At 74.0% G+C, this 44,900-nt stretch carries 33 protein-coding genes and 1 riboswitch; of the genes, 23 read left to right on the plus strand and 10 right to left on the minus strand.

Annotation, left to right across the window (positions count from 1 at the left end):
- The first annotated feature begins 400 nt into the window (after positions 1-400).
- The gene (locus VGH76_RS09800; protein WP_331556507.1) at positions 401-2,722 is read left to right on the plus strand and encodes a bifunctional (p)ppGpp synthetase/guanosine-3',5'-bis(diphosphate) 3'-pyrophosphohydrolase; all 2,322 of its coding nucleotides are present in this window, start codon (positions 401-403) and stop codon (positions 2,720-2,722) included.
- Here VGH76_RS09800 and VGH76_RS09805 read toward each other — a convergent pair.
- A complete protein-coding gene (locus tag VGH76_RS09805; protein ID WP_331556471.1) occupies positions 2,706-3,296 on the minus strand; it encodes a TetR/AcrR family transcriptional regulator in 591 nt (196 codons plus the stop codon). The genes VGH76_RS09800 and VGH76_RS09805 overlap by 17 nt on opposite strands.
- A 72-nt stretch (positions 3,297-3,368) precedes the next feature.
- Between VGH76_RS09805 and VGH76_RS09810 the strand changes: the two genes are divergently transcribed.
- Positions 3,369-4,115, plus strand: a complete 747-nt coding sequence (locus VGH76_RS09810) for a 3-oxoacyl-ACP reductase family protein (RefSeq protein WP_331556472.1) — start codon at positions 3,369-3,371, stop codon at positions 4,113-4,115.
- 43 nt (positions 4,116-4,158) lie between these two features.
- Positions 4,159-4,947 carry an enoyl-CoA hydratase/isomerase family protein gene (locus VGH76_RS09815; protein WP_331556473.1) on the plus strand — a complete coding sequence of 263 codons (789 nt, stop codon included), beginning with the start codon at positions 4,159-4,161 and terminating at the stop codon, positions 4,945-4,947.
- Here VGH76_RS09815 and VGH76_RS09820 read toward each other — a convergent pair.
- A complete protein-coding gene (locus VGH76_RS09820) occupies positions 4,880-6,265 on the minus strand; it encodes an AI-2E family transporter (RefSeq protein WP_331556474.1) in 1,386 nt (461 codons plus the stop codon). The genes VGH76_RS09815 and VGH76_RS09820 overlap by 68 nt on opposite strands.
- Positions 6,266-6,411: 146 nt before the next feature.
- Between VGH76_RS09820 and pyk the strand changes: the two genes are divergently transcribed.
- The 3 genes from pyk (at position 6,412) to VGH76_RS09835 (ending at position 9,525) form a co-directional block, all read left to right on the plus strand.
- Positions 6,412-7,830, plus strand: coding sequence for a pyruvate kinase (pyk, locus tag VGH76_RS09825; RefSeq protein WP_331556475.1), 1,419 nt, complete (start codon positions 6,412-6,414; stop codon positions 7,828-7,830).
- Between the two features lie 93 nt (positions 7,831-7,923).
- The gene (locus VGH76_RS09830) at positions 7,924-9,114 is read left to right on the plus strand and encodes a MalY/PatB family protein (RefSeq protein WP_331556476.1); all 1,191 of its coding nucleotides are present in this window, start codon (positions 7,924-7,926) and stop codon (positions 9,112-9,114) included.
- Positions 9,115-9,312: 198 nt separating this feature from the next.
- Complete coding sequence (locus VGH76_RS09835; RefSeq protein WP_331556477.1) at positions 9,313-9,525, plus strand: hypothetical protein; 213 nt, start codon at positions 9,313-9,315, stop codon at positions 9,523-9,525.
- Positions 9,526-9,576: 51 nt separating this feature from the next.
- On the opposite strand, the gene VGH76_RS09840 is transcribed toward VGH76_RS09835, so the two are convergent.
- The 3 genes from VGH76_RS09840 to treZ are packed head-to-tail and all read right to left on the minus strand — an operon-like array spanning position 9,577 to position 13,429.
- Positions 9,577-10,818: an acyltransferase gene (locus tag VGH76_RS09840; protein WP_331556478.1), complete on the minus strand. Its 1,242-nt coding sequence runs from the start codon at positions 10,816-10,818 to the stop codon at positions 9,577-9,579.
- Positions 10,819-10,843: 25 nt separating this feature from the next.
- Positions 10,844-11,641: an SGNH/GDSL hydrolase family protein gene (locus tag VGH76_RS09845; protein ID WP_331556479.1), complete on the minus strand. Its 798-nt coding sequence runs from the start codon at positions 11,639-11,641 to the stop codon at positions 10,844-10,846.
- A gap of 6 nt (positions 11,642-11,647) precedes the next feature.
- A complete protein-coding gene (gene treZ, locus VGH76_RS09850; protein WP_331556480.1) occupies positions 11,648-13,429 on the minus strand; it encodes a malto-oligosyltrehalose trehalohydrolase in 1,782 nt (593 codons plus the stop codon).
- A 112-nt stretch (positions 13,430-13,541) separates the two neighbouring features.
- On the opposite strand from treZ, the gene VGH76_RS09855 reads away from it, so the two are divergent.
- From VGH76_RS09855 to VGH76_RS09870, 4 genes are all read left to right on the plus strand, one after another.
- On the plus strand, positions 13,542-18,473 hold the full coding sequence (locus tag VGH76_RS09855) for a SpoIIE family protein phosphatase (RefSeq protein WP_331556481.1): 4,932 nt from the start codon (positions 13,542-13,544) through the stop codon (positions 18,471-18,473).
- A 44-nt stretch (positions 18,474-18,517) separates the two neighbouring features.
- Positions 18,518-19,558, plus strand: a complete 1,041-nt coding sequence (locus VGH76_RS09860; RefSeq protein WP_331556482.1) for an aldo/keto reductase — start codon at positions 18,518-18,520, stop codon at positions 19,556-19,558.
- Between the two features lie 114 nt (positions 19,559-19,672).
- The gene (locus VGH76_RS09865) at positions 19,673-19,888 is read left to right on the plus strand and encodes a hypothetical protein (RefSeq protein WP_331556483.1); all 216 of its coding nucleotides are present in this window, start codon (positions 19,673-19,675) and stop codon (positions 19,886-19,888) included.
- Positions 19,889-19,892: 4 nt separating this feature from the next.
- A complete protein-coding gene (locus VGH76_RS09870) occupies positions 19,893-20,867 on the plus strand; it encodes a ferric reductase-like transmembrane domain-containing protein (protein WP_331556485.1) in 975 nt (324 codons plus the stop codon).
- Positions 20,868-20,921: 54 nt separating this feature from the next.
- On the opposite strand, the gene treY is transcribed toward VGH76_RS09870, so the two are convergent.
- Both treY and glgX read right to left on the minus strand, forming a co-directional pair.
- Positions 20,922-23,324, minus strand: coding sequence for a malto-oligosyltrehalose synthase (gene treY, locus VGH76_RS09875; protein WP_331556486.1), 2,403 nt, complete (start codon positions 23,322-23,324; stop codon positions 20,922-20,924).
- Positions 23,321-25,543: a glycogen debranching protein GlgX gene (glgX, locus tag VGH76_RS09880; protein ID WP_331556487.1), complete on the minus strand. Its 2,223-nt coding sequence runs from the start codon at positions 25,541-25,543 to the stop codon at positions 23,321-23,323. Before glgX ends, treY begins: the two co-directional genes overlap by 4 nt.
- Positions 25,544-25,637: 94 nt before the next feature.
- On the opposite strand from glgX, the gene VGH76_RS09885 reads away from it, so the two are divergent.
- From VGH76_RS09885 to VGH76_RS09915, 7 genes are all read left to right on the plus strand, one after another.
- Positions 25,638-26,066, plus strand: a complete 429-nt coding sequence (locus VGH76_RS09885) for an HIT family protein (protein WP_331556488.1) — start codon at positions 25,638-25,640, stop codon at positions 26,064-26,066.
- A gap of 12 nt (positions 26,067-26,078) precedes the next feature.
- A complete protein-coding gene (locus tag VGH76_RS09890) occupies positions 26,079-26,711 on the plus strand; it encodes a histidine phosphatase family protein (RefSeq protein ID WP_331556489.1) in 633 nt (210 codons plus the stop codon).
- Positions 26,708-27,373: a TMEM175 family protein gene (locus VGH76_RS09895; RefSeq protein ID WP_331556490.1), complete on the plus strand. Its 666-nt coding sequence runs from the start codon at positions 26,708-26,710 to the stop codon at positions 27,371-27,373. Before VGH76_RS09890 ends, VGH76_RS09895 begins: the two co-directional genes overlap by 4 nt.
- Before the next feature lie 169 nt (positions 27,374-27,542).
- Positions 27,543-28,379, plus strand: a complete 837-nt coding sequence (locus tag VGH76_RS09900; protein ID WP_331556491.1) for a class I SAM-dependent methyltransferase — start codon at positions 27,543-27,545, stop codon at positions 28,377-28,379.
- Positions 28,380-28,470: 91 nt separating this feature from the next.
- A complete protein-coding gene (locus VGH76_RS09905) occupies positions 28,471-28,596 on the plus strand; it encodes a hypothetical protein (RefSeq protein WP_331556492.1) in 126 nt (41 codons plus the stop codon).
- An 84-nt stretch (positions 28,597-28,680) separates the two neighbouring features.
- Positions 28,681-28,786, plus strand: a riboswitch (guanidine-I (ykkC/yxkD leader).
- Positions 28,787-28,817: 31 nt separating this feature from the next.
- On the plus strand, positions 28,818-29,975 hold the full coding sequence (locus VGH76_RS09910; protein WP_331556493.1) for an agmatinase family protein: 1,158 nt from the start codon (positions 28,818-28,820) through the stop codon (positions 29,973-29,975).
- Entirely contained in the window at positions 29,972-31,489 is a 1,518-nt protein-coding gene (locus VGH76_RS09915) for an amino acid permease (protein ID WP_331556494.1), read from the plus strand. The genes VGH76_RS09910 and VGH76_RS09915 overlap by 4 nt, the downstream gene beginning before the upstream one ends.
- On the opposite strand, the gene VGH76_RS09920 is transcribed toward VGH76_RS09915, so the two are convergent.
- The 3 genes from VGH76_RS09920 to VGH76_RS09930 are packed head-to-tail and all read right to left on the minus strand — an operon-like array spanning position 31,461 to position 33,174.
- Positions 31,461-31,880, minus strand: a complete 420-nt coding sequence (locus VGH76_RS09920; RefSeq protein WP_331556495.1) for a Rieske (2Fe-2S) protein — start codon at positions 31,878-31,880, stop codon at positions 31,461-31,463. The two genes, VGH76_RS09915 and VGH76_RS09920, sit on opposite strands and share 29 nt — an antisense overlap.
- Positions 31,877-32,506 carry a DUF6529 family protein gene (locus tag VGH76_RS09925; RefSeq protein WP_331556496.1) on the minus strand — a complete coding sequence of 210 codons (630 nt, stop codon included), beginning with the start codon at positions 32,504-32,506 and terminating at the stop codon, positions 31,877-31,879. The genes VGH76_RS09920 and VGH76_RS09925 overlap by 4 nt, the downstream gene beginning before the upstream one ends.
- Positions 32,507-32,529: 23 nt before the next feature.
- Positions 32,530-33,174, minus strand: a complete 645-nt coding sequence (locus VGH76_RS09930) for a hypothetical protein (RefSeq protein ID WP_331556497.1) — start codon at positions 33,172-33,174, stop codon at positions 32,530-32,532.
- A gap of 273 nt (positions 33,175-33,447) precedes the next feature.
- Here VGH76_RS09930 and VGH76_RS09935 point away from each other — a divergent pair, with 273 nt between their 5' ends.
- The 6 genes from VGH76_RS09935 to VGH76_RS09960 form a co-directional block, all read left to right on the plus strand.
- Complete coding sequence (locus VGH76_RS09935) at positions 33,448-36,102, plus strand: AAA family ATPase (protein WP_331556499.1); 2,655 nt, start codon at positions 33,448-33,450, stop codon at positions 36,100-36,102.
- A gap of 310 nt (positions 36,103-36,412) precedes the next feature.
- On the plus strand, positions 36,413-37,975 hold the full coding sequence (locus VGH76_RS09940) for a hypothetical protein (protein ID WP_331556500.1): 1,563 nt from the start codon (positions 36,413-36,415) through the stop codon (positions 37,973-37,975).
- Between the two features lie 43 nt (positions 37,976-38,018).
- Complete coding sequence (locus tag VGH76_RS09945) at positions 38,019-39,863, plus strand: dynamin family protein (protein ID WP_331556502.1); 1,845 nt, start codon at positions 38,019-38,021, stop codon at positions 39,861-39,863.
- A complete protein-coding gene (locus VGH76_RS09950; protein ID WP_331556504.1) occupies positions 39,860-41,380 on the plus strand; it encodes a dynamin family protein in 1,521 nt (506 codons plus the stop codon). Before VGH76_RS09945 ends, VGH76_RS09950 begins: the two co-directional genes overlap by 4 nt.
- A 31-nt stretch (positions 41,381-41,411) precedes the next feature.
- Positions 41,412-43,709, plus strand: a complete 2,298-nt coding sequence (locus tag VGH76_RS09955) for a hypothetical protein (protein ID WP_331556505.1) — start codon at positions 41,412-41,414, stop codon at positions 43,707-43,709.
- A 13-nt stretch (positions 43,710-43,722) separates the two neighbouring features.
- Positions 43,723-44,900 (plus strand): Hsp70 family protein (locus tag VGH76_RS09960; RefSeq protein WP_331556506.1); only part of this gene is annotated, 1,178 nt, incomplete at its 3' end.

Consider the following 44,900-nt stretch of genomic DNA (forward strand, 5'->3'; position numbering starts at 1 on the left):
GTCGTCCTCGCCCCGGCCCACCGGGCGACGGCCGCGCGACAGGCGGCCGCCGTCGTCCTGTGAGCAACCGTTCACCGACGGCCGTGCCGCCCCGTCGTCGCGGCCTCGCGCGCAGCGACGGAGGGTGACCTCTCGTCCCCCTCACGTGCCGGCGGAGCGGACGGCGGTGCTCCGGTGACCTACCCTTGAAGGATTCCGGACCGGGACCCGTTCCCGAGGCCGGAGAGCCCTGTAGCGGCTCGACCAGCGGAGGTGCTCACCAGTGAGCCAGGACGTGGGGCCGGCGGCCGACACGGTCGAGCGCGACGCCGGCACGGACGGGGCCGGGGTGACCACGGGCGCCGACGGTCTCGACGCCGAACCGACGGTCGGGTCGAGCGAGCCGCGCGAGGCGCAGCGGCTGGAGCCGAGCGCCTCGACCAGCACCGGCAACGGCGCCGCGACGACGCGGCCGCGCTCGGCCACCCGCCGGGTGCGGGCCCGGATCGCGCGGCGGATCACCGCCCAGCGCACCGGCCCGGTCAAGCCGGTCCTCGAGCCGCTCGCCACCGTCCACCGCGAACTGCACCCGAGCGCCGACCTCGCGGCGCTGCAGCGCGCCTACGACACCGCGGAGGCCTTCCACGAGGGCCAGATGCGCAAGTCGGGCGACCCGTACATCACCCACCCGCTCGCCGTCGCGACCATCCTCGCCGAGCTCGGCATGGACACCACCACGCTGGTCGCGGCGCTGCTGCACGACACCGTCGAGGACACCGACTACTCGCTCGAGACGCTCTCGGCGGACTTCGGGGCCGAGGTCGCCCACCTCGTCGACGGCGTCACCAAGCTCGACAAGGTCCAGCTCGGCGCGGCGGCGGAGGCGGAGACGATCCGCAAGATGGTCGTCGCGATGGCGCGCGACCCGCGGGTGCTCGTCATCAAGCTCTCCGACCGGCTCCACAACATGCGCACCATGCGCTTCCTCAAGCCGGAGAAGCAGGCCAAGAAGGCCCGCGAGACCCTCGAGGTGCTGGCGCCGCTGGCGCACCGGCTGGGGATGTCGACGGTCAAGTGGGAGCTCGAGGACCTCGCGTTCGCGATCCTGCACCCCAAGCGCTACGACGAGATCGTCCGGCTGGTGGCCGACCGGGCGCCGTCACGGGACACCTACCTGCGCACCGTGATCGCCGAGGTCTCGGGCCAGCTCGAGGCGGCCCGGGTGAAGGCCGAGGTGCTCGGCCGACCGAAGCACTACTATTCGATCTACCAGAAGATGATCGTCAAGGGCAAGGACTTCGACGACATCCACGACCTGGTCGGAGTCCGCATCCTCGTCGAGGACGTCCGCGACTGCTACGCCGCGATGGGCATGGTCCACGCGCTGTGGCAGCCGATGCCGGGGCGGTTCAAGGACTACATCGCCCAGCCGCGGTTCGGCGTCTACCAGTCGCTGCACACCACGGTGATCGGGCCGGACGGCCAGCCGCTCGAGGTGCAGATCCGCACCCACGAGATGCACCGCACCGCCGAGTACGGCATCGCCGCGCACTGGCGCTACAAGGAGACCAAGGGCTCGCACGGCGGCGGGGGCCTCGAGCTCGACGAGATGGCCTGGATGCGCCAGCTCCTCGACTGGCAGCGCGAGGCGGCCGACCCGGGGGAGTTCCTCGAGTCGCTGCGCTACGACCTCGCGACCCGCGAGATCTTCGTGTTCACGCCGAAGGGCGACGTGATCACGCTGCCGCACGGCTCCACCCCGGTCGACTTCGCGTACGCCGTGCACACCGAGGTCGGCAACAAGTGCATCGGCAGCCGCGTCAACGGCCGGCTCGTCGCGCTCGAGCGCCAGCTCGAGAACGGCGAGGTCGTCGAGATCTTCACGTCGAAGGCCGAGGGCGCGGGCCCGTCGCGGGACTGGCTGGGCTTCGTCGCCTCGCCGCGGGCCAAGCAGAAGATCAAGCAGTGGTTCGCCAAGGAGCGCCGCGAGGACGCGATCGAGGCGGGCAAGGACTCCATCACGCGGGAGGCCCGCCGCACCGGGCTGCCGCTGCAGCGGCTGGTCTCGGCGGACTCGATGGGGGCGCTGGCCCGCGAGCTGCGCTACGCCGACGTCTCGGCGCTCTACGCGGCGGTGGGGGAGCACCACGTCTCCGCCCGCCACGTCGTGCAGCGGCTCGTCGCCCTGCTCGGCGGCGTGGAGCAGAACGAGGACGAGCTCGCCGAGCGCGCGACGCCGTCGACCGCCCAGCGGCGCCGGGGGACCGGCGACGTCGGGGTCGTCGTCAACACGGCGGACAGCGACGCCGGCCCGACCTCCGACCTCTGGATCAAGCTCGCCCGCTGCTGCACCCCGGTGCCCGGCGACGAGATCCTCGGCTTCGTCACCCGCGGCGGCGGGGTCTCGGTGCACCGCACCGACTGCACCAACGCCGACGACCTGCGCGCCGAGCCGGAGCGCCTCGTCGACGTGAGCTGGGCGTCGTCGTCGACCGCGGTGTTCCTCGTGGCGATCCAGGTGGAGGCCCTCGACCGGCACCGGCTGCTCTCCGACATCACCAAGGCGCTCGCCGACGAGAAGGTCAACATCCTCTCGGCGTCGGTGACGACGAGTCGCGACCGGGTGGCGGTGAGCCGGTTCAGCTTCGAGATGGGCGACCCCAAGCACCTCGGGCACGTGCTGCGCGTGGTGCGCAACGTCGAGGGCGTCTACGACGTGTACCGGGTCACCTCGGCGGGCTGACCAGCTTCATCAGGGTGTCCGCGAGGTCGTCCATCGCGCGGTCCTGGGCGGGTCCGTCGAGGTGGGAGCACCACAGCGGGGCCTGGCTCATGGCGGCGTGCATGGCCTGCAGCGTCGCGTCCTCGTCGACGATGGCGAACTCGCCCGCCGCGACCCCCTCGCGCACGACCTGGCGGAACACCTGGTCGTGACGGCGGCGCAGGTCGTGGATCCGCGCCCGCAGCGTGTCGGGCCAGGAGTCCGGCACGAGGAAGAGTCGCAGCGCGGCGGGGTACTCACGGACGGCGATCGCGACGTGCTCGCGGACCAGGGTGCGCAGGCGCCGGCCCGGCGACCCGTCGGCGGGGAGGCCCTCGAGACGCTCCGTCCAGTCGGTGCCCAGGGTCTCGATGGCCGCCGTCGCCAGCTCGTCCTTGCCCGCGAAGTAGTAGTAGAGCGAGCCCTTGGTGACGTCGAGGCGCTCGGCCACGTCCTCGAGGTTCGCCGCGTCGTAGCCGCGCTCCCCGAACACCTCGGCGGCGGCCGCGACGATCCGCCGCACGCGCTCGTCGCGCTTGCGCTGGACCCGGTTCACGACGTCTGACCCTAGCGTCAAACTTTGACCACCGCTATTGACTCCGGGGTCGCGGTCCGCTTCGCTCGCACCATGGGACGGCTGGACGAGGGCATCGCGATCGTCACCGGCGCCGGGCGGGGCATCGGCCGGGCGATCGCCGAGAAGCTCACCGCGGAGGGGGCCACCGTCGTCGTCTCCGACGTCGACGCCGAGACCGCCCGGGCCACGGCCGAGGCGCTCGGCGGGACGGCGATCGGGATGCCCGCCGACGTCGCGGACCGCGACTCGGTCGCCGCGCTGGTCGACGAGACCCGCAGCCGCTTCGGGCGGATCGACGTGCTGGTCAACAACGCCGGCTGGGACAAGGTCGGGCCGTTCGTGGAGTCCGACCCCGCCGACTGGGACCGCATCGTGGCGATCAACCTCTTCGGGGTGCTGAACACCTCGCGGGCGGTGCTGCCGATCATGGTCGAGCAGGGCGCGGGCGCGGTGGTCAACCTGGCCTCCGACGCCGCGCGGGTCGGCTCGTCCGGCGAGGCGGTGTACTCGGCGGCCAAGGGCGGCATCGTCTCGTTCACCAAGACCGCCGCCCGCGAGGTGGCCCGCCACCAGGTGCGGGTCAACTGCGTGTGCCCTGGGCCGACCGACACGCCGCTGTTCGCCGCGGTGGTCGAGGGCAACGACAAGCTGCGCGACGGGCTGATCCGGGCCATCCCGCTGCGTCGGCTCGCCCAACCGGCCGACATCGCCAACGCCGTGTCCTTCCTGGCCTCCGACGAGGCCTCCTTCATCACCGGCCAGACGCTCAGCGTCAGCGGCGGCATGTCGATGAGCTGACCGGCCCCGCCGCCCCCCACCGTGCGACCCCGAGGAGCCGACCGTGACCTTCTCCGACTACCAGCAGCTCCTCTTCGAGCGCCGTGACCACGGCGTCCTGCTGATCACGATCAACAACCCCGAGAAGTACAACGCCGCCGACGAGGAGCTCCACGGCGAGCTGGCCCGGGTGTGGAACGAGGTGTCACGCGACCCGGAGACCCGCGTCGCCGTCGTCACCGGGGCGGGGAGGGCGTTCTCCGCGGGCGGCGACCTCGCGATGGTCGAGCGCATGGCCGGTGACCACGGGCGCGTTTCGCACATGCTCGGCGAGATGAGCGACCTCGTCTACAACATCATCAACTGCGAGAAGCCGATCATCTCCGCGATCAACGGGGTCGCGGTGGGCGCCGGGGTGGTGGTCGCGCTGCTCGCCGACATCGCGATCTGCGCCGAGGACGCGAAGCTCGGCGACGGGCACGTCAAGCTCGGGGTGTCCGCCGGCGACCACGCGGCGATCATCTGGCCGCTGCTCGCCGGAATGGCGAAGGCCCGCTACTACCTGCTGACCGGGGAGATGGTCACCGGCGCCGAGGCGGAGCGGCTCGGGATGGTCGCCAAGGCGCTGCCGCGCGACCAGGTCCTCGACGAGTCGCTGCGGGTCGCCGACGTCCTCGCCACCGGCGCCCAGCAGGCGATCCGGCTGACGAAGCGCTCGCTCAACAGCTGGCTGCGCTCGGCCGGACCGACCTTCGACCAGTCCGCCGCCTACGAGATGCTCTGCTTCATGGGCCCCGACGTCCTCGAGGGCGCTGCGGCGCTGCGGGAGAAGCGGGCGCCGAAGTTCTCCTAGCCGCCCACTCCGGGCGCGCCGAGCGCGGGTCGAGCGGGTCGATCGTCGACGGGTCGGTGTGCGCGTCGTCGGGCCGGGTGAGCGACCGGAGCCCGGCGTCGAGCACCGTCACCAGCGGGACCGCGAGCAGCGCCCCGGGGATCCCGGCGATGACGAGCCCGCAGGCGATCGGCAGCACGACCGCGAGCGGGTGGAGCTTGATCGACTTGCCGAGGAACAGCGGCTGGAGGACGTAGCCCTCGAGGTTCTGCACCGCGAGCAGCAGCACGACGACGAGCAGCATGTCGGTGACCCCGCCGCTCACGAGCGCGACCAGCGCCGCCACCGCGCCCGAGACGACCGCGCCCACCGTCGGGACGAACGCCCCGAAGAAGATCAGCGCCGCCAGCGGCACGGCCAGCGGGACCCCGATCAGCCACAGCCCGACCCCCGCCGTCACGGCGTCGATGAACGCGACGACGACGATCGCGCGGGTGTAACCCACGAGCGAGGCGAAGGCGCGCCGCCCGGCGACGTCGGCGCGCGGGCGCACCCGGCCGGGCACGCCCCGGAGCAGGAAGCGCCAGATCGCGCCGCCGTCGTGGATCAGGAAGATCAGCGTGAAGAGCGCGAGCAGGCCCTCGGTGAACAGTTCGCCGACGGTGCTGACCGCGCCGAGCGCGCTGGCCGCGATGGTCGCCTGGCTCGCGCGCACGTTGGTGAGCAGCTGGTCGCCGATCGCGGTGAACTGCTGGTTGTTCAGCCCGAGCGGCCCGGTGCGCACCCAGTCCTGGATCTCGGAGAGGCTGTTCGTCAGCTGACTGGTCAGGTCGGGCAGTCCGGAGATGAACGCGAACACCACACCGGTGAAGACCCCGCCCACGACCGCGAGGCCCCCGACGACGACGATCGCCGTCGCGATCGCGTGCGGCATCCACCGGAGCCGGGTGCTCAGCATGTGCGCCTCGGGGGCGAGCAGCGAGGCGGCGATGAGGGCGAGCACCACGGGGATGAGGACCACCGAGACGGTCCCCGCGAGGTAGATGACGACGAAGCCCGCCGCGGCGATGAGCAGGACGCGCCAGGCGAGCCCGGCGGCGACGTCGAGCCCGTGCGGGACCCGCCATCGCGCGGGCGACGCGGGATCGGTGTCGTCGGCCCCGGCGTCCGGGACCGTGTCGGCGCCGGCGGCGGCGTCCGGTCCGCTGGCGGCCGGTCCGGTGGCGTCGGGAGCGGCGCCGTCGGGAGCAGCGCGGTCGTCGGTCTCGGTGCGGTGCGTGTCGTCCACCTCGTCCGGGCGCCACCGGGCCACGTCGGTCTCCCCGTGCGACGCCGCCACGGGCGCCACGGTAGTCGGGCCGTGCCGGGCGGTTCGGGGCTCGGTCGTCCGGATGGTCCCCGCTCACGCCGTCGGGGAACCGGGGAAGGCCCGGCACTGTGTCCCGGGCCTCCTGGATCGGTGCAGGCGGTCGTACGATGAGCCGTGTGAGCCGTCGCGCCAAGATCGTCTGCACGCTGGGTCCGTCGACGTCCTCCCCGGAGCGGATCCGCGCCCTCGTCCGTGCGGGTATGGACGTCGCCCGGCTCAACTTCTCCCACGGGGAGTACTCCCAGCACGCCGAGATCTACCGGCGGGTGCGGGAGGCCGCGGACGCCGAGGGCCACGCCGTCGGGATCCTCGCCGACTTGCAGGGCCCGAAGATCCGGCTCGGCACTTTCGCCGACGGCCCCCAGATCTGGGCGACCGGCGAGACCGTCCGCATCACGACGGACGACGTCGTCGGCACCCACGACCGCGTCTCGACGACCTACCGGGGTCTCGCCGACGACGTCCGGCCCGGCGAGTCGCTGCTCATCGACGACGGCAACGTCTCGGTGGAGGTCATCGACATCGAGGGGCGCGACGTGGTGTGCCGCGTCGTCGAGGGCGGGCGGGTCTCCGACCACAAGGGGATCTCGCTGCCCGGCACCGTCGTCTCGGTGCCGGCGATGAGCGAGAAGGACGAGGCGGATCTGCGCTTCGCGCTCGGGCTGCGCGTCGACATGATCGCGCTGTCGTTCGTGCGCTCGCCGGCCGACGCCGAGCTCGTCCACAAGATCATGGACGAGTACGACGCCCGGCTGCCCGTGATCGCGAAGATCGAGAAGCCGGAGGCGGTCGACGCGCTGGAGGCGATCGTGCTGGCGTTCGACGCGATCATGGTGGCCCGCGGCGACCTCGGCGTCGAGCTGGCCCTCGAGGACGTCCCGCTGGTGCAGAAGCGCGCGGTGCAGATCGCGCGGGAGAACGCCAAGCCGGTGATCGTCGCGACGCAGATGCTCGAGTCGATGATCCACAACTACCGCCCGACCCGGGCGGAGGCCTCCGACGTCGCGAACGCGGTGCTCGACGGCGCCGACGCGATGATGCTCTCCGGGGAGACCTCGGTCGGCGACTACCCGATCGAGACGGTGCAGACGATGGCGCGCATCGTCGAGGCGGTCGAGTCCGGCCCGGCGTCGGTCCCGGCGATCCAGCACGTGCCGCGCACCCAACGCGGGGTCGTCACCACCGCGGCGCGGGACATCGGGGAGCGGCTCAACGCCCGCGCCCTCGTCGCCTTCACCCGCACCGGGGACACCGTGCGCCGGCTCGCGCGGCTGCACACCCGGCTGCCGGTGCTGGCGTTCACGCCGGTCGCGGAGATCCGCTCGCAGCTGGCGCTGTCCTGGGGGGTGGAGACCTTCCTGGTGCCGTGGGAGGACACGACCGACGCGATGATCCGGCGGGTCGACGAGTCGATCCTCGAGATCGGGCGGTTCGCGCCGGGGGAGCTGGTGGTCATCGTCGCCGGCTCGCCCCCGGGAGTCGCGGGCAAGACGAACCTCATCCGGGTGCACAAGCTGGGGGAGGACGCCCGCTGAGCCCACCCGGTTCGGAGCGAGCGGCACTCTCGCTGCTTCTACGCGAGCGAACGGGCCGCTCGCTCCACACCGGGGTGGGGTGATCATGGAGCCATGGCGCACCCGTACGACGCGCTGACCGCCGACGCGATGCGGGACGGCGGTAGCTGGAAGTGGTCCACGCCCGGCGTCGACGCCCACGGTCGCGGGCTGATCGGGGCGTTCGTCGCCGAGATGGACTTCCCGCCGGCGCCCGCGGTGGCCGAGGCTGTCCGGGCGAGCGTCGACGCCAACCACTTCGGCTACCTGGCCGACGCGTGGGTGGCCGAGATGGCGACGGCGTGCGCGGCGTTCTGGGCCGACCGCTTCGGCTGGGCGCCCGACCCGGACCGCATCCGTCCGCTGCCCGACGTCCTCACGGGGCTCACGGCCACCATCCGGCACTTCACCCCGCCCGGCAGCCCGGTCCTGCTGCCGACTCCGGCCTACATGCCGTTCCTGCGCGTGCCGGGGATGCTCGACCGCGAGCTGGTCCGGGTGCCGATGGCCCACGACAAGGCAGACGAGCCCGCCGATGGGGACTGGTCGCTCGACCTCGACGCGCTCGACGCCGCCTTCTCGACCTCGGGTGCCGGGCTCCTCGTGCTGGTCAACCCGCACAACCCGACCGGGCGCGTGCTGCGCGCCGAGGAGCTGGCCGGGATCACGGAGGTCGTGGAGCGACACGGCGCCCGCGTGTTCGCCGACGAGATCCATGCGCCGCTGACGTTCGACGGACGGGTGCACCGGCCCTACGCCGCGTCCTCGGCGGCCGCGGCGGCCCACACGGTGACGGCGACCTCGGCGTCGAAGGCCTGGAACCTGCCGGGGCTCAAGTGCGGCCAGCTGATCCTCTCGAACGCCGACGACGCCGCGCGGTGGACCGAGGTCGGGTACCTCTCCGAGCACGGGACCGCGACGCCGGGCGTGCTCGCCTCGACGGCCGCCTACGCGCACGGTCGCGGGTGGCTCGACGACGTCCTGACCTACCTCGACGGGAACCGGGCGCTGCTGGCCGGGGCCGACCTGCCGGGGATCGAGGTCACCGTGCCCGAGGGCACCTACCTGGCCTGGCTCGACGCGACCGCGCTCGGGCTGGAGGAGCCGCCCTCGGCGTACTTCACCCGAGAGGCCGGGGTGGTGATGACCGACGGCGCGGCCTGCGGCGGCCTCGGCGGGATGCGGCTGAACCTGGCGATGGCGCGCCCGGTGCTGGCCGACGCACTGGAGCGGGTGGCGGCGGCGTCAGCGGTGATCCGTCGCTGACATCCGTTCGGGGCCTGTTCGAGCGAAGGGCACCCTCGTTCGGTTAGATCGGCCGTGGGCGCCCCTCGCCGGAACGGTTGCGGCCCACCGCGGACGAGCGAGGGGCACCACCGTGCGAATAGATCGATCGAAGATGCCCTTCGCTCGGATCGGGCTGGGAGCCGCCGCCGAGCCGAGCCCGCCGTTAGGGTCGAGGGCATGGGGCTGTCGTTCTCCGAGGAGCCCGAGACCGGTCTGGTCGCGGTGACACTGACGGACTCCGACGGCGAGGTCGTCCAGTCCCGGGTGGTCGCGGCGGAGGAGCTCGCGCGGATCGCCGCCTCGGCCCGGCGGGCCAGCGCGCGGGCGGCCGAACGGGGCGAGCCGCTCTTCGTCACCCTCGACGAGCTGATCGACGGCCCGCCGGAATAGGTGCGCTCCGCGCCCGTGAGCACTTTCGGGGGCTATGACCCCGGAAAGTGCTCACCTGCGCGGAGCGCACCTACGACCCGTCAGCGCCGCACTCCACGGCAGCCTTCGCGCCACGTCGGCCACCAGCACCGACCCGACCACCGTGCCCAGGTAGAGCGCCAGCAGGGTCGAGCCGGACCCCACCGCCCCGACCCACCCGCCGGCGATCGCGAGCAGGCCGGCGAGCACCACCGGGTGCGCCAGGAAGATCCCGAACGACCGGTCCGACGCGTACGCCAGGACCCGCCGCGCCGGACCGCCCGGCCGCCACCCGGCGGTCACGACGAGGCTGAGCGTGTACAGCCCGAGGACCGCGACGAGGAACCACACGATCGTCGTCGGCTGGAACACCGCCGCGGCCATCGACGGCACCGTCCCGCCGTCCACCGCGAGGACGTAGAGCACCTCGGCGGCGGCGACCACCACGACGACGAGCCCCGCGATCACCCACCGGAACCGCAGCACGAGCGCCTGGACCTGGTCGAGGTGCAGCGCGGCGACCGCCCCGACCACCGGATAGAGCAGGTATGCCGGCAGCAGCACGAAGCCGTGCGCGACGAGGAACGTCCCGAAGCCGTTCGCGGGCGGGTCGATCAGCAGCTCGCAGACCACGACCTGCACCACCAGCGCCACCCCGAGCACGACGCCGTGGCGCACCCGCCCGAGCCGGCGCAGCCCCGCCAGCAGCGCCGGGAAGACGAGATAGAGCTGCAGGGTCACCAGCAGGAAGTACAGGTGGTACCAGGCGGTGCCCTCGAGGGCGTTCCAGCCCATCGTCGCCAGCTCCTGGGACACCGTCGGCTCCGGGGTCCCCGGCGGCCGGGTCCACACCGCGAGCAGCGAGTACAGGGCGGTCCAGGTGAGGTAGGGCGTGAGGACGAGCGGGATCCGCTTGCGCCAGAACGGCGCGGGGCGCTGGGGCCGGCGCAGCGCCTGGAACGTGAGCACGAACCCGGTGAGGGTGAAGAACGCCTCGCGGGTGAAGTGCAGCAGCAGCTGGCCCGCGTTGGAGCCGACGTTGTCGATCGTCGTCGTCGCGGACAGGACGTGGACCCCGATGACGCAGGCGAACGTCAGCAGCCGGAAGAGGTCGACCTCGTGCAGGTGACGCCGGTCGGAGGCGGGCGCGGGACCGGGCCCGGCGGACGCGGGTGGTGCTGCGGGTACCGGTGGGGCGGACGGTGCGACCGGTGCTGCCCGGTCACGTTCGGGGCGCTGTGCGGTCACCATGACGACACCCAGCGTGCTCCCCACGCCTGGGAGCCGGCTGTGTGGACCGTCAGGACGGCGTCAGGCGCGGTGGCGACGACCCGTGGGGACAAGTCCCCGGCCCGGCGAGGCCCACCCGGACCAGGCCGTCGAGCACATGGTCGGCGACGAGCCGCTGGCCGGCGGCGGTGGGGTGCAGGCCGTCGGCGACGCGGGGGAACGACCAGCCCTCGGCCAGCGGGTCGAGGACGACGACCCGGGGATCCGCGCGCCGGGCGGCCGCGACGATCGTCGCGTCGGTGGCGCGCGCCTCGGCGCTCGGCACCCCGACGTGCGCGAACACCGTGATGAGCACGAGGTGGGTCCGGGGCAGCTCCCGGCTCACCGCGGTGACGGTGGAGGTGACGGCGGCCTGCAGCGTCCGCGGCGACGTGCCGATGTCGTTGTGGCCGGCCTGCAGCACCACGAACGACGGGTCGAGCCGGGCCAGGTCGGCCTCGCGCGCGAGCCGGGCGACCGGGCCCTGCTCTCCCCGGCCGGTGGCGACGTACCCGGCCCCGGGCACCGCCCCGACCAGGACCCGGTGCCCCAGGCAGTGTCCGACCATGGCGGGCCAGGCCTGTTCCGGGCTGCTCCCGGTGCCTGCGGAGATCGAGGCACCCAGCACGACGAGCGGGTGGTCGACCGGCGGGGGACCGGCGGCCGGCGGGAAGGACGACGGCGCCGGCGCGGCGGAGGAGGTCAGGGTCCCGACGACGAGCAGGGCGGCCGCGATCGCCGCGGCGACGCCCGACCCCGTGACGAGGGCGACCCGACGACGCCGGGTGGCGTGCAGGCGGGACGTCCGGCGCCGGACCGTGTCGAGCACCCCGCACTACCCGACGCGGACGAGCGCGAAGGACTCGGGCGGCAACGTCACCGCGCCCTCGGACACCCCCGCGCCGAGCGGGGCCGCCAGGCAGGAGTGGGCGCCGTCGACGACGACGGTGCGCTCGGTGGGCGCGAGGTTGACCACCAGGCGGAGGTTACCCCGGTGCAGGACGAGGGTGCGTGAACCCGGATCGGCGTCGCAGCGCACCCGGTCCAGCCGCGGGTCGGCGAGCTCGGGCTCGGTGCGCCGCAGCGCGATGAGTGAGCGGTACACCTCGAGCAGCCACGCGTGCTGCCCCTCCTCGGGCTCGGACCAGTCGAGCCGGGAGCGCTCGAAGGTGGCGACGTCGGTGGGGTCGGGCACATCCGCGGCACCCCAGCCGTGCGCCGCGAACTCCGCCCGCCGCCCTGTCCGCACCGCCTCGGCGAGCCCCGGGTCGTCGAACCCGACGAAGAACGCCCACGGGGTCGACGCGCCCCACTCCTCGCCCATGAACAGCATCGGCGTGAACGGCGAGCAGAGCACCAGCGCCGCGCCGCAGGCGAGCAGCTCCGGCGAGACCGACGCCGAGAGCCGGTCGCCCGCGGCGCGGTTGCCCACCTGGTCGTGGTCCTGCAGGTAGGCCAGGAACCGGTAGCCCGGGGTGCGCGCGAGGTCGACCGGCCGGCCGTGGGTGCGGTCCCGGAAGGTCGACCACGTCCCGGCGTGCACGTAGGCCTCGCCCAGCACGTGCGCGAGGGTCTCCAGCTCGCCGAAGTCGATGTAGTAGCCCTGGGTCTCCCCGGTGAGCGTGGAGTGCAGGGCGTGGTGGATGTCGTCGCACCACTGGGCGTCGAGGCCGTAGCCGCCGGCCTCGCGGGGCGTGACCAGCCGCGGGTCGTTGAGGTCGGACTCGGCGATCAGCACGCACGGACGGCCGAGGAACGCCGCGAGCGAGTCGGCCGTCGTCGCCATCTCCTCGAGCAGGTGGGTGGCGCGGGCGTCGCGCAGGGCGTGGACGGCGTCGAGGCGCAGCGCGTCCACCGCGAAGTCGGTGAACCACATCGCGAGGTTCTCGAGGATGTAGGCGCGCACGGTGTCCGAGCCGGGCCCGTCGAGGTTGAGCGCCGCCCCCCAGTCGTTGGAGCCGCCGAAGTAGGGCCCGAACCGGTCGAGGTAGGCCCCGGACGGCCCGAGGTGGTTGTAGACGGCGTCGAGCACGACGGCGAGCCCGCGCTCGTGGCAGGCCGCGACGAACCGCCGGAACCCGTCGGGCCCGCCGTAGTTCTCGGTGACCGCGAACCACAGCACGCCGTCGTAGCCCCAGCCGCGGGTGCCGTCGAAGGCGTTGACCGGCAGGACCTCGACGTGGGTGATCCCGAGGTCGACCAGGTGGTCGAGGCGCTCGACCGCGCTGTCGAACGTGCCACCCGGGGTGAACGTGCCGACGTGCAACTCGTAGATCACCGCGCCGGGCAGGCCCCGCCCGGTCCAGCCCTCGTCGGGGATCCGCGACGACGCCGGGTCCCAGACCCGCGAGGCGGCGTGCACCCCGTCGGGCTGCCACCGCGAGCGGGGGTCGGGCAGCGGGTCGGCGCCGTCGAGGGCGTAGGCGTACGCGGTGCCGTGGCCGGCGCCGTCGACCCGCGCGTGCCACCAGCCCCCCTCACCACGGCTCATCGGGTGCTGCGTGCCGTCCACGACCACCGCCACCGAGCCGATCCCGGGCGCCCACACCGCGAACCGTCCGTCGACCCCGAGTCCGTCCGCCCGGGAATCGTCGCCCCAGTCCAACCGCACCGTCATGGCGCGGATCATCCCGGCGCCGGACCGCCACCGCGAACGCGCGGCCCCGGGTGACCGCCGGGTACCGTCTCGGTCGCGCTACCCGCGCGTGGAACCAGCCGAATGGAAGCCGATGTCGCAGACGGGTGATGCGCCGACCCCGGCGAGCATGGACCCGCTGTTCGCGGGCCAGGCGGGCGTCGCCCGGGACATGGCGGCGGTCGACTGGGCCGCGACACCGCTCGGTCCGCCCTCCGGCTGGCCGTCGGCGCTGCGAGACGTGGTGCGCGTCCTGCTCACCTCGCGCTTCTCCATGTGGATGGCGTGGGGCCCCGATCTGACGATGTTCTACAACGAGGCCTACCGCGCCGCGACGCTGCGCCGCAAGCACCCGTGGGCGCTGGGCCGCCCCTTCGACGAGGTGTGGGCCGAGATCCGGGAGGACCTGACCCCGCAGATCCGCACCGTCCTCGAGGACGGCGAGGCCACCTGGGACGAGGACCTGCTGCTCTACCTCGAGCGCAACGGGTGGCCCGAGGAGACCTACCACACGTTCTCCTACAGCCCGCTCTACGACGGGGACCGGGGCGTGCAGGGCCTGCTGTGCGTCGTGGCCGAGACGACCGAGCGGGTGCTCGCCGAGCGCCGGATGGCCTTCCTGCGCGACCTCGCGAGCGCCATGACCTCGGCGCGGTCGATCGACGAGGTCACCGCCGCGTCCCGCGAGGTGCTCGGCGGCGCCCGCCGGGACCTGCCCTTCGGCCTGCTGTACCTGCTCGACCCGGCCGTGGCGTCCCGCCGGGCCCGCCTCGTCGCCGCGGTGGGGGTCGACGCGGACGGGCCCGCCGCCCCCGCGGTCGTCGAGCTCGGGGTCCCCACGCGCTCCTGGCCCTCGGCCGGCGTCGGCACCCGGGACGGCGTGCTGCCCCTCGCCGACGCCGTGGCGGGCGTCCCGCCGGACTGCGACCGCGTCGCCGTCGTCCCGCTCACCCCCGCGACCACCTCGGGCCAGGACGGCGGGCCGATCGGGGTGCTGGTGGTCGGGCTGTCGCGCCACCTGGCCTACGACGAGCGCTACCGGGACTTCGTCGAGCTCGTCGCCGGCCAGGTCACCTCCGGGGTGCTCGACGCCCGCGCCGCCGAGGCCGACCGGGAACGCGCCGAGGCGCTCGCCGACCTCGACCGCACGCGGCGGCGCTTCTTCGCCGACGCCAGCCACGAGCTGCGCACCCCGCTGACGCTGGTCGCCGGCCCGGTCGACGACCTGCTCGCCGACCCCGTGGTGGACCCGGAGCGCTGGCGCTCCGAGCTCGCCGTCGTCGCCCGCAACACCCGCCGGCTTGCCCGGGTCGTCGACGACCTCCTGGAGGTCTCCCGCCTGCAGGCGGGCGAGGGCGACCGGCACCGCGAGGTGGTCGACGTCGGGCAGCTGACCGGGGAGATCGCCGGGATGGTGGCCTCGGCCATGGAGCGGGCGGGCCTGGAGTACGTCGTCGACGTCGTCCCCGGGACCATGCCCGTCGCGGTGGGCCAGGACGGCTGGGAACGGGTGGTGCTCAACCTCGTCACCAACGCGCTCAAGTACACCCGCACGGGTCGGGTCGAGGTGCGCCTGCGCCGCGACGAGGACCGGGCCGTGCTCACCGTGTCCGACACCGGCGTCGGGATCCCGGCCGCCGAGCTGCCGCGGCTCTTCGACCGCTTCCACCGCGTCGAGGGCGGCTGGGCGCGCTCAGCGGAGGGCAGCGGCATCGGGCTCGCCCTGGTCCACGAGATCGCGACCCGTCACGGCGGCGAGATCGACGTGGCGAGCGAGCTCGGCGTCGGCACCACGTTCACCGTCACCCTGCCCGTGGCGGCCGTCGAGCCCGACGGCGTGGGCTCCGGCGAGGTCGGCGGGCGGGCCCGGGCGCTCATGGACGAGGCGTCGCGCTGGATCCCCGACGACGTGGTCGACCCTGCGGCCGCGCCGCCCGCCCCGGCCGCGGACGGCGAGACCGTCGGGCGGGTGCTCGTCGCGGACGACAACGCCGACATGCGCGCCTACGTGACCCGGCTGCTCGCGCCGCGGTGCACCGTGACCCCGGTGGCCGACGGCGACGCCGCCCTCGCGTCCGCGCTCGCCGACCCGCCGGACATGGTGGTCACCGACGTCGTCATGCCCGGCCGCAGCGGGCTCGACCTGCTGGTCGCCCTGCGGGCCGACCCGCGCACCGCCCGCATCCCGGTGCTGCTGCTCTCCGCCCGGGCGGGGGAGGAGGCCGCCGTCGAGGGCCTCGCCGCCCAGGCCGACGACTACCTGGTCAAGCCGTTCTCCGCCGCCGAGCTCCAGGCCCGGGTCGCCGCCCACCTCCAGCTCGGCCGGGCCCGCCGTGAGGCGGAGGCGCGGTTCTCCGCGGTCGCCGACCTCGCGCCGGTGATGATCTGGGTGGCGGGCGCCGACGGGGCGCGGCTGTTCCTCAACGCCGGCTGGTCACGCTTCACCGGGCTCGACCCGGCCACCGAGCTCGGCCACGGCTGGCTCGAGGGCCTGCACCCCGACGACCGCGCCGCCTACCGCGAGACCGCCGAGCGCGGGCGGGTCACGAGCCAGGGGTGGGAGGTCGACTACCGGCTGCGCCACGCCGACGGCACCTACCACCGCGTCGTCGAGCAGGCCGTGCCGGTGCCCGCGGGGGGCACCCTCGACGGGGCCGAGCCTGCGACCGGCTGGATCGGCAGCTGCGTGGACGTGCACGCCCGGCTGCGCGACGCCGACCGCGCCACCCTGCTCGCCGAGATCGGCGAGGCGATGGAGGCCGCCGACACCGTCCCCGAGCGCCTGGACGAGCTCGTGCGGGTCCTGGACCGGGCCAAGCTCGGCGACCGCGTCCGCGCGATCGACCCGGCCGCCGGCGCGAGCCCGCTCGACGGCACCCACCGGCTCCGGCGACCCTTGGTCGTTCGAGGTCGGACGGTCGCGGTCCTCGAGCTCGACCGGGACCCCTCCTCCGAGCCGTGGTCGGCCGACGAGCGCACCCTCGCCGACGAGGTTGTCGCCCGGGTGCTGCCCGCGCTGGAGAACGCCCTGCTGCGCACCGAGGAGCGCACCGCCGCGGAGCGCCTGGTCCTCGTGCACCGCGCGACGGCGGCGTTCTCGGCCGCCGCGACCCCGCTCGAGGTGGCCCGCATCGCCGCGACGCACGTCGAGCAGCTGCTGGGCCCCGAGCTGCGCTGCGGCGTGTACGAGTACGACGCGGCCACCCGGCGGCTCTCGGTGCTCGTGCGCCGCCCCGCCGAGCGCGACGCCCGGTCCACCGCGGACGTGGTCGCCGTCGACATCGACTCGATCCTGACCCGCGCGGTCCAGGACGAGCGCGCGGTGTGGGTCCACGAGCCCGAGCCCGGCGAGGGCCCCGACGAGCAGGACCAGTCGCTCGTGGCGCTGCTGCGGGCGCGGGGACTCACCAAGGCGGTCTCGCTGCCCCTGATCGCCGCGGGTCGCGTGGTCGGGGCGCTGGAGGTCGGGTTCGCCGGTCGCGGCCGGCTCGACGACGGCGAGCGCACCACGCTGCAGGCGCTCGCGGAGCCGTGCGGGGTGGCGCTGGACCGCGCCCGGCTCTACCGCGCCGAGCACCAGATCGCGCAGACGCTGCAGCGGTCGCTGCTGCCCCAGGGGCTCCCGGAGGTCCCGCGGCTGCCGATCGCGGTGCGCTACCAGCCCGGCGCGGTCGGCACCTCGGCCGGCGGCGACTGGTACGACGTCGTCGAGGTCGACGACACCCACGTCGCCGTCGTCGTCGGTGACGTCGTCGGCCAGGGGACCGCCGCGGCCGCCGTCATGGGCCAGCTGCGGACCGCGCTGTCGGGGTACCTGCTCGCCGGGCACGGACCGGCCGCGGCGCTCGACCTGCTCGACGGCCTCGTCGCCCGCGTCCCCGGCGCCCGGGCCTCGACCGCGGTGTGCCTGCTGGTGGACACCGTGACCGGGGACGTCCGCTGGTCGCGCGCGGGCCACCTGCCCGCGCTGCTCGCCCCGGCCGACGGCGGGCGCCCCCACCTGCTCACCGACCCCGCCGGGCACGGACCGCTCCTCGGGCTCGCCCACGCCCGCAAGCGGCCCCGCACCGAGGGCACCACCACGATCGCCCCGGGGACCTCGGTGGTGCTCTATACCGACGGCCTCGTGGAGCGCCGCGGGGAGTCCCTCGACGAGGGCCTCGACCGGCTCGTCGAGGTCGCCGTGGCGTGCGAGGACCGGACGCCCGAGGCGATGGCCTCGGCGCTGCTCGGCGGCCTGGTCCCCGCCGGTGCCCTCGACGACGTCGCGGTCGTCGTCCTCCGGCTGGCGCCGCCGCCGCTCGAGGTCCACCTGGCCGCCGACCCGGCCCGCCTCGGGCCGCTGCGCCGGGCCGTCGCGGGATGGGCGGACCAGGCGGGGCTGCGCGCCGAGGTCCTCGACGACCTGCAGCTCGCCCTCGGCGAGGCCGCCACCAACGCCGTCGAGCACGCCTACGGCGCCGTCCCGCCCCAGGGCGCCGGGGTCGACGTGCGGCTCACGGTCCGGGCGGACGGCGGGGTCGGGGTGTGGGTGCGCGACCAGGGCGCCTGGCGGGATGCCCCCGCCGACCCCGGCCACCGCGGCCGGGGTCTGGTCCTCATCCGCGCCCTCGCGACCGACGTCGTCGTCGAGGGCGGGCCCGAGGGCACCGCGGTGACCTTCACCGTCGCGCCCGGACGCCACGAGGCCGCGGACGGCGCCGTCGTCGGCGCGCAGGACTCGGCGGAGCGGCCGGTGCACGTGGACACCCAGGCGGTGGCCGGCGGCCACCTGGTGCGGATCTCGGGGGACCTCGACCTGGCCGGGGCGCACGAGGCGCGGCGGCGCCTCGCGCCCGCCGAGCGCGACGGGCGGTGGACGCTCGACGTGACCGGGGTGGGCTACCTCGCCAGCGCCGGGGTGGGTCTGCTGCTCGAGGCCGCGGAGCACGGCGCGGAGCTGGTGCTGCCCGAGAGCGGCGCGGCCGCCCGGGTGCTGGCCCTGTCCGGCTTGAGCGCCCCGGCGCGGACGGCGAGCGGGTCCTGAGCAGGCCCCGTTCGGGTCGGCCCCCGAGCGGGCACTCGGAGGGCATGGAGTACCGCCAGCTCGGACGGTCGGGACTGCAGGTCTCGACGATGACCATGGGCACGATGACCTTCGGCGGCGAGGGGGGCTTCGCCAACGTCGGCAACACCGACATCGACGAGGCCCGCCGGCTGATCGACGTCTGCCTCGAGCGCGGGGTCAACCTGATCGACACCGCCGACGTCTACTCGCAGGGCACGTCCGAGCAGATCGTCGGCGAGGCCGTGAAGGGCCGCCGCGACGACGTCCTGCTCGCCACCAAGGTGCGCATGCCCATGGGCGACGGCCCCAACGACGCGGGCCTGTCCCGCGAGCACATCGTGCGGGGGTGCGAGGACTCGCTGCGCCGCCTCGGGGTCGACCACATCGACCTCTACCAGGTGCACGCCTGGGACGGGGTCACCCCGCTCGAGGAGACCCTCGAGGCCCTCGACACCCTCGTGCGCAAGGGCAAGATCCGCTACATCGGCTGCTCGAACTACTCGGCCTGGCACCTGATGAAGGCGCTCGGCGTGTCGGCGCAGACCGGGATGCAGCGCTTCGTCTCCCAGCAGATCCACTACACGCTGCAGGCCCGGGAGGCCGAGTACGAGCTGATCCCGGCCACGATCGACCAGGGGCTCGGGGTGCTCGTCTGGTCGCCGCTGGCCGGTGGCCTGCTCTCGGGCAAGTTCCGCCGCGGGAAGGACGCCCCGGAGACCTCGCGGCACCTCACCGAGTGGGACGAGCCGCCGGTCCGTGACCGGGAGAAGCTCTACGACATCGTCGAGGCGGCCGTGGAGATCGGCGAGGCCCACGGGGTCTCGGCGGCGCAGGTGTCGCTGGCCTGGCTGCTCGCCAAGCCGGGGGTGACCTCGCTCGTCGTCGGCGCCCGCAACGAGGACCAGCTGACCGACAACCTGGCCGCCGCGGAGCTGACGCTCTCCGACGACGAGGTCGCCCGGCTCGACGAGGTCTCCGCGCCGCCGCTGCTCTACCCCTACTGGCACCAGCAGAAGACGGCCTCGGACCGGCTCTCGCCCGCCGACCGCACCCTGCTCGGCTGATCGGCTCACGCCGGTGGTCCGTCCTCGGATCACCGGCGCCGGGCACGGCCCCCTGGCGAGGTCACACCGGCTTCATCCGTCATCCTGGGACGACGAGTCCGGGGAGGTGACGGGGTGGCAGACGGCCGTGGGACGCGCCCACCGTCGACGCGGGCGCGTCAGAAGCGGGCCCAGCACGAGACGAACAAGCGGCTCATCGTCGAGACCACCGCGTGGATCACCGCTGTCGCGGCAGCGCTGACCGTCGGGCTGGAGGCCGGGATCTCCGCGACCGCCACCGCGCCCGACGTGCCCCGCGTGACCCCCGTCGAGTACCAGTACTCCCGCTGACGCCGTGCTCCAGCTCTGGTTCGTCTCCCGTGCCCTCGGGGCGATGGCGCTGCTGCTCCTCAGCCTCGTCATCGTCCTGGGGATCCTGCACAACACCTCGGTCGTCAAGAACGCCGAGCTCGGGCTGCCGCGGTTCGTGCTGGTCGCCCTGCACCGCAACCTGTCGCTGATCAGCGTCGTCTTCATCGCGCTGCACGTGGTCACGGTGATCGTCACCGACTACGTGCACCTGCGGATCGTCGACGTCTTCGTGCCGGGGATCGCGCCCTTCAACCCGGTCGCGGCCGCGTTCGGGACCGTCGCGACCGACCTGGTCATCGCCATCGTCGTCACCTCGCTGCTGCGGTCGCGGCTCTCGCGGCGGGTGTGGTTCTGGGTGCACTGGACGTCGTACCTGTGCTGGCCGGTCTCGGTGGTGCACGCGGTGCTCAACGCGTCCTTCCGCGGCACCACCTGGTGGACCCTCGCGGTGCCCCTGCTCTCGATGGTGGCCATCGCGGTGGCGCTGGTGTACCGGCGTCGGGACCGTCGCCGGGTGGGGGTGCCCGTCGCGGAGCGCGGGAAGGTCACCGAGGAGGCCATCAAACAGGTGACCGGGGAGCTGCCGATCCCGGGGCAGGGCCCGGCGGATCGTGCTGAGGGTGCCGGTGCTGCTGCCGATCCCGAGGCGGCGACGGAGCTCCTGACGAGGCCCGGGGTGGGCGGGGGTGGGGAGGCCGTTGCGGGCACGGCGTCCCGATCGGGTCCGTCGCCGCGGCCGCGGCCGGGTCGGCGGGCACCGGCCGGTCCTGCGCCGGTAGGCCCGGCCGGGCCGGCTCCGGCCGCGGACGGGAGTCGGGGTGGGCGGCACCGTCCCTCGGGCGAGGACGCGCCGGCCGCGGACGAGGCTGTCGACGCTGAGACCGAGGTGCTCCCGCCCGTCGAGGGCCGCACGCGGCGCGGGGTCGTCCCGCTCGCGCCGCGCTCGACTCGCCGCTGACCGGTCGACGGCCCGGTGAGAGGCCTCGTCGCGGGCGCCTGCGCTCGGGGCGGCTCAGGCCGGGCGGACCAGCAGGGCGACCGGGTAGCGCGCGAGCAGCTCCGCGACCTTCGGGGCCGAGCCCGGGACGGGCGTCCCGGTGACCATGTCGGTCCAGTCGTCGGCCCCGCCGGGCAGCGGGAGGACGGTGTCGCGCCACCCGCCGTCGGCCTCGAGGCCCGCCGGGAGCCGGGTGGCGACGGCCACCAGCCGCTCCCGTCCGGCCGGACCACCCCGGGCGAACGCCAGCGCGTGCCCGGCGGACGGGCCGGAGGCGGGGACCGGGGTGTAGCCCCAGAAGAGCTCGGGACGGAAGCGACGCAGCCGCAGGGCGGCCGCCGTCACGATGAGCTTGGTGGCGACCACGTCGTCGGACCCGGGGTCGTCGGTCGCGGAGATCGGGGCGGGCATCCAGCCGCCGTCGAGCCGCGCCAGGAGCTCCCGACGGCGGGCGAAGTCGACCGGGCGGCGGTTGTCCGGGTCGACGAGCGAGAACTCGAACAGCTCGGTGCCCTGGTAGACGTCCGGCACGCCCGGCCCGGCGAGCTGCAGGAGCTTCTGCCCGAGCCCGTTCGAGCGGCCGAAACGGTCGACGAGCCGGACGAAGGCTTCGATGTCGGCCACCGACTCCTCGGAGGCGAGCACGGCCTCGGGCCACGCGGCGATCGCCTCGTCCACCTCGGGCACCGCGTCGACGTGCGCCGTGACGAGCTTGGCCTCCTTCGAGGCCTTCGTCAGGTATCCGCCGAAGCGCTCCGCCGAGATCGGCCACGCGCCGACCAACGACTGCCAGGCGAGCAGCTCGAGCGAGGGCGACGTCAGGCCGGCCTTCGGCAGCGGATGCCGCGCCGAGAGCTTGCGCAGGAACGCGCCCCACTCGGCGGTGAGCTCCGAGAGCACCGCGAGGCGGGCCCGGACGTCCTCCGAGCGCTTGGTGTCGTGGGTGGAGAGCGTGGTCATCGCGGCTGGGGAGGCCGCGTCGCGGTGGGCGTTCGCCGCGTGGAACTCCGCGGGCGTCACGCCGAACCGGTCCGGCGCGCCGCCGACCTCGTTGAGTGCCACGAACCGGTTCCACCGGTAGAACGTGGTGTCCTCGACGCCCTTGGCGGTGACCATCCCGCTGGTCTGCTCGAACCGCAGGGTCAGCTCGCGACCGGGATCGGCCAGCATGGCGGTGCGGATCCGACGGACGGCGTCGGCGAGGTCGGGGCGCGACCCGCACGCGGTGTCGACGGCGAGCTCCAGGTCGGCCCGCCCCTCGGGCAGGTAGGAGCGGTACACCGGGAACGCGCCCAGCAGTTCGGCGACGGCCTCGACCATCGTCTCGGGCGCGTCGGCGTAGCCGGGCACCAGCGCGGCGATCCGGCGGACCTCGGCGACCAGGATCTCGTCGGTGACCAGCCGCTTCGCGGCGTGCTCGGCCACCGAGAGCCGTTCCCGTGACCCCGTGTGCTCGGCCGCCACCTGGTCGATCAGCGACTCGCCCCGCGGATCGACGAACACCCCGCACACCTCGCGCAGCGCGTCGTACCCGGTGGTGCCGTCCGCCGGCCACGACACCGGCAGCGCCTCGGTGGTGCCGTCCGCCCGCAGCGAGGTGATCTTCTCGACCAGCAGCCACGCGTTCTCGCCCAGCGCGGTCTCGGAGAGCCGGGCCCGCAGCCGCTGCAGGTAGGCCCCGGGGGCGGTCAGCCCGTCGGGGTGGTCGATGCGCAGCCCGCTGACCACGTCGGGGTCGGCCGCGACCCACCGCAGCACCTCGGCGTGGGTCGCCTCGAAGACGTCCGGGTCCTCCACGCGCACCGCGGCGAGGTCGGACACGTCGAAGAACCGCCGGTAGGTCAGCTCGGCGTTGCCCCGCCGCCAGTGCACCAGGCGGTAGTGCTGGCGCTCGTGGACCTCCTGGGGCGTGCCGTCCTCGGTGCCGGGTGCCACCGGGTAGCGGTGCTCGTAGTAGCGCAGCTCGGTCCGGTCGTCGGAGAGCTCCAGCGCCGACACGTCGTCGGGGGAGCCCAGGACGGGGACCAGGATGGGGACGCCGAGGTCCACGTCGTACCACGACGCGTACGGCGACCCGGAGCCCAGCTGCAGCAGCGACCACCACGACGGGTTCGCCGGCGGCACCGCGACGCCCATGTGGTTGGGCACGAGGTCCAGCAGCGCCCGCATCCCGGTCTCCCGCAGCGCCGCGACGAGCGCCACCCGGGCCGGCTCGCCGCCGAGCTCGTCGTTGGCGTGCGTCGGGTCGACCACGTCGTAGCCGTGGGTCGAGCCCGGCGCGGGCTGGAGCAGCGGCGAGCAGTAGAGCGCGCCCGCCCCGAGGTCGGAGAGGTAGCCGACCAGGTCCGTGGCGGCGGCCAGGTCCTGGTCGGGGGCGAGCTGCAGCCGGTAGGTGGACGGCGGGACGACGGCGCTCACCGGCCCGCGTCCGTGCGCTGCAGGAGGAGCATCGAGCGCGACGTGACGGTGAGCGTGTCGCCCCCGCCGAGGGTCTCGAGGTCGTCGGGGAGCTCGTCCACGGTCGTGATCGCCGACGTCCGGGCGGTCCCGACGACGACGGTGCCGCTGACGGTGTCGAGCACGGTGCCCCACCGGTCGGGCAGGCCCGCGCCCGGCAGCGTCACCTCGACGTCCTCGTGGTGGGCGTTGAAGATCAGCAGGAAGGAGTCGTCGACCACCCGCTGCCCGCGCTGGTCGGACTCCGCGATCCCCTCGCCGTTGAGGAACACCGTGAGGACCGCGGCCGAGCCGCCCTCCCAGTCCTCGTCGTCCATCTCCTCGCCGGACGACGTGAACCAGGCGATGTCCCGCTGGTAGTCGTCGTCCGTGCCGGCCTGGCTGGGCGCCATCGGGCGGATCGTGCGGCCGTTGAAGAAGCGCCGGCGGCGGAACACCGCGTGGGCCGCGCGCAGCGCCGACACCTCGGCGGCGTAGCCCATGAGCTCGGAGTCGGCCTTGTCCGGGGCCCACTCCAGCCAGGAGATGCGGGAGTCCTGGCAGTAGCCGTTGTTGTTCCCGTACTGCGTGCGGCCCATCTCGTCGCCGTGGAGCAGCATCGGCACGCCCTGGGACAGGAAGAGCGTCGCGAGGAAGTTCCGCCGCTGGCGCTGCCGCAGGGTCAGCACTGCCTCGTCGTCGGTGGGCCCCTCGACGCCGCAGTTCCAGGAGTTGTTGTCGTCGGCGCCGTCGCGGCCGCCCTCGCCGTTGGCCTCGTTGTGCTTCTCGTTGTAGGAGACGAGGTCGGCCAGGGTGAACCCGTCGTGCGCGGTCACGAAGTTGATCGACGCGTACGGCCGGCGCCCGTCGTCCTGGTACAGGTCGCTCGATCCCGTGAGGCGGGACCCGAACTCGCCGAGCGTCCCGGGCGTGCCGCGCCAGAAGTCGCGCACGGTGTCGCGGTACTTGCCGTTCCACTCGGTCCACCCGGGCGGGAAGTTGCCCACCTGGTAGCCGCCCGGCCCGACGTCCCACGGCTCGGCGATGAGCTTGACCTGCGAGATCACCGGGTCCTGCTGGACGAGGTCGAAGAACGTGGACAGCCGGTCGACGTCGTAGAACTCCCGGGCGAGCGTGGCCGCCAGGTCGAACCGGAAGCCGTCGACGTGCATCTCGGTGACCCAGTACCGCAGCGAGTCCATGATCAGCTGCAGCGTGTGCGGCTGGCGGACGTTGAGCGAGTTCCCGGTGCCGGTGTAGTCCATGTAGTACTGCGGCTGGTCGTCCACCAGGCGGTAGTAGGCCTGATTGTCGATGCCGCGCATGGACAGCGTCGGGCCCTGGTGGTTGCCCTCGGCGGTGTGGTTGTAGACGACGTCGAGGATCACCTCGATGCCGGCGGCGTGCAGGTCGCGCACCATCGCCTTGAACTCCTGCACCTGGGCGCCCGGCGACGGCGCGCCCGTGGGGCCGACGCTCGCGTACCCGAAGTGCGGGGCGAAGAAGGCGATCGTGTTGTACCCCCAGTAGTTGCGCAGCTCCCGCTGGACCAGGGCGTCGTCGTGCACGAACTGGTGGACCGGCATCAGCTCGATCGCGGTGACCCCGAGGCGCTGGAGGTGCGAGATCGTCGCCGGGTGCGCGACGGCCGAGTAGGTGCCGCGCATCTCCTCGGGGATCTCGGGGTGCAGGTAGGTGAGGCCCTTCACGTGGGCCTCGTAGATCACCGTCTCGTGGTACGGCGTGTGGGGCGGCCGGTCGTCGTGCCAGTCGAAGAACGGGTTGACGACGACGGCCTTGGGCACGTGCTGCGCCGAGTCGTCGTGGTTGACCTCGTCGGCGTCGTCGAAGTGGTAGCCGAACAGCGACTCGTCCCACGCGTAGGTGGTGCCCAGCGAACCGTCGACCGCCTTCGCGTACGGGTCGATGAGCAGCTTGTGGGGATTGCTGCGCAGCCCCTGCTCGGGCGCGAGCGGACCGTCGACGCGGTAGCCGTACCGCTGGCCGGGGACCACCCCGGGCAGGTAGCCGTGCCAGACGAAACCGTCGCGCTCGGGGAGCGGGATCCGGTGCTCCTCGCCGTCGGGGTCGAACAGACAGAGGGTGACCGCGGACGCGACCTCACTGAACAGTGCGAAGTTGGTCCCCGCGCCGTCGTAGGTGGCACCGAGGGGATAGGACGTCCCCGGCCAGGGCTGCATCGACTCTCCTTCGTGTCATCGGCCGCGGGCGGGCCTCGACGGCGGCAACGCTACCGGCCACGTCCGACGGCGACGGCTCGTTAAGCTTCCCGCCGTGGCGACGCTCTTCACGAAGATCATCAACGGCGAGATCCCCGGGCGATTCGTCTGGTCCGACGACCAAGCGGTGGGGTTCCTGTCGATCAACCCGCTCGGTCCTGGTCACACCCTCGTGGTGCCCCGCGAGGAGATTGACCAGTGGATCGACGCGCCAACCGGCCTGTTCGAGCACGCGATGACGGTCGCCCGCACGATCGGCACCGTCGTCCGCGACGTCTGGTCCCCGCCCCGGGTCGCGCTCATGATCGCGGGCTTCGAGGTGCCCCACCTGCACATCCACGTCCACCCGGCCTGGGGGCTGGAGGCGTTCGACTTCTCGCGGGCCGCCACCGACCCCGACCCGGGTGGGATGGACGACGCCGCGCGCCGCCTGCGCGAGGGCCTCACCGCGGCCGGGCACGGCGACTCCGTCCCGGCGAGCTGAGCCCGCCCGACGATGCAGCTCCTCCTCGTCCGCCACGGTGAGCCCCTGGCGGTCAGCGACCAGGCCGGCGGGGCCGACCCGGCGCTCTCCCCGCAGGGCCACGAGCAGGCCGCCGCCCTCGGCGCCTGGGCGGCCGGCGCCGGCGGTGGTGGCGGCGGCGGCGGCGGCGGCGAGAAGATCGTCGAGATCGTGGTGTCCGGCATGCGCCGCGCCCAGGAGACCGCCGCGCCCGCGGCCCGGGCCCTCGGGCTCGACGCCGTCGTCGACCCCGAGCTGGCCGAGTTCGACGCCGGGCGCTCCTCGTACCAGCCGGTCCACGAGCGGCTGGGCTCGGACGACCCGGACTGGAAGCGCATCACTGACGGGTACTACCCGTCCTTCGTCGACGCCGACGGGTTCACCTCCCGGGTCCGGACGGCGTTCGGGCGGATCGTGGAGCGCCACCGCGACGCCGGGCGTGAGTCGGTCCTCGTCGTCTGCCACGCCGGGGTGATCAACACCTTCCTCACCGGCCACCTCGGGCTCGACCGGCCGCTGTACTTCCCGCTCGACCACGTCGGGCTGTCCCGGGTGCTCGTCTCGCGCAGCGGTCGGATCCGGGTCCGCTCGGTCAACGAGACCGGCCACGTCGAGGGGCTGCTGTGACCCGGGCCGGGCGGGACGAGCACCTGCCGCCCTCGGAGCGGATGGTCGCGTTCACCGACGCCGCCGTGGCGATCGCCCTGACGCTGCTGGTGCTCCCGCTGGTGGACATCGTCCCGGAGGCGGCCCACAGCGGGGAACCGGCGAGCGCCGTGATCCGGGGGAACCTCCCGGCGATCGGCAGCTTCCTGCTGAGCTTCGCGGTGATCGCGCGCTTCTGGACCGTGCACCACCGGCTGTTCGGCTACGACCACCGGCTCACCCGCACCCTCGTGCAGCTGAACCTGCTGTGGGTGCTGACGATCGCCATCCTGCCGTTCCCGACGGAGATGTTGGCCTCGTTCTCCGCCGCCCGCGGCTTCGTGGTGTCGTTCTACCTCGTCGTGCTGCTCGTCTGCAGCGCGTCGCTGACCGCGATGACGACGCTGATGCACCGCACCGCGGTGATCGACGACGCTGACGAGGGCGTCCCCGAGAGCTTCGTCATCGGGTCGCTGGCCTCCACGACGACGATCCTCGTCGCCTTCGTCGTCGTGCTGATCGCCCCGCAGGTCGGTCCCTGGGCGTTCTTCATCCTGTTGGCCGACCGGATCGTCGAGCCGGTGATCCGGCGCCTGCGCGGCGACCGTGCGCCGCGCGCCGAGGGGCGGACCGGCGCGACCTGACGCGGGCCGGCGCCCACTCGCGCTGCCGGGGGCGTCGAGGCGTGGTTGCCTCCGGAGGAGTCCCGTCCGAGCCGGCTCACCCCGACGCCGGCCGACGTGATCGCACCCCGGACCCCGGTGCGCTCGGTGACACCCGACCCCAGCGGCCGGGTACGGAGGTCCGCGCGCCATGTCCCGACCGGGCACCACCGAGCAACGCAGCCTCGCCCACTGGGCCGAGGACGGCCGGGCGGGGATGGAGGCCTTCTACGCCCTCGCGATCGAGGACTACCGGCAGATGGTGGCCGCCCGCGACTGGGCGGCCGACCTGCGCGGCCACGCTGCCGAGGGCCGCGTGCGGGTCCTCGACGTCGCCTGCGGCAGCGGGAAGTTCCCCGCCGAGCTCCAGCGCCGGGGCCTCGCCGAGGCCGTGGCGGGCACCCGGGTCGAGATCGACCTGCTCGACCCCTCGCCGTTCTCGATCGCCGAGGCGCGGTCGGTGCTCGCCGCGCCGTTCGCGGTCCGCGCCGAGCACGAGGTCCGCATCCAGGACCTGCCGACGGGTGTCGGCGCCTTCGACGTGGCGTGGGCGACGCACGCGCTCTACGCCGTCCCGCCCGAGGAGATCGGCGCCGGGATCGCCCGCATGGTCGGGGCCCAGCGCCCGGGCGGCTTCGGCGCGATCGTCCACGCCACGTCCGCGTCGCACTACCTGCGGTTCGCCGAGGCCTTTCGCACCACGTTCGCGCCGGGCTCCGTGCCCTTCACCAGCGCGGGGCAGGTCCGCGCGGCCCTCGCGGCGGCCGGCGTCGCACCCGCCGTGACGACGCTGCGCTACGACGTCGGGAACGCCGACCGCGCCACCGTCGAGGGTTTCCTGCAGCGCTGCGTCTTCGACGACTCGGTGCCCCTGGAGCGGATGGAGGCCGAGGGCGGCGTCGGGGCCTACCTGGCCGGCTGCCACGACGGCGACGGCTACCGCTTCTCCCAGGTCGTCGACGTGATCACGTGGGAGGTGGCGGCGTGAACCGCCACCTCGGCGCGGCCACGGCGGCCGGCGAGCTCGACGACGTCGCTCCTGCCTGGACGGTGACAACGGGCAGTGGTGGGACCGGTACATGTCCCTCGCCGAGCCCGGCGACGGCGCCGCGACGGGCCTGGTCGACTGGCGGTTGTTCGTCCCGGACACCGCGCCGGGCGAGGTCGCGGCCAGCCCGCGGAACCCGGTCGTGACGCGGACCTGAGGCGCGCCGAGCAACGACGACGGAACCGCACCGAAAACCCGTCGTCATGAGCGGGACGTTCACTCTTCGGTGACCCACATCGAGGTGGAGCGCCCCTAGGGTTCCGCGTGCGGAGCCGAACGGCCCGCGACCGAGAGGGGCAGGCGCGGGGAACCCCCGCGTTCCACGGCGGGACAAAAGCCCGGGAGACGACCAGTCGGATCGTCCCCGGGAGATCACCAGTGCAGTTCCGTCCCGATCACCCCGCACCCCACGCCGGACTGCCGCGCAAGAGCCCTCGCCACGGCCCCGAGGCCGCCCGCGCCGTCGAGATCGAGCGGACCCTCCCGACGACGGCCCGCGACGCCGAGATCGCCCGCGGCCTCGAGCTCGGTCTGCCGGGCGCCGACTCCATCGTCGACCGCACCATCCCGACGTTCTCCCGCGGCGAGCTCCCGCACTTCGCCGGCATCCCCACCTTCATGAAGTCGCCGTTCCTCGAGGACGTCCGGCAGTGCGGGGAGTACGACGTCGCGATCCTCGGCGCCCCGTTCGACGGCGGCACCACCTACCGGCCGGGCACCCGGTTCGGCCCGAAGGGCATCCGCGACATCTCCCTGCTCTACGGCACGTACTCCTTCGAGCTCGGCGTCGACCTGCGCGAGTCGATCACGATGTGCGACCTCGGGGACGTGTTCACCATCCCGGCGAACATCGAGAAGACCTTCGACCAGATCACCAACGCGGTCAGCCACGTCTACGCCAGTGGCGCCTTCCCGGTGGTCCTCGGCGGCGACCACTCCATCGGCTACCCGACCAGCCGCGGCGTCGCCGAGAACCTCGACGGCAAGCTCGGAATCATCCACTTCGACCGCCACGTCGACACCCAGGAGACCGACCTCGACGAGCGGATGCACACCACGCCGTGGTTCCACGCCACGGACCTGCCGAACGTCCCGGCCGAGAACCTCGTCCAGATCGGCATCGGCGGCTGGCAGGCGCCGCGACCCGGCGTCGCCGTCGGGCGCGACCGCGGCACGACGATCATGACGGTCACCGACTGCGTCGAGATGGGCATCGAGGCGGCCGCCGAGCGGGCGCTCGAGGTGGCCTGGGACGGCGCTGACGCCGTCTGGCTCAGCTTCGACATCGACTGCCTCGACGCGGCCTTCGTGCCCGGCACCGGCTGGCCCGAGCCCGGCGGGTTCCTGCCCCGCGAGGTCCTCAAGTTCATCCAGCTGCTCTGCGACGCCAAGCCCCTCGCCGGCATCGAGGTCGTCGAGTGCTCCCCGCCCTACGACAACGCCGAGATCACCTCGCTCATGGCGACCCGGGTGATCGTCGACGCGCTCGGCTGCCTGGTCCGCTCCGGGCACCTCCCGAGGAAGGCACACGCATGACGGCCCTCGAGGAACGCGACAGCACCGATCTGACCGGGCTGGGTTACGCCCAGCAGCTCCACCGCGGACTGGGCCCCTTCGCCTCGTTCGCGTCGGGGTTCTCGTTCGTCTCGATCCTGACGACGGTCTTCCAGCTGTTCATCATCGGCTACGGCTTCGGCGGCCCGGCCTACATCTGGACCTGGCCCATCGTGTTCGTCGGCCAGTTCTGCGTCTGCCTCGTGTTCGCCGAGCTCGCCGCGACCTATCCGATCGCCGGCGCGATCTACCAGTGGTCCCGGCGGGTCTCCAACGACCCGGTGGGCTGGATGGCCGGCTGGCTGATGCAGATCGGCTACATCGTCTCGGTCGCCGCCATCGCGATCGCGCTGCAGGCGGTGCTGCCGGAGGTGTGGAGCGGGTTCCAGCTCGTCGGCGGCGACCCGGACCCGACGTCGCCGACCGGCGCGCTCAACGCCATCGTCCTCGGCTCGATCTGCATCGCCCTCTGCATCGTCATCGCCTCGTTCGGGGTGACGCGCATGGCGGTGGTGACCCGGATCGGCGTGACGATCGAGATCGTGGGGGTGCTGCTCGTCGTCGTGCTGCTGTTCACCCACGCCCAGCGCGGGCCGGAGGTGGTGCTCGAGACGAACGGCGTGCAGGGCGACGGCTCGTACCTCTGGCCGTTCCTGGCCTCGATGCTCATGGCCGCCTACGTGATGTACGGGTTCGACTCGGCCGCGGAGCTCTCCGAGGAGACCGGGGATCCGCGCCGGACGGCGCCGCGGGCGATCGTGCGGTGCATGCTCATCTCGGGCGCCGGTGGGCTGCTGCTCATCCTCGCCGCGCTGGTGGCGGCGCCGGACCTCGCGGCCCCGGAGCTGTCGAGCACCGGGATCGCGTGGGTGGTCACCTCGCAGCTCGGCGACGTGCTCGGCCGGATCGTGCTCGGCATCGTCGCGGTGTCGATCTTCTCCGCGGCGCTGGCGATCGCGGCGTCGGCGACCCGGGTGATGTTCTCGATGGCCCGCGACGGGCGGCTGCCGTTCTCCCGGGCCCTGGCTCACGTCTCGCCTCGCACGAAGACCCCGGTGTGGTCCGGCGTCGCCGTCGGCGTGCTGTCCATCGCGGTGCTGCTGATCAACCTGGGGCAGACGTCGGTGTTCACCTCGGTGACGTCGATCTCGGTGGTGATCGTGTACCTGGCGTACCTGTTCGTGACGGTGCCCCGGCTCTGGCACCGGCTGCGCCGCACGCCGGAGCACCGGCCCGACCCGGCCTTCTTCTCGCTGGGCCGGTGGGGGCTGCCGGTCAACGTCGTCGCGGTGGTGTTCGGGGTGTTCCTGCTGGTCAACATCGGCTGGCCGCGCCAGGCGGTGTACGACCCCGACGCGAGCAGCTGGGTGCTGCAGTACTCGGCGCCGCTCGCGGTGGTGGTCGTGGTCGTGCTCGGCCTCGTCGCCTACGCGGTCATGCGACGCCAGGCCCGGTCCTCCGGGGCCGTCAGCTCACCGTCACCTGCCCCCCGCTGACCTGCGCCGTTCGCGGTGTCAGGCCCCGCGTGGCCGGTCCCTGGGCGACGCTGCCGTCGGCGAGGTGGAAGCGGCTGCCGTGACAGGGGCAGTTGATCGTGCCGTCGGCGACCGCGTTCACCGAGCAGCCCTGGTGCGGGCACGTCGTCCCGAAGGCGGCGAACGTGCCGGCGACGGGCTGGGTGACCACGACGCCCCGGTCCTCCAGGACCACGCCGCCCCCGACCGGGACGGAGGTACCGGCGATGCCGGACGGCCCGGACGGGGGCGGCGCGGTGCTCGCGGGGCCGCCGGAGGCGTACTCGCTGCACGCCGCGGTGCCGGCGACGGCGAGTCCGGCGCACCCCGCGAGGAGCACCGTCCGCCTGGCGGGCCCGGACGTGTCGGTCACAGGTGCACCCCCTTGGTCGTGAACAGCCACAGGGCGGCGGTCAGCCACAGCACCACCAGGGCCGAGAACACCACCCCGCCGATCACCGGCAGCGCCCAGCCCGGCAGGTCGCGGCGGGGCAGGCTGAGCATCTTCGTCGCGAAGGCGCCGTAGAAGAGGCACCCGGCCAGTGAGTGCACGAGCACGCGGGGGCTGTCGTACCCGAACCCGAACGCGTAGAGGCAGTGGACCACCACCGGCACCGTCACCAGGACCGCCACCCGACCCGACCAGCGGTGCAGGGTGGACACCCAGGAGGGCGACCCGGACCCGATCCGCCCGTACATGTTCAGCGCCGACACCAGCTGCACGACGGCGAGCAGGGCCGCCAGGGTGGTCAGCCAGGCCTTCACGTAGGCCGGTCCGGAGAACCCGGCGACGTTGACGGCGATCGTGCCCGGTTCGTGCAGACGGCCGTAGACGCCGAGGACGACGGCGAGGCCGACCCCGCCGAGGACCGGCACGGCGAGTGCCGGGACCGGTCGGCGCACCGCGGCCGCGGCGGGAGGGATCGGACCGATCGGGCCGGTGTCGGGCTCGTCGTCGACGGGCGGGGTGTCCGCGCGGCCGCGCTCCGTGCTGCTCATCCTCGCTCCTCGGTCCTGCGCGCTCACGACGCGGAGAGCACGTCGGTCGTGCCGTCGACGGGGGCGACCCCGGACGGGAGCGGTCCCGCGGGCGGCAACGGCGGCGCCGGGGCGACGGCCCCGCTCCCGTCGTGGCTCAGCCCGACCTGCCCGCCGTCGCCACGCACGATCCAGCCGGTGGTCCGCCCCGCGACGCTCTGCCGGTAGACCCCCGCCCGGTCCCCGCTCGTGGGATCGGCCGTGAAGGGCGCGTCCGGACGTCCGGCGAGGTGGACGGTGCCGGTGAGCCGGTCGCCGTCGAGGTGGCCGGTGAGGTGGTTGCCCTTGCGGCCGGAGGCGTCGAGGGAGCCCGCACCGGCGGTGCCCTGCAGCCAGGCCTCCACGTCCTGCCCGTCGCAGACGTAGGCCTTGGCGTGCGCACCGTCCACCGTCACCGCGATCGGGATGGTGGCGCCCGCCGAGGTCACCTCGCCGACGTAGTGCGCGCGTGCGGGGAACGCCGCGGGGGCCGGCGCGGCCGCCGCCGCTGGGGCCGGCGCAGGCGCCGCGACCGTGGGGGCGGCCGGGGCCGGCGCGGCGGCCGGACGTTGCACGGCCATGTCGACGACGATGAGCACGAGGCCGAGGACGACGACGGTCGCCAGCGTGACGATGGGCGCGCGGAGCATTGGGCCCTCCCGAGGCCGCCGGAGGCTGGTCGCCCATTCTTCGGGCGTCCGGGCGCCACGACCCGAGTAGTCCGCTACTCGGATCGACCACCGCCGCTACTCGGACCCCCCGTCCAGAACTACGCAAAAGTTACGAAAGGGACGAAGCGGGACCCTCGGACCCGGAAATCTTGCGTGCGGAGCACTTTTCCGTAGTCGACTACTGTCGACCAACTCCCCGCGTGTGCGCCACCGTGTGCTCCGCAGTCGTTCGGACCGCGTCTGGAGGACGGGATGGGTCGGCAGTGGCCTTTCGTCGGACGCGAGCGTGAGCTCGCGGCCGTCCGGAAGGCGCTCGACGACGGCGCGCTGACCGGCGTCGTTCTCGTGGGGCCACCCGGCGTCGGGAAGACCCGGCTCGCCCGTGCCGTCGCCGACCACGCCCAGGCCGCCGGCGCTGCGATCCGGTGGGTCATGGCGACCCGGTCCGCGTCCGGCATCCCCCTCGGGGCGATGGGCCAGCTGCTCTCGACCTGGGAGGGGCCCGGCTCACACACGGTCCACCTCCTGCCCAACATCGCCCGTCACCTCGCCGAGGGGGCCGGCGGACGCCGTCTCGTCCTCGCGGTCGACGACGCCCACCTGCTCGACGCGACCTCGGCGGCACTGATCCACCACCTCGCGGTCACCGGCGCCGCCAGCGTCGTGGTGACCGCCCGCACCGGCGTCACGGTCCCCGACCCGGTCTTCGCGCTCTGGAAGGAGGGGCTCGCCGAGCGCATCGACATCCACGGGCTGGCGCGGACGCAGTCCGACGAGCTCGTCCGCCAGGTGCTCGGCGGCCAGGTGGACGGGGCGACGCTGCACCACCTCTGGGAGCTCAGCCTCGGCAACATGCTCTTCCTGCGTGAGCTGGTCGAGGGCGGCCTCGCCAGCGGTGCGCTCGGTGCCGACGACGACGTCTGGCGCTGGAAGGGGCCGCTGGTGCCCTCGCCGCGGCTGACCGAGCTCATCGACGCCCGCATGGGGTCGCTCGAGGCGGACGAGCAGGCGGTGCTCGAACTGCTCGCCTTCGGCGAGCCCCTCGGCGTCGACACCCCGGAGCGGGTGGTCGGACCGGACGCGCTCTCGGCCGTGGAACGGAAGGGACTCGTCGTCTCCGAGCGCCAGGACCGCCGGGTGGAGCTGCGGCTGGCACACCCGCTCTACGGCGAGGTCCTCCGGCAGCGGACGTCGCCGCGCCGGGAGAAGACCATCTACCGCCAGCTCGCCGAGAGCCTCGAGGCGTCGGGCGTGCGGCGCTCCGGCGACCGGCTCCGCGCGGTCACGTGGCGGCTCGCGGCCGGGCTGCCGACGGACGCGGAGATGCTGCGGGTGGCCGCGGAGAGCACGATGAAGGTCGACTACAGCGCCGCGGAGCGGCTCGCGCGCGCCGCCGTCGAGCAGGGTGGCGGCTACGCGGCCTCGGTCGTGCTCGGCCAGGTGCTCATCGGCCTGGGCCGCTCGGCCGAGGCCGAGGAGCTGTTCGCGGGCCTGTGGTTCCGCGAGGACGAACCGGAGCGTCGCACGCAGCTGGCCGTCACGCGGGTGACGAACCTGTACTGGGGCCTCGGTCGTCCCTCGCGGGCCGCGACCGTGCTGCGCGACCTCGCGCCGGAGCCCGGCGACGCCCACGGCACGCCGGAGCTCGCGGCGCTCGAGGCCGCACTCTTCCCCCCGTTCGACGGGGCCAAGCAGACCCTGCACCTGGTCGAGAACCTGCGCGGCGCCGACGGATCCGTCGACCCCACCCGTCTCCAGGCGCTCGCGGTGGCCACGGCCGCCCTGCGACGGACGGGCCGCTACGACGTGACGGTGCGGGCCGCCGCGCAGGCACGAGCGGTGATCCAGGCGTCCCCGGCGCCCCTCGGGCTCACCACCGAGTGGGCCCACCTGCAGCTCGACACCGGGTGCTGCGAGGCGTACGTCTTCAGCGGGCGGCTCGACGAGGCCGAACGGCTGGCCCAGGAGGGCTACCGGCACGCGGTGGCGGACGAGCACGCGACGGCCAAGGCGCTCTACGCCGGGTGGCTGGGGGTGACGGCGGGGCTGCGGGGGGCCATGCACACCTCGCTGCGCTGGCTGCGGGACGCGACGGCCGGCGTGCGGCCCGACGGGCTCCCACTGCTCCCCGTGCTGTGGTCGGAGACCATCCAGGCCGCCGTCACGACGGGCGACCTCGAGTCCGTGCCGAACGCGTCGCGGCAGCTGCAACGCGTCCTGAGCGAGGGCGGCGACGCCTACGCGTCGTGGTCGGGGCTGGCGCCGGTCTGGACCGCGGTCGCCGGCGCCCGGCTGCGCGAGGCCGAGCGGGCCTGCCTGGCCGCGGCCGACCACGCCGAGCGCGACGGCCTGCTGCAGGCCCACCTCGTCGCCCTCCACACCGCGGTGCGCATGGGGACGACGGTGCCGGTCGCCGACCGCCTCGAGGCGGCCGGCGGGAGCGCCGACGGTGCGCTGGCCGCCGCGTTCGTCGACCACGCCCGCGCCCACGGCGCGGGCGACGCCGCGGGGCTGGACGCCGTGGCCGAGCAGTTCGCCGCCCTCGGGGCCCGACTCTTTGCCGCCGAGGCCGCGGCGCAGGCGAGCAATCTCCACCGCTCACGTGGTGTGCGCGGTGCCGGGAACGCCAGCGCCCTCCGCGCGCGGCAGTGGGCGCAGGAATGCGAGGGCGCCCGCACCCCGGCGATCGCCGATCTCGATTCCTCCTCCGAGCTGACGCGACGCGAGCACGAGATCGCCTCGCTCGCCGCGTCCGGCATGACCAGCCGCGCCATCGCCGAGCAGCTCGTCGTCTCGGTGCGCACCGTCGACAACGTGTTGCACGTCGTCTACAGCAAGTTGGGCGTCAGCGGCCGCCGCGACCTCGCGGCCGTGGTCATCGGGGGAACGACGTACCTCTCCGAGTAGTGCACGGCGTCGTGGGGGACGAAGCCGAGTAGTCCGCTACTCAGGACGCGGCGGTGCGCCCGCCCAACACTTCTCCCCGGGACGACATCGGCATCCGCGCCGGTGGAGGACGGCGAGGGGACGAGGTATGGCGAACCCGAGCGGTCGCCACCTGGGGACCGGCACCGTCCCGACGAGGACGGAGTCGAGCTCACGGAGCCCGGCGGAAGCGATCAGGACCCGGGCGCGCGACGGCGCATGACCCCCGGTGGCGAGACAGCACATCAGCGGGGCGGCGGCCCCAAACCTCATCCCGAACGACGGAGCGAACATGACCGAGCAGGGCAACGTGAACGTGGACGGCCGGATCGTCGACCAGCACAACGGCGGCGAGGGTGGCGGCAGTGACATCAACCAGGGCGGCGATGTGTTCGCCGGTGGCGGTGGCGACCCGCTGAACGTGGATGGTCGGATCGTCGACCAGCACAACGGTGGCGAGGGTGGCGGCAGTGACATCAATCAGGGCGGCGATGTGTTCGCCGGTGGCGGACGCGACCCCCTGAACGTGGATGGTCGGATCGTCGACCAGCACAACGGTGGCCAGGGCGGCGGCAGTGACATCAACCAGGCCGGGGACGTGTTCGCCGGTGAGGGTGGCCGCGGCGGCGTGAACGTCGATGGCCGGATCACCGACCAGCACAACGGTGGTGCCGGGGGCGGGAGCGACATCAACCAGGCTGGCGATGTGTTCGCCGGTGAGGGTGGCCGCGGCGGCGTGAACGTGGACGGTCGGATCGTCGACCAGCACAACGGCGGTCAGGGTGGCGGCAGTGACATCAACCAGGCCGGCGATGTGTTCGCCGGTGGTGGTGGCGGCCCGCTGAACGTGGACGGTCGGATCGTCGACCAGCACAACGGCGGCCAGGGCGGCGGCAGCGACATCAACCAGGCCGGCGACGTGTTCGCAGACGGTGGTCGCGGCCGTGTCAACGTCGACAACCGGATCACCGACCAGCACAACGCTGGCATCGGCCGCGGCGGCGACATCAACCAGGGCGGTGACGTGTTCGCGGCCGCGGCGCACCAGGGTGGCCTGAACGTCGACGGCCGGATCGTCGACCAGCACAACGGCGGCGGGCTCAATGACCTCGGCGACATCAACCAGGTCGGCGACGTCTTTGCCGGTGGTGGCCGCGGTGGCGTGAACGTCGACGGCCGGATCACCGACCAGCACAACGGCGGTGCCGGTGGTGGCAGCGACATCAACCAGGGCGGCGATGTGTTCGCCGGTGAGGGTGGCCGCGCTGGCGTGAACGTCGATGGCCGGATCACCGACCAGCACAACGGCGGTCAGGGTGGTGGCAGCGACATCAATCAGGGCGGCGACGTGTTCGCCGGTGGTGGCCGCGGCGGCGTGAACGTCGATGGCCGGATCACCGACCAGCACAACGGCGGTCAGGGTGGCGGCAGCGACATCAACCAGGGCGGCGACGTGTTCGCCGGTGGTGGCCGCGGCGGCGTGAACGTCGACGGCCGGATCACCGACCAGCACAACGGCGGCGGTGCCGGCGGTGGCGGTGACGTCAACCAGGGCGGCGACGTCTTCCGCGCCGCGCCGCAGCACCAGGGCGGCGGCAACGGTCCGTTCCAGGGGCCGGGTCCGCAGCACCAGGAGCACCAGGGCGGCGGCGGGGAGCACCAGGTTCCCACCGCCAACCTCGACGGCCGGGTCACCGACCAGCACAACGGCGGGCACGAGCAGACCCAGCAGGCCGAGGCCCACCACGAGGAGCCGGTGTTCCACGAGCACGAGGCGGCCCACGGTGACGGCGGCGGCCACGACGGTGGCGGGCACGACCACGCCGCGGCGGCCGACCACGGTCACCACGGCTGAGTCCGCTCGACCCGTGAAGCACGGCTGACGGAAAGGACACCAGGTGTCGGGCACCGGATTCCAGTTCGCTGCAGAGACCCTCGACCTCGCGGTCAAGGGAGCCACCGCCTACGAGCGGGAGGACCTCGTCGAGCGACTGTCCGGTGCCCGGCACCTGTTGTCCGACACGTCGGTGACGGTGTACGTCGTCGGGGAGTTCAAGCAGGGCAAGAGCTCCCTGATCAACGGCCTCATCACCGCGCCGGTGTGTCCGGTGGACGACGACATCGCCACCGCCGTCCCCACCAAGGTCGGCTACTCCCAGCAGGTGCGGGCCGTGGCGAGCTACGAGTCCGCGGCCGGCGTGAACGCGTCACCGTGGACCGAGGACGTCCCGGTCGGCGAGATCGCCGCCTACGTGACGGAGAACGGAAACCCCGGCAACCAGCGGCGACTGCGGTCCATGACCGTCGGTCTGGACCGTCCGCTGCTGGCGTCGGGGCTGACCCTCGTCGACACCCCCGGGGTCGGGGGGCTGGGGTCGCTGCACAACGCGGTCACCGTCGGCTCCCTGCCCCAGGCACACGCCGTCGTGTTCGTCTCGGACGCGTCGCAGGAGCTCACGGCCGCCGAGGTCCGGTTCCTGCGGACGGTCAGGGAGCTGTGCCCGACCATCGTCGTAGTCCTCACCAAGATCGACCTGTACCCCGAGTGGAAGCGCATCCGCGACATCGACGCGGGCCACCTCGCCCGCGCCGGCCTGGACATCGAGGTGCTGGCGGTCTCCTCCGAGCTCCGCGGCCTCGCGGCGAACGCCGGTGACCAGGAGCTCAACGTCGAGTCGGGGTTCCCGCCGCTGGTCCAGCGCCTGCAGGACGTGGTGCGCGACGCCGAGCGGGTCGCGCTCCGCTCGGTCGGCAACCACGTGATCTCCGTGGTTGGCCAGCTCGAACCGGCGCTGCGGTCTCGCGCGGCATCGTTGACCACCCCCGAGCGGTCCGCCGCGCTCGTCGCCGACCTGACCCGGACGCAGCAGCGCGCCGACAACCTTCGCGAACGGTCCTCTCGCTGGCAGCAGATCCTCTTCGACGGCTTCGCCGACATCAGCTCGGACATCGACTTCGACCTGCGAGCCCGCTCGCGGGAGGTGCTGCACGACGCGGAGAAGAGCATCGACGAGGGCGACCCGGCCAAGGACTGGCCCGCGTTCGAGCAGTGGATGCGCCAGCGCCTGGCCGGCGAGGCCCTCGAGAACTACGGCCAGTTCGCGCGCCGCGCCCGGCAGCTCGCCGAACAGGTCGCCGAGCAGTTCGACCTCGCCGCGGCGCAGGCGGTCGCCCCGGCCGGGATCGCCGCGCCCGTCGAGGTGATCGAGGAGATCGACATCGACTCGTCGTTCAGCGCGGCGCCGAAGAAACTCGCCGGGGGCATGGCGGCGTTCCAGAAGGCCTACGGCGGCTTCATGATGTTCACGCTGCTGACCCACATGGCGGCGATCGCGCTCCCCGGCCCCGTCGGGGTCGGGCTGGGGCTGCTGATGGGGAAGTCGGGTCTGGGCGAGGAGCGCAAGCGCCAGCTCGAGAAACGCCGCTCGGCGGCGAAGACCGCCGTGCGCCGGTTCGTCGACGAGTTCAACCTGCAGGTCGGGAAGGACTCCCGGGACGCGCTGCGACGCATCCAGCGCGAGATGCGCGATGGCTACACCCGCCGGGTCGAGGAGCTGCAGCGTTCCACCAAGGAGGCGCTCACCGCCGCCCAGAAGGCGGTGACCAACGACGAGGCCGAGGCCGACGAGCTGGCTCGTCTGAAGTCGGACCTGGAATCGTTCGCGATGGTGCGCGAGCGGGCCCGTGAGGTCCTCACGCACGCGACCGACCGGCCGGCGGTGGCCGCGGCGGGTCGTCCGTGACCCCGGACGCCGCCGGCGTGGTGCCGGCCGTCCGCGGCCTGCTCGGGGCGGCGATGCGCGTGTACTCGGGTGGCCCCGCCGAGCCCGCCCTGCAGGCCACGGCCGCGCGGATGGGGGAGCCGCTGCGCGTCGCCATCGCCGGACGCGTGAAGGCCGGCAAGTCCACCCTGCTCAACGCCCTCGTGGGCCAGGAGCTGGCCGCGACCGATGCGGGGGAGTGCACGCGGCTGGTCACCTGGTACGTCGACGGCGTCGCCTACCGCGTCGACGTGCACCCGATCGCCGGACCACCCCGCCAGCTGCCCTTCCGGCAGCCCCACGGCTCCCTCGAGATCGACCTCGGAGACCTGCCGCCCGAGCGGGTCGAGCGCCTGGTGGTGACCTGGCCCTCGCCCACGCTGCGGCGCACGATGCTCATCGACACCCCCGGGATCGGCTCGGTCAACACCGAGGTCTCCGAGCGCAGCGAGCGGGTCCTCGCCCCGGGCGACGGGGAGGTGACCGCCGCCGACGCCGTCGTCTACCTCATGCGCCACGCCCACGGGGACGACGCCCGTTTCCTCGAGGCCTTCCGCGACAGCGCGGTGGACCGGCGCACCGTCAACACCATCGCGGTGCTCTCGCGCAGCGACGAGATCGGGCACGCCCGCCCGGACGCGCTCACCACGGCGGCCCGGATCGCCGACCGGTACCGGCTGGACCCGCGGGTACGGGCGCTCTGCCAGACCGTGGTCCCGGTCGCCGGCCTGCTGGCCTCGTCCGCGGCGTCCCTGCGCGAGGCGGAGTACCGCGCGTTCGCCGCCCTCGCCGGGTCGTCGGACACCGAGCGCCTGCTGCTGACCGCGGACCGCTTCGAGACGCTGGAGACGGACGGGCCGGTGTCGACGGCCGACCGCACGGCGCTCCTGCGGCGCTACGGGCTGTTCGGAGTGCGCACCGCAATCCGTCTCGTGCGCGACGGCGAGGTCACCGGCGCGACCGACCTCGCGCGCGAGCTCACCACCGCCAGCGGCGTGCGCGAGCTGCAGCACCTGCTCCACACCCAGTTCGGCGCCCGGGCCGAGGTGCTCAAGGCGCGGTCGGCCCTCGCGGCGCTCGAGGGGGTGCTGCGGCGTCACCCGGTCCCCGGCGCCCAGGGACTGGCGCACCAGCTCGAGCGGGTCCAGGCGAGCGCCCACGAGTTCGCGGAGATCGCGCTCATCGACGACCTGCGGAGCCGGCGCGTGCTGCTCCCCGAGTCCGAGCTGCACGACGCCGAGCGCCTGCTGGGGGGCGACGGGATGGACGCGGCGACACGGCTCGGTCTGGACCCGCGGGCCGGCCAGGAGGCGGTGCGGCGGGCAGCGGCCGAGCAGCACCAGCGGTGGCAGCGGCGGGCGGAGAGCCCGGCGGTCACCCGCGAACGCGCGCAGGCGGCGCGGGTCCTCGTCCGGACCTGCGAGGGCATCCTGAGCTCCGGCCGCGCTGAGTACTCCGCCGCGGCGCCGGGGCGAGGGGGAGTAGGCCGCTACTCATGACACCGCGACCCACGGTTCGCAGGGTGTAGCCGTGAGCGAACGGGAGGGGAACTCAGTCGTCGATCGCGCGATCCGCGCGGTCGAGGGGGTCCGTGCGGTCGAGGCGGCGACCGAGGGTGGCGGGGAGCCGCCGACACGCGCGCAGGCCCGCGTGGTCCCGCTGCGGTTCGCGGGCGCCGCCGGCGCGGCCGCGTACGCGGCGGGCCTCGCCTACGGTCTCTCGGAGGGCACCGCCCAGGCCGAGCCCACCGCTCTCGAGACGCCCCTGGGGCCCCCGCCCGGCGGCGGCGCGGGACCGGGCCCCGGAGCGGGCGACCAGGGCGGCGGCGGGACGGGCGGGTCGGGCGCCGGGGGCGACGGGGGCGGCGGGGGCGGCCACGTCACCGTCGACCAGCAGGTCAGCGGCGCCGGCATCTCCCCCCAGAGCGTCAGCACGTCCGTCGGGCATGGCCCCGACGGCTCGGTGGTCGCGTCGACGGCGAGCACGTGGCACGGCGCCGGTGGCGGGTCCGCCCCCGGGGCCGCACCGGGGTCGGGCCCGAGCCACCGCGACGGCGCGGGTCGGCCGGACGGCGGCCAGCAGGGTGGGCACGACGACGGCGGGATCACCGTCCAGCAGTACGAGACGGTGGCCGTCCGGGAGGACGCCAGCGGCAACTTCGTCGTCGAGAGCCACCTCGTCGTCGTCGTGCAGTACGGCGGCCACGAGTACAGCTACGACGGCCACGACGTCTACACGGTCAGCCCCGCCGAGCACGCCGACCTGGTGGTGCACCAGCACGAGGACGTCATCGTCCACCACAAGCCCGACGGCAGCTACTCGGTCTCCGTCGACGCCCACACCACCGTCGACGTCGTGCCCGACACCGACGGGCACTTCGACGCGAACGTCACCCAGCAGGAGTCGACGACCGACGACGGCCACGGGCAGCACGGCCACTCCGACGGTCACCTGACCACCGACCAGTACGAGGGCGTCGACGACCGCGGCGGCGGCCACGGCACGGTCACCCAGACCGAGCACACCGAGGGTCGCGGCACCCAGACCGAGGACGCCGACGGCCGCGGCGCGGGCGACGTCACCCAGGGCCAGGACGGCGGGGACGGCGTCGACCAGACCCAGAACGCCGACACCCGCGACGGCGGGCACACCACCCAGACCCAGACCGGCGGGAAGGGCTCGACCCAGACCCAGAACCACGACGGGCGCGGTGGCGAGGGGAGCACGCAGACCCAGACCGGCGGGAAGGGCTCGACCCAGACCCAGAACGACGACGGCCGCGGGGGCGGCCCCAGCAGCCAGACCCAGACCGGTGGGAAGGGCTCCACCCAGACCCAGAACGAGGACGGCCGCGGGGGCGGCCCCAGCAGCCAGACCCAGACCGGCGGCCGGGGGTCGCACCAGACCCAGAACGACGACGGGCGCGGCGGGCAGGGCACGTCGCAGACCCAGGTGGCCGGCCGGGGCTCGCAGCAGGAGCAGCACGCCGACGACCGCGGGGGCGGCCCGGGCAGCCAGGTTCAGGTCGGGGGCGCCGGGTCCCGGCAGACCCACGACCTCGACCAGCGCACCGTCACCACCGACCAGGGGGCACCGGCCGCCGCGACCGGGACGGCGGCGACGGGGGCGGCTGCGGCGGGCGCGGTGGGGACGGGGGTGGCGACGGCGGGACTGGCCACGTCCGGGACCGCGGCGGCCGCCACGTCGCACCACGACGGCTCGCCGCTCGACCCCACGCTCGTCGCGCACGCGACCACGCTGTCGGGCACGGCGGGGACCTCGGGCACCTCGGGGACCTCGCCGTTCGAGCCGACGTCGGGCGGGACGGGGCCGGCCGGAGCCGGTCCCGTCGACGCCCTGCACGCGCCGCCACCGGCCGGTCTCGACGACGGGCCCCTGGTGCGCGGCCCGGCGAGCGGGGTCGAGCCGGGCCCGGCGACAGGGGGAGCACCCGGCCTCGGCTCGGCCACGCCTCCGGGACCCCCGCCCACCACGCCCCCCGGGCCGGACGCGCCGTTCGGGGCGGCGGGGAGCCCCGGCACGCAGACGCCCTTCGGGCATGCGCCGCCGGGCTCGGCCTCGGGTCGGTCACCCGACGGCAACGGCAGCCACGCCTCCCAGACCGACCACGAGCAGAGCGACCCCGTCGACCACGCCGCGACGGGGCACCACGCGGCGGCCGGCACCGACCACGCGTCGGCCGCGCCCGACACCCCGACGCACGAGTCCGGTGAGGGCCACGAGGCCCAGAGCCACCACGACGCCGCCGAGGACCACGGCGGCTCGTCCCACGACGCCCCCGACCACTCCCTCGCGCACCACGGGTAGCTGGAGAAACACGATGACCTACGGCCTCGGCGTCGACCTGGGCACCACGTTCACCGCCGCCGCGGTCTCGCGGGGCGACCACCTCGAGATGGTGACCCTCGGCGACCGCTCCCCGGCGATCCCGTCGGTGGTCATGATCCGCGAGGACGGCAGCGCTCTGGTGGGCGACGCCGCACACCGTCGCGCGGCCGCCCAGCCCACGCGGGTGGCGCGCGAGGTGAAGCGTCGCCTCGGCGACACCACGCCGCTCATCCTCGGGGGCGAGCCGCACTCGGTCGCCCAGATCCTCTCGCGGCTGCTGCGCTCGGTGGTGGACAGCGCCGCCGAGCGCGAGGGGGCCCGGCCGGGCGGCATCGTGTTGACCCACCCCGCCAACTGGGGGCCCTACAAGCGGGAGCTGTTCGAGTCGGTGCCGCGGCTGGCGGACCTGACCACGATCTCGATGGTGACCGAGCCGGAGGCGGCCGCGGCGCACTACGCGTCGACCGCGCGGGTCCCGAAGGGCTCGGTCGTGGCCGTCTACGACCTCGGCGGCGGGACCTTCGACGCCACGGTGCTGCGCCAGCTCGACCACGGGTTCGAGTTCCTCGGCCCGCCGGAGGGCATCGAGGGGCTCGGCGGCATCGACTTCGACGAGGCGGTGTTCGCCCACGTCGACCGCAGCGTCGACGGCGCGCTGTCCGAACTCGACCTCGACGACCCCCGGACCGCCGCGAGCCTGGTGCGCGCGCGCCACGACTGCGTGCTCGCGAAGGAGGCGCTCTCGGCCGACACCGAGACCTCGGTGCCGGTCATGCTGCCCGGCAAGCACACGGACGTGCGCCTGACACGGGCCGAGTTCGAGGAGATGATCCGGCCCTCGATCGAGGCGACGGTCTCCGCGTTGCGCCGGGCGCTGACCGGTGCGGACGCCGCACCCGAGGATCTCAGCAACGTGCTGCTCGTGGGCGGCTCGTCCCGGATCCCGCTGGTCTCGCAGATGCTCTCCGCCGAGCTGGGCCGCCCGACCGCGGTGGACACCCACCCCAAGCACGCCGTCGCCCTGGGCGCCGCCCTGCTCGCCGAGCGCCGCCGCCCGGGCCGGGGGAGCGACCAGATCGTCGTGTCTGCCTTCAACCTGCCGACCATCGACGCCGTGAAGTCCGCCGACCCGGCGCTCCTCACGGGGTGGATCACCTTCTCGGCCCTCGA

This window comes from Actinomycetospora sp. (assembly GCF_036497585.1).
Taxonomy (GTDB): Bacteria; Actinomycetota; Actinomycetes; order Mycobacteriales; family Pseudonocardiaceae; genus Actinomycetospora.

Excerpts from the sequence above, each read along its gene's own strand:
- VGH76_RS09810 (WP_331556472.1), top strand. The coding sequence starts at position 3,369 with ATGGGACGGCTGGACGAGGGCATCGCGATCGTCACCGGCGCCGGGCGG.
- VGH76_RS09830 (WP_331556476.1), top strand. The coding sequence starts at position 7,924 with ATGGCGCACCCGTACGACGCGCTGACCGCCGACGCGATGCGGGACGGC.
- VGH76_RS09835 (WP_331556477.1), top strand. The coding sequence starts at position 9,313 with ATGGGGCTGTCGTTCTCCGAGGAGCCCGAGACCGGTCTGGTCGCGGTG.
- treZ (WP_331556480.1), bottom strand. The coding sequence starts at position 13,429 with ATGACGGTGCGGTTGGACTGGGGCGACGATTCCCGGGCGGACGGACTC.
- VGH76_RS09855 (WP_331556481.1), top strand. The coding sequence starts at position 13,542 with ATGTCGCAGACGGGTGATGCGCCGACCCCGGCGAGCATGGACCCGCTG.
- VGH76_RS09860 (WP_331556482.1), top strand. The coding sequence starts at position 18,518 with ATGGAGTACCGCCAGCTCGGACGGTCGGGACTGCAGGTCTCGACGATG.
- glgX (WP_331556487.1), bottom strand. The coding sequence starts at position 25,543 with ATGCAGCCCTGGCCGGGGACGTCCTATCCCCTCGGTGCCACCTACGAC.
- VGH76_RS09890 (WP_331556489.1), top strand. The coding sequence starts at position 26,079 with ATGCAGCTCCTCCTCGTCCGCCACGGTGAGCCCCTGGCGGTCAGCGAC.
- VGH76_RS09900 (WP_331556491.1), top strand. The coding sequence starts at position 27,543 with ATGTCCCGACCGGGCACCACCGAGCAACGCAGCCTCGCCCACTGGGCC.
- VGH76_RS09905 (WP_331556492.1), top strand. The coding sequence starts at position 28,471 with ATGTCCCTCGCCGAGCCCGGCGACGGCGCCGCGACGGGCCTGGTCGAC.
- VGH76_RS09915 (WP_331556494.1), top strand. The coding sequence starts at position 29,972 with ATGACGGCCCTCGAGGAACGCGACAGCACCGATCTGACCGGGCTGGGT.
- VGH76_RS09925 (WP_331556496.1), bottom strand. The coding sequence starts at position 32,506 with ATGAGCAGCACGGAGCGCGGCCGCGCGGACACCCCGCCCGTCGACGAC.
- VGH76_RS09930 (WP_331556497.1), bottom strand. The coding sequence starts at position 33,174 with ATGCTCCGCGCGCCCATCGTCACGCTGGCGACCGTCGTCGTCCTCGGC.
- VGH76_RS09935 (WP_331556499.1), top strand. The coding sequence starts at position 33,448 with ATGGGTCGGCAGTGGCCTTTCGTCGGACGCGAGCGTGAGCTCGCGGCC.
- VGH76_RS09940 (WP_331556500.1), top strand. The coding sequence starts at position 36,413 with ATGACCGAGCAGGGCAACGTGAACGTGGACGGCCGGATCGTCGACCAG.